The organism is Kitasatospora sp. NPDC005856 (genome assembly GCF_040629945.1).
In the GTDB taxonomy this organism is placed as follows: Bacteria; Actinomycetota; Actinomycetes; order Streptomycetales; family Streptomycetaceae; genus Kitasatospora.
In genome coordinates, this window is the sequence record NZ_JBEXWT010000048.1 from 1 (window position 1) to 57671 (window position 57671).

Annotated in this window: 42 protein-coding genes (1 of these 42 running past the window's edge); 17 read left to right on the forward strand and 25 right to left on the reverse strand. The window is 73.3% G+C overall.

Annotation, left to right across the window (positions count from 1 at the left end):
- Positions 1-619: 619 nt before the first annotated feature.
- From ABZ449_RS25765 to ABZ449_RS25800, 8 genes are all read right to left on the reverse strand, one after another.
- Positions 620-2224: an alpha/beta hydrolase gene (locus tag ABZ449_RS25765; protein WP_360350255.1), complete on the reverse strand. Its 1605-nt coding sequence runs from the start codon at positions 2222-2224 to the stop codon at positions 620-622.
- A 252-nt stretch (positions 2225-2476) separates the two neighbouring features.
- A complete protein-coding gene (locus ABZ449_RS25770) occupies positions 2477-3472 on the reverse strand; it encodes a phospholipase (RefSeq protein WP_360350258.1) in 996 nt (331 codons plus the stop codon).
- 162 nt (positions 3473-3634) lie between these two features.
- Entirely contained in the window at positions 3635-4990 is a 1356-nt protein-coding gene (locus tag ABZ449_RS25775) for a (5-formylfuran-3-yl)methyl phosphate synthase (protein ID WP_360350261.1), read from the reverse strand.
- 158 nt (positions 4991-5148) lie between these two features.
- Complete coding sequence (locus ABZ449_RS25780; RefSeq protein ID WP_360350264.1) at positions 5149-5751, reverse strand: hypothetical protein; 603 nt, start codon at positions 5749-5751, stop codon at positions 5149-5151.
- Positions 5748-7142 carry a hypothetical protein gene (locus ABZ449_RS25785; protein WP_360350266.1) on the reverse strand — a complete coding sequence of 465 codons (1395 nt, stop codon included), beginning with the start codon at positions 7140-7142 and terminating at the stop codon, positions 5748-5750. Before ABZ449_RS25785 ends, ABZ449_RS25780 begins: the two co-directional genes overlap by 4 nt.
- Complete coding sequence (locus tag ABZ449_RS25790) at positions 7139-7948, reverse strand: ATP-binding cassette domain-containing protein (protein ID WP_360350269.1); 810 nt, start codon at positions 7946-7948, stop codon at positions 7139-7141. The genes ABZ449_RS25785 and ABZ449_RS25790 overlap by 4 nt, the downstream gene beginning before the upstream one ends.
- Before the next feature lie 32 nt (positions 7949-7980).
- Positions 7981-8808 (reverse strand): zf-HC2 domain-containing protein, encoded by an 828-nt coding sequence (locus ABZ449_RS25795; protein WP_360350272.1) that lies wholly within the window; start codon positions 8806-8808, stop codon positions 7981-7983.
- A gap of 61 nt (positions 8809-8869) precedes the next feature.
- On the reverse strand, positions 8870-9430 hold the full coding sequence (locus tag ABZ449_RS25800; protein WP_360350274.1) for an RNA polymerase sigma factor: 561 nt from the start codon (positions 9428-9430) through the stop codon (positions 8870-8872).
- 227 nt (positions 9431-9657) lie between these two features.
- Between ABZ449_RS25800 and ABZ449_RS25805 the strand changes: the two genes are divergently transcribed.
- The 3 genes from ABZ449_RS25805 to ABZ449_RS25815 all read left to right on the forward strand — a co-directional run bounded on the left by ABZ449_RS25805 (position 9658) and on the right by ABZ449_RS25815 (position 12796).
- On the forward strand, positions 9658-10212 hold the full coding sequence (locus tag ABZ449_RS25805; RefSeq protein ID WP_360350277.1) for a TetR/AcrR family transcriptional regulator: 555 nt from the start codon (positions 9658-9660) through the stop codon (positions 10210-10212).
- A 238-nt stretch (positions 10213-10450) separates the two neighbouring features.
- Complete coding sequence (locus ABZ449_RS25810; protein WP_360350280.1) at positions 10451-11488, forward strand: agmatine deiminase family protein; 1038 nt, start codon at positions 10451-10453, stop codon at positions 11486-11488.
- A 144-nt stretch (positions 11489-11632) separates the two neighbouring features.
- Positions 11633-12796 (forward strand): agmatine deiminase family protein, encoded by a 1164-nt coding sequence (locus ABZ449_RS25815; RefSeq protein ID WP_360350282.1) that lies wholly within the window; start codon positions 11633-11635, stop codon positions 12794-12796.
- Positions 12797-12890: 94 nt separating this feature from the next.
- Here ABZ449_RS25815 and ABZ449_RS25820 read toward each other — a convergent pair whose 3' ends face one another.
- The 3 genes from ABZ449_RS25820 to ABZ449_RS25830 form a co-directional block, all read right to left on the reverse strand.
- On the reverse strand, positions 12891-14057 hold the full coding sequence (locus ABZ449_RS25820) for an agmatine deiminase family protein (RefSeq protein ID WP_360350285.1): 1167 nt from the start codon (positions 14055-14057) through the stop codon (positions 12891-12893).
- A gap of 397 nt (positions 14058-14454) precedes the next feature.
- Complete coding sequence (locus ABZ449_RS25825) at positions 14455-16515, reverse strand: phosphocholine-specific phospholipase C (protein ID WP_360350288.1); 2061 nt, start codon at positions 16513-16515, stop codon at positions 14455-14457.
- Positions 16516-16896: 381 nt separating this feature from the next.
- Positions 16897-17892: a ricin-type beta-trefoil lectin domain protein gene (locus ABZ449_RS25830; protein ID WP_360350291.1), complete on the reverse strand. Its 996-nt coding sequence runs from the start codon at positions 17890-17892 to the stop codon at positions 16897-16899.
- Between the two features lie 528 nt (positions 17893-18420).
- Here ABZ449_RS25830 and ABZ449_RS25835 point away from each other — a divergent pair.
- The 4 genes from ABZ449_RS25835 to ABZ449_RS25850 all read left to right on the forward strand — a co-directional run bounded on the left by ABZ449_RS25835 (position 18421) and on the right by ABZ449_RS25850 (position 23636).
- Positions 18421-19470, forward strand: a complete 1050-nt coding sequence (locus ABZ449_RS25835) for a substrate-binding domain-containing protein (RefSeq protein WP_360350294.1) — start codon at positions 18421-18423, stop codon at positions 19468-19470.
- Positions 19471-19639: 169 nt separating this feature from the next.
- Complete coding sequence (locus ABZ449_RS25840; protein ID WP_360350297.1) at positions 19640-21256, forward strand: sugar ABC transporter ATP-binding protein; 1617 nt, start codon at positions 19640-19642, stop codon at positions 21254-21256.
- 73 nt (positions 21257-21329) lie between these two features.
- Positions 21330-22355 (forward strand): ABC transporter permease, encoded by a 1026-nt coding sequence (locus tag ABZ449_RS25845; RefSeq protein WP_360350299.1) that lies wholly within the window; start codon positions 21330-21332, stop codon positions 22353-22355.
- Between the two features lie 474 nt (positions 22356-22829).
- The gene (locus ABZ449_RS25850; RefSeq protein ID WP_360350302.1) at positions 22830-23636 is read left to right on the forward strand and encodes a DeoR/GlpR family DNA-binding transcription regulator; all 807 of its coding nucleotides are present in this window, start codon (positions 22830-22832) and stop codon (positions 23634-23636) included.
- Positions 23637-23664: 28 nt separating this feature from the next.
- On the opposite strand, the gene galK is transcribed toward ABZ449_RS25850, so the two are convergent.
- The gene (galK, locus tag ABZ449_RS25855) at positions 23665-24810 is read right to left on the reverse strand and encodes a galactokinase (protein WP_360350305.1); all 1146 of its coding nucleotides are present in this window, start codon (positions 24808-24810) and stop codon (positions 23665-23667) included.
- Positions 24811-25074: 264 nt separating this feature from the next.
- On the opposite strand from galK, the gene galT reads away from it, so the two are divergent.
- The 3 genes from galT to ABZ449_RS25870 all read left to right on the forward strand — a co-directional run bounded on the left by galT (position 25075) and on the right by ABZ449_RS25870 (position 30058).
- Positions 25075-26181 (forward strand): galactose-1-phosphate uridylyltransferase, encoded by a 1107-nt coding sequence (gene galT / locus ABZ449_RS25860; protein ID WP_360350308.1) that lies wholly within the window; start codon positions 25075-25077, stop codon positions 26179-26181.
- A gap of 102 nt (positions 26182-26283) precedes the next feature.
- Positions 26284-27042, forward strand: a complete 759-nt coding sequence (locus tag ABZ449_RS25865) for a DeoR/GlpR family DNA-binding transcription regulator (RefSeq protein ID WP_360350311.1) — start codon at positions 26284-26286, stop codon at positions 27040-27042.
- A gap of 868 nt (positions 27043-27910) precedes the next feature.
- Entirely contained in the window at positions 27911-30058 is a 2148-nt protein-coding gene (locus ABZ449_RS25870) for a TIM-barrel domain-containing protein (RefSeq protein WP_360350370.1), read from the forward strand.
- 96 nt (positions 30059-30154) lie between these two features.
- On the opposite strand, the gene ABZ449_RS25875 is transcribed toward ABZ449_RS25870, so the two are convergent.
- From ABZ449_RS25875 to ABZ449_RS25890, 4 genes are read right to left on the reverse strand one after another with little or no spacing between them, the layout of a single operon-like run.
- On the reverse strand, positions 30155-31381 hold the full coding sequence (locus ABZ449_RS25875) for a TIGR02679 family protein (RefSeq protein WP_360350314.1): 1227 nt from the start codon (positions 31379-31381) through the stop codon (positions 30155-30157).
- The gene (locus ABZ449_RS25880; protein WP_360350317.1) at positions 31378-35475 is read right to left on the reverse strand and encodes a TIGR02680 family protein; all 4098 of its coding nucleotides are present in this window, start codon (positions 35473-35475) and stop codon (positions 31378-31380) included. Before ABZ449_RS25880 ends, ABZ449_RS25875 begins: the two co-directional genes overlap by 4 nt.
- A 17-nt stretch (positions 35476-35492) precedes the next feature.
- The gene (locus ABZ449_RS25885; protein ID WP_360350320.1) at positions 35493-36707 is read right to left on the reverse strand and encodes a TIGR02678 family protein; all 1215 of its coding nucleotides are present in this window, start codon (positions 36705-36707) and stop codon (positions 35493-35495) included.
- Complete coding sequence (locus tag ABZ449_RS25890) at positions 36704-38218, reverse strand: TIGR02677 family protein (protein WP_360350323.1); 1515 nt, start codon at positions 38216-38218, stop codon at positions 36704-36706. Before ABZ449_RS25890 ends, ABZ449_RS25885 begins: the two co-directional genes overlap by 4 nt.
- Positions 38219-38439: 221 nt before the next feature.
- Between ABZ449_RS25890 and ABZ449_RS25895 the strand changes: the two genes are divergently transcribed.
- Positions 38440-38808 (forward strand): hypothetical protein, encoded by a 369-nt coding sequence (locus ABZ449_RS25895; protein ID WP_360350326.1) that lies wholly within the window; start codon positions 38440-38442, stop codon positions 38806-38808.
- A 61-nt stretch (positions 38809-38869) separates the two neighbouring features.
- On the opposite strand, the gene ABZ449_RS25900 is transcribed toward ABZ449_RS25895, so the two are convergent.
- Positions 38870-40075: an MFS transporter gene (locus ABZ449_RS25900; protein ID WP_360350329.1), complete on the reverse strand. Its 1206-nt coding sequence runs from the start codon at positions 40073-40075 to the stop codon at positions 38870-38872.
- A 127-nt stretch (positions 40076-40202) separates the two neighbouring features.
- Here ABZ449_RS25900 and ABZ449_RS25905 point away from each other — a divergent pair, with 127 nt between their 5' ends.
- Positions 40203-40607 carry a metalloregulator ArsR/SmtB family transcription factor gene (locus ABZ449_RS25905; protein ID WP_360350332.1) on the forward strand — a complete coding sequence of 135 codons (405 nt, stop codon included), beginning with the start codon at positions 40203-40205 and terminating at the stop codon, positions 40605-40607.
- A gap of 72 nt (positions 40608-40679) precedes the next feature.
- Here the strand turns inward: ABZ449_RS25905 and asnB are convergent, their stop codons facing one another.
- The 3 genes from asnB to ABZ449_RS25920 form a co-directional block, all read right to left on the reverse strand.
- Positions 40680-42530, reverse strand: coding sequence for an asparagine synthase (glutamine-hydrolyzing) (gene asnB / locus ABZ449_RS25910; protein WP_360350335.1), 1851 nt, complete (start codon positions 42528-42530; stop codon positions 40680-40682).
- A 113-nt stretch (positions 42531-42643) separates the two neighbouring features.
- Positions 42644-43699: a Gfo/Idh/MocA family oxidoreductase gene (locus ABZ449_RS25915; protein WP_360350338.1), complete on the reverse strand. Its 1056-nt coding sequence runs from the start codon at positions 43697-43699 to the stop codon at positions 42644-42646.
- A complete protein-coding gene (locus ABZ449_RS25920) occupies positions 43696-44226 on the reverse strand; it encodes a GNAT family N-acetyltransferase (protein ID WP_360350341.1) in 531 nt (176 codons plus the stop codon). The genes ABZ449_RS25915 and ABZ449_RS25920 overlap by 4 nt, the downstream gene beginning before the upstream one ends.
- 205 nt (positions 44227-44431) lie before the next feature.
- Between ABZ449_RS25920 and hemA the strand changes: the two genes are divergently transcribed.
- Together hemA and ABZ449_RS25930 are read left to right on the forward strand one after the other, a co-directional pair.
- A complete protein-coding gene (hemA, locus tag ABZ449_RS25925; protein ID WP_360350373.1) occupies positions 44432-45664 on the forward strand; it encodes a 5-aminolevulinate synthase in 1233 nt (410 codons plus the stop codon).
- 83 nt (positions 45665-45747) lie between these two features.
- Positions 45748-46722 carry a hydroxyacid dehydrogenase gene (locus tag ABZ449_RS25930; RefSeq protein ID WP_360350344.1) on the forward strand — a complete coding sequence of 325 codons (975 nt, stop codon included), beginning with the start codon at positions 45748-45750 and terminating at the stop codon, positions 46720-46722.
- 87 nt (positions 46723-46809) lie between these two features.
- Here the strand turns inward: ABZ449_RS25930 and ABZ449_RS25935 are convergent, their stop codons facing one another.
- Both ABZ449_RS25935 and ABZ449_RS25940 read right to left on the reverse strand, forming a co-directional pair.
- A complete protein-coding gene (locus tag ABZ449_RS25935) occupies positions 46810-47775 on the reverse strand; it encodes a LysR family transcriptional regulator (protein WP_360350347.1) in 966 nt (321 codons plus the stop codon).
- Positions 47776-47785: 10 nt separating this feature from the next.
- Positions 47786-48793 carry a ScbA/BarX family gamma-butyrolactone biosynthesis protein gene (locus ABZ449_RS25940; RefSeq protein WP_360350350.1) on the reverse strand — a complete coding sequence of 336 codons (1008 nt, stop codon included), beginning with the start codon at positions 48791-48793 and terminating at the stop codon, positions 47786-47788.
- Positions 48794-48946: 153 nt separating this feature from the next.
- Between ABZ449_RS25940 and ABZ449_RS25945 the strand changes: the two genes are divergently transcribed.
- A complete protein-coding gene (locus ABZ449_RS25945; RefSeq protein ID WP_360350353.1) occupies positions 48947-49540 on the forward strand; it encodes a ScbR family autoregulator-binding transcription factor in 594 nt (197 codons plus the stop codon).
- Positions 49537-50487, forward strand: a complete 951-nt coding sequence (locus ABZ449_RS25950) for an NAD(P)-dependent oxidoreductase (protein ID WP_360350355.1) — start codon at positions 49537-49539, stop codon at positions 50485-50487. The genes ABZ449_RS25945 and ABZ449_RS25950 overlap by 4 nt, the downstream gene beginning before the upstream one ends.
- 32 nt (positions 50488-50519) lie before the next feature.
- Here ABZ449_RS25950 and ABZ449_RS25955 read toward each other — a convergent pair whose 3' ends face one another.
- Positions 50520-51863, reverse strand: a complete 1344-nt coding sequence (locus ABZ449_RS25955; protein ID WP_360350358.1) for a GH1 family beta-glucosidase — start codon at positions 51861-51863, stop codon at positions 50520-50522.
- Between the two features lie 274 nt (positions 51864-52137).
- Between ABZ449_RS25955 and ABZ449_RS25960 the strand changes: the two genes are divergently transcribed.
- A complete protein-coding gene (locus ABZ449_RS25960) occupies positions 52138-52722 on the forward strand; it encodes an NAD(P)H-dependent oxidoreductase (RefSeq protein WP_360350361.1) in 585 nt (194 codons plus the stop codon).
- Between the two features lie 43 nt (positions 52723-52765).
- Here ABZ449_RS25960 and soxR read toward each other — a convergent pair whose 3' ends face one another.
- Together soxR and ABZ449_RS25970 are read right to left on the reverse strand one after the other, a co-directional pair.
- Entirely contained in the window at positions 52766-53218 is a 453-nt protein-coding gene (soxR, locus tag ABZ449_RS25965; protein WP_360350364.1) for a redox-sensitive transcriptional activator SoxR, read from the reverse strand.
- Positions 53219-53336: 118 nt separating this feature from the next.
- Positions 53337-57671 carry the end of a type I polyketide synthase gene (locus ABZ449_RS25970; protein WP_360350367.1) on the reverse strand. It continues 10251 nt past the right edge of the window, so 4335 of the gene's 14586 nt are visible here — the last part of the coding sequence; the start codon falls outside the window, past its right edge — the gene reads right to left on this strand; its stop codon occupies positions 53337-53339.

Genomic DNA, 57671 nt, shown 5'->3' on the forward strand with positions numbered 1-57671 from the left:
TTTGGCACGCTGTTGAGTTCTCAAGGAACGGACGCTTCCTTCGGACCGCCTTCCAGCGGACCCTCCGGGCTTCGTTCTTTCGTGTTTCCAGCTTACCAGACGTTTTCCGCTCCGTTTACCGGGGCTTTCCACTTCCGATTTGCCGGTGTCGCCCGGCGCTTGCGCTCCGTTCGACGTTTCAAACCTTAGCCGAGCTCTGCTCCGAAAAGCGAATCGACCGCAATCCGATTAAATGAACACGCCACATTCAGACCGGGCCGTATCTGCCCATGACAGATCCGCCCGAGCCGGGAAGTGTTGCTTCAAGGGATTGGCCGCCCCGGGACCGTCCGCGCCGATGCGTGTCCGGTGCTCCCAGTCGAGCGACTGGGAGACAGTACTCCTCCTCGGCGCTCGAGACAAACGCCCTGTGCCAAGGGCCGCCGGCGCCTCGGAAGAGGCACCGATCCCATGGGATCGTTCGTGGGTCCGATGACGGTCCCGAAGGGGACGCGGACGTCGCGGGCGAGTGGAGAGGACCCGGGCGGGACCGAGGACCCGGGGGCGGTCCGGGCGGCGTTCGCCGAGCTGACCGTCCTGTCGGAGGGCGGCGCCCGGCAGCCCGCGCCGGTTCACCGCCTCACGGGCGGGCGGCGATGCAGTCGGTGTCCTGGGCGGGCAGGACGCCGTCCAGGAGGTAGCGGTCGACGGCCGCGTCGACGCAGGCGTCCCGCGGCGCGAACATGCCCGCGTAGACGGTGTGGTGGAAGGCTCCGCGCAGGGTGACGAGGCGGGAGCCGGTCAGGGCCCGGTGGGCGGAGAGCTGGCCGGCTCGGGTCGCGGCCGGGTCGCCGTCCGCGCCGACCAGGAGGGCGGGTACGGCGTTGCGCACCCGGGTGGGCGGTTCGGCGGGCTGTGCGGGCCAGAAGGTGCAGGGGGTGAGGTTGCGGGTGAGCGGGCCGAACAGCGACTCGTCGGCGCGGTGGACCTGGACGTCCCGGTAGTAGGCGAGCGGGTCGCGCGAGGCGGCGCGGTCGGCGCACATGATCGCGGTCTGCACGGCGGCGGACCCGCCGATGTCGGGGGCCTCCAGGCCGGTGAGCACGGCCTCCAGCAGCGCGGTCGGCTCGGCGGTCCGGCCTTCGGCGGCGTCGACCAGGACGCGCACCAGGTCGGCGAACTCCGTGTAGGCGGCGGTGTCGTCGCCGGCCGACACCGTCCACAGCACCTGCGGCAGGGTGCGGGCGTCGACCCGGTGGGTGCCGACCGTCAGCGGGGCCCGCTCGGTCTGCCGGCGCACCCGCTCCACCGCGGCCAGCACCCGGGTGGTGCTGGTGCCCAGGTGGTGGCGGTCGTCGTGGCGGGCCGTCCACTCGGCCCACGCGGTGAGCGCGGCGTCCATCGCGGGGCCCTGGGTGGCGGTCAGGTCGGGGCCGAAGCGGTCGGGGTCCAGGGCGGCGTCGAGCACCGCTCGTCCGACCCGCTCGGGGAACAGCTGCAGGTACACCTCGCCGAGGTAACTGCCGTAGGAGGAACCGAGGTAGGCGATCGTCGGCTCGCCGAGGACGGCGCGCACCAGGTCCATGTCCCGGGCGGTTTCGCGGGTGGAGACGTGCGGCAGCACGTCGCGGTACGGCGCGCAGCGCGCGGCCAGGTCCTCGGCGACTGCGGCGGACCGCTCGAAGGTCGCGCGGGTGGGGCCGGCCGACCCCGGGCCGCTGGTGGGCCAGCCGCAGTCCAGCGGAGTGCTGGCGCCGACGAAGCGCGGGTCCATGGCGACGATGTCGTAGCGAGCGGCGAGGGCGGGTGCGGCCTGGCTCAGGGCGAGGCTGAGGTGTCGGGCGGGGACGCCGGGGCCGCCCGGGTTGTAGAAGAGGGCGCCCAGGCGGTGGGCGGGGTCGGTGGCGGGCAGCCGGGAGAGGGCGACGCTCAGGGTCGGACCGTCCGGCCGGCGGTGGTCGAGCGGGACGGTGACCTCGGTGCAGCGGGCGCCGGCGTCGTCGAGCTCGGCGCCGGCGGTGTCCTGCGGGCCGGTTCGGCACGGGTGCCAGGCCGGCTGTTGGCGGCGCAGCGCGGCGAGCGGGTCGACGGCGTCGACACCGTCGCCGGTCGCCCGGGCCTGGCCGGTCACGCCGACCGCGTCGGCGACGCGGCCGGCAGCCGCGGCGCCCGCGGCGGACGGCGCGGTGAGGAGGGTCAGGGCCAGCGCCGCCAGGGCGGCGGCCGGCTTGGCGGCGCGGATCACGATGGTTCCCCTCGGGTGTTCGGCAGGCCGTCGGGGCGACGCTAGGCGGCCCGGCCGGCCGGGCACATCCACCGAAGGTACCGGCCGACGGCGCCGAACTGCGCCTTCCGGTCTACGACTTAAGGATCACACCCCCGAGTGCCGCGTTCGGCCCGGGGGTGTGGACGAGAAGGCGGAACCCCCGGGTGGCGCCCGGCCGAGCCACCGCGCCGCCCTCCCGGTTCACCCTCCCGGTTCGCCCCTCCGGGCCGCCTACCGGAACAGACGGTCGCCGGCGGTGGCCATGCGGTGGGTGCCGCTGTGGCGGTTCACCCAGTCCCGGACGAGGTTGACGGCGTTGGCGCACTGCCAGCTGTTGTCGTACTCCCGCACGCCGGTGAAGGCGCCGTACCCGGCGATGATGCCGTCCACCTGCGCGTCGCCCAGCAGCTTGTCGACGTACCAGGGGTCGTTGTAGGTGGTCGTCCAGGACAGGGTGGCCGCGAGCCGTCCGGCGGCCCGGTCGGCCGCTCCCTTCTTCAGTTCCGCGCAGGTGTTGTAGGTGGCCTCCGTGCAGTTGCCGAAGCCCTTGGTGATGTCGCTGTCGCCGTAGTCCATCGCCCGGTGGCCGGCCGGGAATCCGGTGCCCGACTTGGCGAAGGCGCTCTGCACCTGGTCGCGGGTGCCGGTCGTGGTGATGCCCTCGAGCGGGCCGAGCTTGCCCTCCAGGCTCTTCCAGCCCCGGCCGCCGACGTCCGGCGTGCTGCCGCCGTGGTACTCGTAGAAGCCGTAGAGCACCTGGATGCCGGCGGCCGTCAGCCGCTGGGCCTTGTCGCGCAGCCCGGCGACGCTGCAGGTGCGGTTGGGCTCCTCCCCGCAGTAGTTGGGGTCCTTGATGTCCAGCCAGACCAGCGACAGCCGGCGGCCCGCGTTGGCGTTGGAGATGATGCGGTCGAGCATGCTGTCGAAGCTGGGGCCGAGCCGGTTCTCACCGGCCGAGGAGCAGTCATGGTAAACACGCCACTCGTTCGGGTTCCACCAGGCGCAGACGTCGATCTCGATGGCGTTGGCGCCGTGGTTGAGCGCGGCGTCCACGCCGTCCAGGGTGTCGACCCGGTGCGCGATGGCGTAGATCGGGTGACGCTGGTCGGCGGCCGCCGCCGGGGTGGCGCCGAGCGCGGTGGTGCCGGCGATCCCGCACAGCGCCGCGAGCGCCGTCAGGGCCGGGACCGTCCGTGAACGGGCACCGTGCCTGAGATGAGCGGTCAAGGGAGTCACTCCTTCTTGCTGGTGTACCGACAGGACGATCCCACCAACTGCGCCTTGACGTGCGGTAAACGGGCCATGAACGACATCCCGGGAAAGCGGAGCAGAGAGCCGGGCGGAACAGCCGGGCGGGAAGCGGCGCACCGGCCCGGCCCGGCCCGGCCGTCAGCCGAGCGGCGACAGCACCCCGTGGACGTCGGAGGAGTACGCGGCGAGGCCGGGGTGGCGCTTGAGCAGGTCCGCCACGTCGTCGAGCGCCCCGGGCTGCCCCGTCATCCGCTGCGGCACCACCAGCCGACCGCCCTGCTCGGGCGGGACCAGGCCACCCACCAGGGATCGGCGGACGGTCCGCTCGTGCCGGGTGCCGCGGCCGGTGCCGCCGTACGGGTCCCGGGCCAGGGCGCTGACGCCACCGCGGGCGGAGAGCTGGTCGAGTTCGGGGACGAGCCGCCAGACCTGCTGGGCGTGGTGGCTCTGCACCGAGCCGGCCAGGTTCGCCTCCAGGCCGTGGGCGTGGCACAGCTCCACGAAGAACCGGATCTCCTCCAGCGAGAGGATTCCGGCCCTGGCCAGGCCGTGCCGGTCGGTGTCGTGGCGGTCGAGGTCGGCGAGCTCCGGGCTGCCTGCGGTGGAGACCAGCCCGATCCGGGCGACCTTCAGCAGGATGCTGGTGTCCACCATGATCGCGTCGGCACCGGCCGCCGCACTGGCCTCGACCACCGCGCGGATCGCCTCCCGATCGGTGCGCCGGCCCGCCGTCAGGCCGTGACTCCGGTGGGCGAAAGGCTCGTTGACGGCCACGGTGGTGCCGGGCGCGTCCGGCGGCAGGGCGCCGGACGCCCTCAGCTCGGCCAGGTCCGGCCGTCGGCCGCCGAACAGCGGCCCGCCGTGCGCGTCGAGCAGCGCGTCCGCGTACTCGGCGAGGTCGAACGCCCCGGGCGTGGACGGCTCGCACGGGTAGTACTCCCGCAGGCCCACCAGGGATCGCCGCACCTGGGGCAGCGTCTTGCGGGCGTCCCACAGGTCGAGGTCCTGCGCGAACAGGACGGACATCACCCGGGTGTGCGACAGCCGCTCGGTCCGGCGCAGCGTCGCCGTGATCTCGCCGAGCACCTCGGCCAGTTCACTCGCCCGCATGCCGTCCAGGCCGACCTTGACGATCCCGCAGGGATGCACCCGGGTGCCCATCGCCAGGGCGACGCCGAGGGCGGCCTGCGCCGCCTTGCCGACCTGCTCGTAGGCCGACTTGGGCAGCGCCAGGCCGTTCTCCGCGCGCCGGAACAGCAGTTGGTCCTCGCCGATGTTGGTGCTCAGCTGGACCGGGAGGTCCCGCCGGGAGGCCAGCACCGCGTCCGCGATGTCCATGATCCGGCGCGGCTTGATGGTCCCGAGCGCACTGCGCGGATCCTCGCTGTCGATGATCCGCGCACCGCCGAGGACCGCTTCCCGTGCCTCCTGCGGGCCGAAGACGCTGACCAGCAGCCGTCGATCCGCCCCTACCCCGCCGGGTAAGCCGGACATTCCGATGGTCGACACCGCTCCCCCTCCGAAAGCCGAACCGCTCGTTCGGGGGCCAGTCTTGACCGCCGGGCGAACCCTGTGGACCGATCGGTGACCGATCGCCACTCGAAGGAGTGAAGGTTCTTGACAATCGCCCGGCGGTTCGGAGGGCGTGCCCGTCAGCGCCTCGGGCCGGCCACGGCGTACAGGGTGCCGCCCGTCACCAGCAGCGCCAGCGCGGCCCAGGTGGACGCCTCCGTGCCCGGGGGAAAGACCATCCAACCGAGGGCCTTCCCCACCGTGGTGGGCGGCAGCGGCGGGACGAGGACGGTGAACGCCAGCCAGCCGGTCGGCAGGGTCCAGGCGAGGTGCGCTCCGCAGAGCACCGCCCCGAGCGCGGCCAGGCCGACCAGGCCCGCGCTGTCCCGGACGACGACCTCGGTGGGGACGAACCTCGGGCCCACCGCCTGGACCGCCAGCAGCGCCGCACCGGCGACCGCGCCGATCAGCAGCGTGTGCGCCGCCCTGCGGGGCGCCCACCGGATCGCGGCCGTCCGGTCCAGGGCGAGGTCCTGCCCGCCGAGTCCGACGGAACCGGCCGCCACGCCGGCGGCGAGCAGGAAGAACGCGGTCGGGTCCATCGCGTCCGTCGGGTCCGTCGCGCCCGCCGCTCCCGTGCCGTCGCCCCGGGTGAAGGCCCACACCGCGAGTGCGACCAGCATGACCACGGCGGCCGAGGTCGGCACCTGCCGTGAACGCGCGTACAGCGTCAGCCACCTCATCGCGCCGCACCTCCCGCCGGCAGCTCGCGCAGCCGCGCCGTGCAGGAGAGGGCGGCGGTGCGCAGCTCGGCGATCCACGCGCGCTGCTCGGCCGGCGCCAGCTCCTTCAGACCCTGCCAGGCGGCGTCGGCAGCGGCCCAGGTCCGGCGCGAGTACTCGTCGGTGGCCTTCTCCTCGATCGGTCGGAGGGTGGGGTCGCCGAGGGCCCAGCTCACGGCGATGCTCTGGAGGGCGGCGTCGTCCTGTCCCCCGCCCTCCCGCGGGGTGCGGGGGTGGCAGCTCGGTGCCAGTCCGCCGGCGACCAGCGCGCGGGTCAGGTCGCTGCCGGTCGCATCGGCGAACAGCTGCTCGTCGAAGTCGACCAGCACCGCGTCGTCGGGCAGTGCGCGGAGGTCGCCGAGCGCGCGCAGCGCGGTGTCCTCCCGCACCGAGGTCGGGGCCCTGTCGCCCAGGACGTCATGGAGCACGCTCAGCGCCTCCCGACTGCGCGGTACGAGCTCGGCCAGGTGGGATCGGCTCGCCTCTGTCACGCAGACCGGCCCGTCGCACACCAGCGTGGCGGCGGCCTTGTCGATGACGTAGGCGTCGCGTGCGGCGGCCGGCAGGATCAGCAGGGCCGCGGCCGCGCCGGCCAGGACGGGGGTCACGGCGAGCAGCCGGGCCCGGCGGGTGGTGGCCGCCAGCAGGGCGAGGCCGGTGGCGAGCAGGCCGAGCAGCCAGATGCTCTGGCCGAGGTGGACGGAGCCGGACAGGGTCAGCAGCATCTGCCGAGGCTCCGCGGTCACCGGGGACAGCAGGCCGAGCCGGTTCGACGTCCTGCTGTCCGGCACCACCCCCTCGATCCGCACCCGCAGCATGTTCGTCGTCACGAGGCAGGCCACCACCAGGGCCGGCGGCGTGAGGACGGAGGGCAGCGTCCGCGCGACGCCCATGGCGAACACGGCGGCCGCGACGAGGCCCAGTACCGCCACCAGGGGGATCGGCAGCCAGCCGAGGCCCGTGTAGGTGGTCGGGCCGAGCGCCACCCTCGCTCCGCCCACGACGGTGAGGAGGCCGAAGCCCACCGCCAGCGCGAGCGCGAGCGCACCCGCCGGCAGCACCGCACGGCGCCAGGCCGGCAGCGGCGTGGTCGTCAGCAGCTCGGTCATCCGCGAGCGGGGTTCACGCAGCCCGTACACCGCCCCGATGCCGACCACGAGCGGCAGCCAGAAGGCCAGCAGGGAACGGGTCCACATGGCCATGGTGGTCCACTGGGCGGTCCACCCCGCGGTGCCCCTCGACCAGACTCCGTCGTACAGGAGGAAGACCGCCAGGCTGCCGCCCAGGACGACGGCTCCGGCCCACGGGGCGGCCGAGCGCCTCAGCTCGGTGCGCAGCACACGTCGGTTCACCAGGCGCTCCCCTGCTGTCCGGAGTTGCGGAGCAGCGCCGAGTAGCCGCGCTCCAGGGGGCTGTCGCCGGGGTGTTCGGTACCGCCCGCGGCGGCCAGTTCGTCCGGGGTGCCCTGGAAGACGAGGCGGCCGTCGGCGAAGAGCACCACGTCGGAGCAGGCGGCCGCGACGTCCTCGACCAGGTGGGTGGAGACGACCACGCAGGTGTCGCGGCCCAGTTCCTGGAGCAGTTCGCGGAAGCGCAGCCGCTGGGCCGGGTCGAGGCCGGCCGTCGGCTCGTCCAGCAACAGCACCGCCGGGGAGTTGACGATGGCCTGGGCGATGCCGGCCCGCCGCACCATGCCGCCGGACAGGGTCTTCATCCGGTGGTCGGCGCGGTCCGCCAGCCCCACCCGTTCCACGGCGCGCTGGACGGCCTCGGGGATGTCCGCCTTCGGGACCTCCTTCAACCAGGCCATGTACTCGACGAACTCGCGCACCGTGAAGCGCCTGTAGTAGCCGAAGTCCTGCGGCAGGTAGCCGATGCGGCGGCGCAGGGCCCGGTGGTCGCCCGTCCTGTGCAGGGAGGTGCCGAGGATCTCCAGTTCGCCCTCGGTGGGGCGCAGCACCGTGGCCAGGGTCCGGATCAGGGTGGTCTTCCCCGCCCCGTTGGGCCCCAGGAGGCCGTGGGCGCCGAGGCCCAGGGAGAGGTCGAGCCCGTCGACGGCCATCTTGGTCCGTCCGACGCGGACCCTCAGGCTTTCGGCCCGGATCTCCCAGGCGTAGGTCTTCGGCGCGGTGTCGGCCGCGCTCGTCACGGGTGTCATGCGGTGGTCCCTTTCGATGGTGGACATGGGTTTCACAGCGTCGAGTACGCGTCCCTGCGGGCGATCACGGCGCCGGTGCCGAGCGCGAGGAGCAGCCCCCACAGCGGCAACCGGTCCGGCTGCAGGGCCAGTTGGAGGACGGAGGGGAAGCGGCCGGTGACCGCGGCGGGTGCCACGACGACGACGCCCCACGCGACCGCCAGCCCGACGGCGGCGCGGGTCACCCCGATCACGCTGCCCAGTGCCAGGGCGGTGGAGGTGAAGGCCAGGGAGGGCAGCAGCCACTGCGCGGCCGTCGTGGTTCCGGTCAGCCATCCCCCCAGCAGCAGCGCGGGCAGGACGACGAGGAGGGCCGAGGTGGTGCGCCTGAGCAGCAGGGGCAGTCCGGCCCGGGCGGTCGAGGCGGTCAGTTCGTGTGCCGGGTCCAGGCCGCTCGACCACGACGCGGCGACACCGCACAGCGGCAGCACCGGCGCGAGCAGCGACACCACCGAGGAACCGCCGAGGAAGTCCGGGGGTGCGGCCACGTCCAGCAGCAGCGCCACCAGGGTGACGACGGCGGTCATGGCCAGCCACGGGGTCATGACCGGCGTCAGCCAGGACGACACCCAGCTCGGACGGTGCCACCGCGAGGGCCTCGTGACCGCCTCGTCCAATCGCGGCTCCAGACCGGCCCGGACGGTGTCGACGAGCGCGGCGACGCCGGGCGCCTCGGTGGCCACGGAGGCCGCCAGGTGGCTCCGGCACGGCGCGCACGTCTCCAGGTGGGCCTCCAGTGCCCAGACCGTGTCCGCCGCCATCGCCGTGTCACCACGCGCGTAGTCGTCGATCAACCGCCTGGACGCGTGTTCCCCTCTCATGCGCACCCCTCCACGACTCTCCCCCAGCCTTCGGCCGGGGGGACCCCCGTGCTTCGCTCGCTCATGCCAGCGCCTCCCGCATCGCGATCCGGGCCCGGCGGGCACGGGTCTTGACCGTGCCTTCGGGCAGTCTGAGCAGGACGGCGGTCTCCCGGACGGAGAGCCCGTCGAGCACCGTGGCCTGCAGTACCTCTCGGAGTTCGGGCGCCAGCCGCCGCAGGGCGTCGCCGACGTCGCCGCCGACGGTCCCGGCGAGCGCCTCCTCCTCCGCCGCCGGCACCACCGCCCGCTCGGCGGCGGCGACCGGCGGTTCGGCGTGGTGGGCGCGGCGCCGGAACGCGTCGACGAGGCGGCGCGCCGCGATCGTCCACAGCCACCCGACGGCCGTCCCGCCGACCGCGCTCCCGGCGAACGCGCCGGCGGCGCGCCACACCGCGAGATAGGTCTCCTGCATGACTTCGGCGACGATCTGCTCGTCCGCGCAACGGCGGCGCAGCCGCACCGCCAGCCATGGCGACGTACGCCGGTACAGCTCGTCGAACGCCGCGCGGTCTCCCCTGGCCACCAGCCGGAGGAGGCGCTCCTCGTCCACCTCGTCCAGTGCTCTCCTGCGTGATCTCACACCAGCCAGACGCGCGATCCGGCGTACGGGTTCTGCGCCCGGCGTGACCTGCGCCACACTCCGCGATCCCGGCCGTCGGCTCCGGCCCGGCGGCTCCCGCCGAGGTCAGCGCGGCGGGCCCCCGCGCCGGTCGCCCGCGGCTGATCGGTCGGTCAGCCGGAGGGCGGGACCGGGGGTTCACACCCCCGGTAAGGTGGTCGATCGTGGCCAGTCGTAAAACGTCGATCATGGAAGCAGCGGCGCGGGTGATCGCGCGGCGCGGGGTGCGCGGGCTGCGGGTGGAGGAGCTCGCGGCCGAGGCGGGGGTGTCCACCGCGCTGATCTACTACCACTTCAAGGACCGCACGGGGATCCTCCGTCAGACGCTGGAGTTCATCAACGACCGGGCGGAGCGGTACACGACCGGACGCGCGCCGGACGCGCCGCCGCTGACGCCCCGCGAGGAGCTGGAGCAGACCCTGCTGCTGGAGCTCCAGGACACCCCCGAGGTGCGGGAGAACAGCACCGCCTGGGGCGAGCTGCGGGCGAGTGCGGTGTTCGACGAGACGCTGCGCGAGGACCTGGCGCGGGCCACCCGGATCTGGGTGCAGGAGATCGCGGAACTGCTCGGCGGCGTACAGCCGATGTCCTCGGCGGTCGCACTGGCCGGCGCGGCCGAGCGGCTGACCGCGCTGCTGGAGGGGCTGAGCACGCGCTGGCTCAGCGGCAGCCTGCCGCTGGCGCACGCCCGCACGCTCCTGGCCGAGGCGGTCGACGCCGAGGTGGCCCGGCTCGGCTCCTGAGCCGTCCGCACCGATCGGGGGGCGCCCGGGCGTCACTCCACGCAGCGAACCCGTCAAGGATGCGTGAAGACGCACCTCTGAGTTTGACTGATTTTTCAGTCAGTGCGAGCCTGAACCCGCGGGCAGGGTGCTGCCGCCGGCCTCCCCCGTGGTGCGCCGCCGCGTCGCGGCGCGAAGAGTGGGAGCCGGCGGGCCCCCGGCGCCCTTCCCGGCACCGTCGCACGATCTGGAGATCCCCATGACCCACTACCCCGACGACCGGTCCACCGGGCCCTACCCCTGGGTGCCGGCGGACGACGTCCCGCACGCGCGGACCTGGATGTCCTGGCCCTCCCGCAGGGGCGTGTGGGGACTGCGCCTGGGCGGCGTCCAGGAGGACATCGCCCTGATCGCCCGCACGATCGCCGAGTTCGAGCCGGTGGTGATGTGCGCCCCCGACGACCGGACCGCCGACAAGGCCCAGTCCCGGTGCGGCTCCGGGGTGGAGGTGATCAGCGCGGTTCCCACCGACGACCTGTGGATGCGCGACACCGCGCCGGTGTTCCGCCGGGACGGCTACGGCGGCCTGGACGCCGTCATCCTCAACTTCAACGGCTGGGGCAACAAGCAGGTGCACCACGACGACGCGCTGGTCGCCGAGCGCCTCGCCGCCCGCCGCGGACTGCGCCACACCTACGCGGACTTCGTCGGCGAGGGCGGCGCGATCGAGACCGACGGCGACGGCACCGTGATGGCCACCGAGAGCAGCCTGGTCAACAAGAACCGCAACCGCGGCATGAGCCGGGACGAGATCGAGGAGGCCGTCCTGGAGGCCTACGGCGCGGACACCATGATCTGGCTGCCGGGCATCAAGGGCCAGGACATCACCGACGACCACGTGGACGTCACCTCCCGGTTCGTCCGCCCCGGCGTGGTGATGGTGCAGCTGCCGCCCGCGGACCGCGACGACGCCTGGGCGCGCGACGCCCGCGAGCAGTTCACGATCCTCTCCGCCGCCACCGACGCCCGGGGCCGCCGCCTCCAGGTCATCCCGGTGCACGGACCGGACACCGTCCGCTCCCGCAGCTCCAAGTTCGTCGACTCCTACCTCAACTTCCACCTCGTCAACGGCGGCGTCATCACCGCCCGGTTCGGCGACGCGTACAAGGACGCCGCCGCCGGGGAGGCGCTCGCCGCGGCCTTCCCCGGCCGCGAGGTGGTGCAGCTCGACGTCGACCGCCTGATGGCCGGAGGCGGCGGCATCCACTGCTCGACCATGCACGAGCCCTTGCCGTAGCCGCCGACCCGCCGTGGCCCGCGTGGCCCCTGCCGTCCACGCAGCCCCCTCGGCCCGCTCGGCCCGCTCGGCCCGCTTTGCGCCCCCGTGGCCGCCGTACCGCACACCTCGCCCACCGCACCGACCACCAGCCGGAGTGCCCCCATGTCCTCTGCCCTGTCCCGCCGTACCCTGATGCGCCGCCTCGCCGGGGTCGGCGCCGGTGTCGGCGCCCTCACCCTCGGCCTCACCGCCTGCGACCCCGACGACATCGGGGGCGGCGACGGCTCGGTACCGCCCCCGCGGCCCGGCGGCACCCCCGGCGTGCGCCGCTTCGGCGCCGAGTGGGAGAAGCACCTGCGCACCGTGATGTCCTGGCCGGCCTCCGAGAACATCTGGGGCGACCAGCTCCCGGACGTCCGCCGGGACGTCGCCGGTCTGGCCCAGGCGATCGCTGCGCGCGAACCGGTCGTACTGATGGCCCGCCCCGAGCAGAAGGACGCCGCCCAGAAGGCCTGCGGCTCGGCCGTCGAGGTGGTGCCGATCGCCGTCGACGACCTGTGGGCCCGGGACACCCTGCCGGTGTTCGTCGAGGAGGGCGGCACGGTCAAGGGCGTCGACTTCAACTTCAACGGCTGGGGCGGCAAGCAGCAGCGCGGCAACGACGCCAAGGTGGCCAGGACGGTGCTGGCCAAGTACGGCGTGGAGCGGGTCGAGACCCGGCTGGTGGCCGAGGGCGGCTCCTTCGAGACCGACGGCCTGGGCACCCTGATGGTGACCGAGAGCTCCGTCGTCAACGACAACCGCAACCCGGGCATGAGCCGGGACCAGGTCGAGGCGGAGCTGAAGCGGGTGCTCGGCGTGACCACGGTGATCTGGCTCGCGGGCGTCAAGGGCAAGGACATCACGGACGCCCACGTGGACTGCCTGACCCGCTTCGCCGCTCCCGGCGTGGTCCTGCTCGACCAGGCCTTCCCCGGCACCCCGCCGGACGTCTGGTCCCGCTCGGCCGACCAGGCCCGCACCGTCCTCAAGGACGCCACCGACGCGACGGGCCGGAAGCTCCAGGTGGTGGAGCTCCAGCAGCCGGACCCGGACAGGATCACCGGGCGCGGTGACGCCTTCGTCTCCTCGTACATGAACTTCTACATCGGCACCAAGGGCGTCTACCTGCCGAGGTTCGGCGACGCCCGGGCCGACGACCGGGCCCAGCAGATCATGAAGCAGTACTTCCCGGGCCGGGAGATCGTCCCGGTCAAGATCGACGCGATCGCGGCCGGCGGCGGTGGCATCCACTGCGCCACCCACGACATCCCCGCCCTGGGCTGAGCGGGCGCCGGGACGGCCCGCCGGAGTGTCCCGGCGGGTCGGACGGGCCCCGGGGGCCGGGGCCCGTCGGCGGACCGGACCCGGCCCCGTCTGCTCACACCGCGGGCTGCTGCTGGGTGGCGCAGTGGATGCCGCCGCCGCCCGCGGCGATGTGGTTGATGCCGACCTGGGTGACCTTGCGGCCCGGGTGGAGGTCCCCGATGATGCCGGCCGCCCGGTCGTCGGTGGCCTGGTCCCCGAAGCGCGGGACGATGACGCCGCCGTTGCAGACGTAGTAGTTGACGTACGTGGCCAGGAAGTCCTTGCCCGCGCCCGGGATTTGGGCGATGTCGGGCTCGGGGACGTCGACCACCTTGAGCGCGCGGCCCTTGGCGTCGGTCTCCGTCCGGAGCACCTGCAGCGCCTGCGCGGAGGCGGTGCTCCAGACGTCCGGCGGGGCGTCGGCGGCCGGCCGGTGCAGGACCACGGTGCCCGGCTCGGCGAAGCGGGCGAGGGCGTCGACGTGACAGTCGGTGATGTCCTGCCCGGCGACGCCCTGGAACCAGATCACCTTCTCGACGCCGAGCAGTTCCTTGAGGCTCGCCTCGATCTGGTCGCGGGACTTGCCGGGGTTGCGGTTGCCGTTGACCCAGGAGCTCTCGGTGGCCATCAGCGTGCCCTCGCCGTCCACTTCGATGCCGCCGCCCTCGCCGGTGATCGGCGCCTGGACGCGGGTGATGCGGTAGTGGTCGAGGAGGTACCGGGCGACCAGGCTGTCATTGGCGTGGGTCTGCTTGTCCCCCCAGCCGTTGAAGTTGAGGTCGACCCCGGCCAGCCCCTGCGGGCCGGTGACGAAGGTCGGGCCGGTGTCCCGGGCCCACAGGTCGTCGACCTTCAGTTCGAGCACCTCGACCGAGGAGCCGCAGGCCTGCCGGGCCTGGGCCGCCTGGTCGGGGCGGGCCAGCAGGACGACCGGTTCATATCCGGCGATCGCCTGGGCCAGCCCCGCGATGTCCTGCCGGACGGCGGGCAGTTGGTCGCCCCACACCTCCTCCAGCGCCGGCCAGGCCATGAAGGTGCGGGTGTGCGGGTCGGACTCGGCCGGCATGGCCCAGCCGCCGGCCGCCGGGCTCGCGGACGGGGCCGCGCCCGAGGCCGTACCGCTCTGACCGGACTGCTCCTCCGAGCCGCCGTCGGAGGAGCAGCCACCGGCCAGGGCCAGGGCGGCGAGCGCGGCCCCGGACCGCAGGAGTGCGCGGCGGGACGGCCGGGGGTGAGCCATGGAGCCTCGTTCCGGTTGGTGTCGGGTTCGGCTCCGCAGGCTACTGATCGGAAGGTCAGATTCCGGCGCGGCGCGCACCCGCCGTTCGGAGGAATCCGCTCACGGCCCCTCGGCCGCATCCCTCCCGCCCGCGGCCACGGCCCGGCGGGCGGCCCGGCAGTCCGCGGGTTCCGACGGCTGCCGGGCCAGGGCCGTCCTACAGGGCGCGGCGCGCGGCGGCGATCCGGTCGAGGGTGTCGCGGCCGGCGGCGTCGACGCCGAGGAGGTCCCGCTGAACCGGCTCTACTTCCTCTGACGATCCGCCCAGGATCCGCCGGGGTCCACCGGGCAGCCGTCGGGGCCGAACGGCGCCGCCCCGGGCACCTGGGTGCCCGGGGCGGCGCCGTGACGGGTGCCGTCAGTAGGTGATGATGCCCGGGTCGGAGAGGCCGGGCGCGCCGGTCTCGACGTGGCCGGCGAGCCGGCGCACGAAGTCCGCGGTCGCGCCCGAGGTGACGGTCACGTCGTACCAGTTGCGGCAGGCGCTCAGGTCGACGGTGTACGTGAGGGTCGCGCCCCGGCGGACGGTGACGGTCTGCGGCGTGCTGCCGTAGGCGTTGGCGAGGGTGAGCACGACGTCCGCGCCGCCCGCGTTGGTGAGCGTGAGGTCGAGGTTGCCGGTGGTCGCGTTGTGGCGGGCGGTGACCTCGGGACCGGCCGTCTTGCCGGGGTTGCGGAAGCGGCGCAGGAAGCCGTTGGGGCCGAACACGGTCAGGTCCGTGACACCCCCGGAGTACGTGGTGTTCCAGGCGTCCGCGATCGTCTTGCCCGCCTCCGTGGTGTACGTCCACGGGCCGTCGGTGCGGTTGGGCGAGGTCACCAGGAACTGGGCGCCCGCCGCCGCGCCCGCGCCGAAGGTGAGCCGGTACTTGCCCGTGGCGATGTCGGCCGCCCCGTCCACGGACGGCGCGTACGCCAGCGGGCGGGTGGGCTTCGCCCCCGGCTCCTGCTTCGGCATGGTGCCGGTGGCGGGCGGGGCGGGCACGTAGTCCGGGTGCCGGTTGCGGTCCGCCGGGGCGTAGCCGGCCGTCGAGGGGAGCGCCGCCGGGGCCGGGTTCGACGCGGTGAAGTCGAAGGCGGAGGTGAGGTCGCCGCAGACGGCGCGTCGCCAGGGCGAGATGTTGGGCTCCTGGACGCCGAAGCGGCGCTCCATGAAGCGGATGATCGAGGTGTGGTCGAAGGTCTCGGAGCAGCTGTAGCCGCCGGTGCTCCAGGGCGAGACGACCAGCATCGGGACCCGCTGGCCGAGGCCGTACGGCCCGGCCGAGTAGCCGATGCTGCCGCCGTAGTAGTCGGCGCCGGTCGCCACGGTCGACAGGCCCTGCGAGGCGGAGGAGGGCGGGAACGGCGGCACGACGTGGTCGAAGAAGCCGTCGTTCTCGTCGTAGGTGATGAACAGCGCGGTCTTCGCCCACACGTCGGGATTGGAGGTCAGCGCGTCCAGCACCTGCGAGACGTACCAGGCACCGTAGTTGGCGGGCCAGTTGGGGTGCTCGGTGAAGGCCTCGGGCGCGGCGATCCAGGAGATCTTCGGCAGCGTGCCGGCCTGGACGTCGCGCCGCAGGTGGTCGAACAGGCCGTCGCCCGCCTTGGCGTTGGTGCCGGTGCGGGCCTTGTCGTACAGCGGGTCGCCCGGCTTGGCGTTGCGGTAGTTGTTGAAGTAGAGCAGCGAGTTGTCGCCGTAGTTCCCGCGGTAGGCGTCGCCGATCCAGCCCCACGAGCCGGCCGAGTCCAGTCCGTCGCCGACGTCCTGGTAGATCTTCCAGGAGACCCCGGCCTTCTCCAGCCGCTCGGGGTAGGTCGTCCAGCTGTACCCGGCCTCCTGGTTGCCGAGGACCGGGCCGTTGCCGGTGACCCCGTTGCCGGTGCAGCCCGTCCACATGTAGTAGCGGTTCGGGTCGGTGGAGCCGATGAACGAGCAGTGGTAGGCGTCGCAGATGGTGAACGCGTCGGCGAGCGCGTAGTGGAAGGGGATGTCCTCGCGGGTCAGGTAGGCCATCGTGGTGGCCGTCTTGGCGGGGACCCACTGGTCGTACTTGCCGCTGTTGAAGGCCTTGTGGCCGCCGGCCCAGTCGTGGTTGAGGTCCTGGATGAACTGCATCCCGAGGTCGTTGGCCTGGGGCCGGAACGGCAGCACCTCCCGCTTGAGGCTGTCCGTCTGGTGCCACACCGACTTGCCGCTCGGCATGGTGACCGGCCGGGGGTCACCGAAGCCCCGGACGCCCTTGAGCGCCCCGAAGTAGTGGTCGAACGAACGGTTCTCCTGCATCAGCACGACGATGTGCTCGACGTCCTGGATGGTGCCGGTGCTCCCCTGCGGGGTGATGGACGCGGCTCGCGCGATGCTCTGCGACAGCGACGAGAACGCGGCGGTCGCACCGGCGAGTTGGAGGAAACGGCGACGGTTCAGCTCTGCCATGGGTGGGTTGACCTCAGCATGTCAGGAGGGTGGAGGACGGCGCCCCCAAGGACAGCGTGCGCGGGGTACCAGCCGGCGGCCCGTTCGTGACCGGCTGCCGTACGGAAGACGAACGCATCGAGTTGTACGGACAAGGTGTGTCACGATCCGCCGCACGATCAGCGGGTCCGGCGGGATCCACGAGGCACGGGCCAGTCCATGGTGAGGCAGCCGGTGGCCGCCGGGAAGAGGGCGGAGGCGTCGGTTCGCACGTGCTGTTGACCATCCGGGGAAGGGTTCGCTCCACCACGAACGGACGAACCGGCCGGGCTCCCGTGGTTCCGCGGGAGCCCGGCCGGGCGGGGCCGGGCGGGGCCGGTCACCTCCCCGCCGGTCGGCCGGTTACGGCAGGGTCCAGCGCTGGTTGGCGCCGCCGTTGCAGTCCCAGATCTCCAGCGGGGTGCCGTCGGCGGTGGCCGCGGCGGGGTCGTCGAGGCAGCGGCCGGACTGGTCGCTCCTCAGGCTGCCGTCCGGCTGGGGCGTCCACTGCTGGTTGGCGCCGCCGTGGCAGTCCCAGAGTTCGACCTTGGTGCCGTTGACGGTCCCGCCGCCGATGACGTCCAGGCACTTGCCGTTGTGGGTGAGGGTGCCATTGGTGCGGGTCCACACCTGCTGGGCGCTGCCGTCGCAGGCCCAGAGCTGCACGGCGGCGCCGCTGGTGTCGTCGGCGGCGACGACCTTGGTGGCGCCGTAGCCGCGCGCGACGAGCGTGCTCTTGAGGTTCTCGTACCAGCCCTTGTCGTAGCCGCGCTCGTTCCAGCCGCCGAGGTGGGAGACGTTCAGCTGGTGCCGGGCGGCGCAGTCCATCCACGACATCACGTAGTCGACGGAGTCCTGGGACCAGAAGTTGCCGCCGCTGCCGGTGTCGCCGATCCAGCCGGGGGCGCCCCAGGACAGGCCGTAGAACGTGATGTCGGGGTTGCGGGCCTTGGCCTGCTCGGCCAGCCACCACTCGTAGCCCTGGTTGCAGTCGACGGTGCCGCGGGTGTGCTCGATGCTCGGCTCGGCGCCGTCGGTGGAGTTGGTGTCGCCACCGATCTCCAGCTTCAGCACCTGCAGCGAGGCGCCGTAGCCGGGCTTGAACAGGTAGTCCAGCAGTTGGGTGCGCTGGGGCTCCGGATAGTCCACGAGCAGGCGGGAGTTGCCGCCGCCGCCGGAGATCGCGCCGACCCCGTCGAAGGTCAGGCCGGGCTTGCCGCCGTCGAGGGTGACGGAGGTCTGGACGGCTGCGGCGGCCTGGGCCGCGGGTGGTGCGGCCAGGGTGGTCAGCGCACCGGCGAGCACGAGCGCCGCACTCAGCACGGCACGCCGGATCGAGGACGGATGTTGACGGCCCATGGGCGTCTCCGGGGTGGGGAGGGGTGGGGAGGGGTGGGGAGGGGTGGGGAGGGGTGGGGGTGCTCCCTGGCGGTCGCCGGGGAGGGCGTCCGGCACGGGGGTGGGGCAGCGGCGTTGTCGGTCCCGCCAGGTGACGGTCCACTCCTGACAGGGCTCGGGGCACGGACGTTCCGCCGGGACCCAAGAGATGACGGGTACATGCCTTAACATCGAAGGGTGGGCAGAGCGTAGCCCCGACTTCCAACACCAATCAACAATTTGACGCAGTCTTCAACAGGACCAGCGGCAAGAGCAGCGCGATTGGCACCCGACAGCCACGGAAGTGCCGACCGATTCGCCAATGCTGGTGTGCACCAGCGCATCTGACGGTACATAACAAGAAGGTCTCAACGGCTCGCGATCGGATCACCGGGTTGACGGAAGTCGGAACCTGGGCGTTTCCTGTCCAGCACCGCGTTTGATTGCGATGATTCCTGATCGGTTTCACTCTCCCGGCCGTTCAGCCCCTCACCCCCAGGAGCCCCCACCATGCACCCCTCCCTCCGTGGCCGCCTGGCCTCGATCGCCGCGCTGAGCCTGGCCGCCTCCCTCGGTCTGACCGCCTGCTCCACCGGGCAGACCTCCTCGAACGGCGCGGACGCGCCCGTCGCCCCGGTGTCCGGCAAGGTCACGATCACCTACCTGCAGAAGCAGGGCGACCAGCAGTACTTCGTGGACGAGGCCGCGGGCGCCAAGGCCAAGGCCGCGGAGCTCGGTGCCGACCTGAAGGTGGTGAACCTCGGCAACGACGCGAACAAGACGGTCGGCGAGGTGCAGGCCGCGATCGCCCAGAAGAGCAACGGCCTGATCATCGTGGTGCCGGACCCGGCGGTCGGCCCGCAGGTGGTCCAGACGGCCCGGGACGCCAAGGCCGCGCTGCTCACCTCGGACGACCAGGTCTGCGCGAGCGGACCGGCCCCGGCGCAGTGCGCGGCGACCGACCTGGTGCCCCGGATCGGCTTCTCGGGCGCCCAGATGGGCGGTGAGGTCGGCAAGCGGGCCGCCGAGGAGTACAGGAAGGCCGGCTGGAACGCGGCCGACACCCGGATCATCTCCGCCTGGAAGCAGGACGTCACCGTCTGCGGCGACCGGGTGAAGGCCGCCAAGGAGGCCTTCGACCAGGCCGTGCCGGGCGTGCAGCTGATCGACGTCGCGACCGACAACACCCCCACCGGCGCGCAGGACAAGGTCGCCGCCACCATCACCGCCAACCCGGGCGTCAAGCACTGGGTGGCCTGGGGCTGCAACGACGAGAACGTCCAGGGCGCCGTCACCGCCCTGCAGAACGCCGGGATCAGCCCCGACGACATCGACGGCGTCGGCCTGGGCGCCTACCTGGCCTGCAAGAACTGGGCCTCCGGCAAGCCCTCCGGCATGAAGGCCGCCCTGTTCATCAACGGCAAGGACGTCGGCGCCCTGTCGGTGCAGACCATGTACGACAAGCTCAAGAACGGCAAGGACTTCCCCAAGGAGGCCTTCGCCCCGACCAAGATGGTCGACGCCGCCACCTGGCAGTCCGCGGGCGTGTCCTGCAGCTGACGCCGCGTCGAGCCGCCGGTGCGGCGGGCGGGCACGGGCGGGCCCGGACCGGCCGCATCCGCCCGCCGCGCACCTGCGCCGCTCCCGGAGCCCGCACGCACGAGCACCGGCGCCGTCCGTACGCCCGGCTTCCCCACACCGCACGCACCGCACCGCCAACGAGGCCCCGATGACCACACCCGCACCGTCACCCGTCCCGCCGTCTGTCCCGTCACCCGTCCCGCCGACGAGCGGCTCGCCCGGCCTCAGCGCCGAGGGCGTGTCCAAGCGCTTCGGCTCCGTCCAGGCGCTGCAGGACATCGACTTGAGCTTCCCGCCGGGCCGCGTCACCGCCCTGATGGGCGAGAACGGCGCCGGGAAGTCCACCCTGCTGCGCATCCTCACCGGTGACCACCGCCCCACCGAGGGGCGCGTCCTGCTGGACGGCGAGGCCCTCGACCTGCACTCGCCGATCGACGCCCGCCGGGCCGGGATCCGGATCATCCCGCAGGAGCCGGAGATCATCCCGCACGTCTCGGTCGCCGAGAACGTCTACGCCGGCTCCCTGCCCCGCCGCTCCGGCCGCCGGCTGGACCGCGCCGAGCTGCGCCGCCGGATCACCGCGGACCTGGCCCGCCTGGGCTTCGACAAGGTCCTCGACCCCGATCTGATCGGATCCGAACTCACTGCGGCCCAGCGCCAGTTGGTCGAGATCCTGCGCGCCCTGACCGGCGCCGTCCCACCACGCGCGATCGCCTTCGACGAGCCCACCTCCTCACTCTCCGAGCACGAGGTCGAGGCCCTGTTCACCCTGATCGGACGACTGCGCGACGAAGGCATCGCCGTCATCTACGTCTCCCACCGGATGAAGGAGATCTTCCGGCTCGCCGACCGGATCGCGGTGCTGCGCGACGGCACGCTGGCCGGTGTGGTCGACGCCGCCGAGACGGACGAGGGCGAGCTGGTCCGGCTGATGGTCGGCCGGGACCTGTCCTCGCTGTTCGTCCGGCAGAACGTCGCCACCGACCGCGTCGTGCTGGACGTCCGCGACCTGACCACCGACGACGTGCACGGGGTCAGCCTGAGCGTCCGGGCCGGCGAGGTCGTCGCGCTGGCCGGCCTGATCGGCGCCGGACGCTCCGAACTCGCCCTCGCCCTGGCCGGCGACGCCCCGATCCACTCCGGCACGGTGGCCCTGGGCGGCGAGGTCCTGCGACTGAGGAACCCGCGCGCCGCCATCGCCGCCGGCATCGGCCTGGCCCCCGAGGAGCGCAAGGCCCAGGCGCTGTTCCTGCAGCGCACGATCCGCGACAACACCTCGCTGGTCAGCCTGCGCCGGCTCAGCCGCGGTCGGTTCGTCAAGCGCCGCGAGGAGAAGGCCCTCGCCCAGGAGTACGCCGACCGGCTGCGCGTTCGCGCCCCCTCCATCGAGGCGGAGGTCCGCACCCTCTCCGGCGGCAACCAGCAGAAGGTCGTCCTCGCCCGCTGGCTCGCCCGCAAGCCCGACCTGCTGATCCTCGACGAACCCACCCGCGGCGTCGACATCGGCGCCAAGGCCGAGATCTACCAGATCATCGCCGACCTCGCCCGCGAGGGCACCGCCGTCCTGGTCATCTCCTCCGAACTGCCCGAAGTCCTCGGCCTCGCCGACCGGGTCGTGGTGATGCAGAACGGCCGCACCACCGGCGAACTGACCCGTGACCAGGCGACGGAAGAGGCCGTCCTCGCCCTCGCCATGGCCGACGGCCTCGCCACGGCCGAAGACGTCGCCGCCACCGCCACCGCCCAGACCGGAGAGACCCCGTGAACGAGCGCAGCGAGCGAACCATCGGAAGGCGCGCGTGGGCAAGTGCCCCGGCCGAGCGCAGCGAGGTGGGCGCATGACCACCGCCACTCCCCCGGACGCCGGTACCCTGCCCGGCCGGTCCGGCGGCCCGCGCGCCCTGCTCGCCGCGATCGGCGGCCAGAACCTCAGCCTGATCGGCGCCCTCGCCGTCGTCGTCGGCCTGTTCGGCACGCTCAACCCCAACTTCGTCGGCTGGGACAACGTCCAGGTCATCGCCGAGGCCGCCACCATCTCCGGCCTGCTGGCCGTCGTCCAGACCGTCGTCATCATCTGCGGCGGCCTCGACATCTCCGTCGGCTCCCAGGCCGGCCTGGCCTCCGTCACCAGCGCCATGGTCTTCACCTCCAGCGGCGCCAACCCGTACCTCGGCATCGGCGCCGCGCTCGCCATCGGCGCCGGCATCGGCCTGTTCAACGGCGTCGTCATCATCTACGGCCGGGTCAACCCGACCATCGCCACCCTCGCCGGACTGGCCGCGTACAAGGGCGTCGCCCAGCTCGTCTCGGACGGCCGCGCCCAGGGCTACGTCCTGAACGACCCGGTCTTCGTCTTCCTCAGCCGCGGCAAGATCGCCGGCCTGCCCACCATGGTCTGGCTGCTGATCCTCACCGCCGTCGCCGTGCACGCCCTGCTCACCTACACCGACATCGGCCGCAACATCTACGCCCTCGGCGGCAACGACACCGCCGCCCGCCTGGCCGGCATCAACCTCAACAAGTACCTGATCGCCGCCTACGCCCTCTCCGGCACCGTCGCCGCCCTGGCCGGCGTGCTGCTCACCGCCCGCACCGGCAGCGGCCAGCCCGTCTCCGGCAGCGAGGGCCTGGAGCTCCAGTCGATCACCGCCGCCGCGCTCGGCGGCTGCGCCCTCAAGGGCGGAAAGGGCAGCATCGGCGGCACCCTGCTCGCCGTCGCGCTGCTCGGCGCCCTGCAGAACGGCCTCACCGTCCAGGGCATCAACGCCTTCTGGCAGAACGTCGCCCAGGGCGCCCTGCTGGTCGCCGCCGTCGTCATCCAGCAGCGCCGCAACCGCGAGCGCGCGGTCGGACTGCCCGCCTGACCAGGGACTCCCCGGCGCGTGGCGGCCCACCGCCCCGCGCCGGGGCCGGCTTCCCCGAGGAATGCCGCCCGACCCCCTCCCGCACCGGGCACCCCGGTGTTCGGATCCCGGTGACGGTCCTTCTCCGTCTCCGGCCGGCTCCGGAGACGGAACGGCGGCCGGTCGCCGAGGGTGGGCCGGACCGCAACCGGAACCGCCGGTGCCACCCCTGACCGTGGCACCGGCGATTGCGTGCCCCGGATCCGCGACCGCGGTGCCCGCCGCACCGGCCGTCGCCCTCCGGGCCGTGGGGCGCAGCGGCGGCCTGGGATACTGGATCACGTCGCTACCGCCCGTTCCCCGGCCGACGCCCCCGACGCTCCGGCCGCCCCGTCCGGCCCGCGACGGCCGAGCACGTTCGTCGTCCACGACCGTGACGGGGTCGACCGGAGGAAGCGGGAGCGACCAGGCACCCGTTCGATCGAAAGGGCCTTCGTGGCTGATCAGAGTTTGCTCGCCCCGCAGCGCCAGGCGCTGATCCTGGAGGCCATCCGCGAGGCCGGCGCGGTGCGCGTCGCCGAGCTGGTGGAACAGTTCGGCGTGTCGGACATGACGATCCGTCGCGACCTGGACGCACTGGTGCGCCAGGGAGCAGTGCGGAAGGTCCACGGCGGGGCCATCGCGGTGGGGGCCGCGAGCACGGACGAACCCGGCTTCGACGTCAAGTCCGAGCTGGAGGAGAGCACCAAGGCCGCGCTGGCGGACGCCGCCGCGCGACTCGTCGAACCGGGCAGCGTGGTGGCGCTGTCCGCCGGCACCACCACCTACGCCGTCGCCTCCCGGCTGCTGAACATCCCCCGGCTGACCGTCGTCACCAACTCCCTGCGGATCGCCGACCTGCTCTGGGCGGCGGAGAGCGACGGAACGGAGAGCGTCCCGTCGCTCCTGTTGACCGGAGGGGCGCCGACCCGCTCCGCGGCCCTGGTGGGAGCCCTCGCGGACCAGACGATCCGCACGCTCCACGTGGACCTGCTGATCCTCGGCGTGCACGGCGTCAGCGAGCAGGCCGGACTCACCACGCCCAACCTGGCCGAGGCCCAGACCAACCGGGCGCTGATCGCCTCGGCCCGCCGGACCGCCGTCGTCGCCGACCACACCAAATGGGGCGTCGTCGGCCTGAGCAGCTTCGCGGCCCTGACGGAGGTCGACTGCTTCATCACCGACGACGCCCTCCCGGCGGCGGCCCGCAGCGCGCTCGCCGACACGGTCGGCGAACTCGTCGTGGTGCCGACCGCCGGCTGACCGGGCGGGGCGGCCCGGAGCCGCCCGGTCAGGCCAGGCGCCGGGCCCCCGCCGAGGGGACGGCGGTGAAGGCGACGGGAGCGGCGAAGCCCGCGGTCGCGAAGGCCGAACGCACCGCCTCCGCGACCGCCTCCACGTCCGCCGTCTCCACCAGGGCGATGACGGAGCCGCCGAAGCCGCCGCCGGTCATCCGGGCGCCCAGCGCCCCGGCGGCCACGGCGGCCTCGACCGCGAGGTCCGTCTCGGGGCAGGAGACCCGGAAGTCGTCGCGCAGCGAGGCGTGTCCGGCCGTCAGGACCGGCCCCAGCGCGGCGGTCCGGCCGGCGTCCAGGTGCTCGATCGTCTCGACCACCCGCTGGTTCTCGGTGACCACGTGCCGCACCAGCGGGGCGAGCTCCTCGGGCAGGCGCTCCAGGGCCGCGTCCAGATCGGCGGCCGGCAGGTCGCGCAGGGCCTCCAGGCCGAGCAGGTCGGCGGCGCGCTCACAGCCGGCCCGCAGGGCAGCGTAGGCGCCGTCACCGAGGTCGTGCTTGACCCTCGTGTCGATCACCAGCAGCCGGAGGCCGGCCGCCTCCAGGTCGAGCGGGACGTGCCGCTGCTCCATCGTCCGGGTGTCCAGGAACAGCGCGGCGCCCTCCGTGCAGCACGCGGAGGCCATCTGGTCCATCACCCCGCAGGGCACGCCGACGAAGGCGTTCTCGGCCCGCTGGGCGACCAGGGCGATTTCCGGCGCGGTCAGGCCGAGCCCGTACAGGTCGTTCAGCGCGGCGGCCGTGGCGCACTCCAGGGCGGCGGAGGAGGAGAGCCCGGCGCCGGTGGGCACGTCGCTGTCGACGTAGAGGTCGGCGCCGCCGATCGCGTGTCCGGCGTCGGCGAGGGCCCAGAAGACACCGGCCGGGTAGGCGGCCCAGCTGGTGACCACACCGGGGGCCAGACCGTCGAGCGCGAGGTCGGTGATCGTGCCGTCGCCCTGGGCGCTGTAGACCCGCACCCGGCCGTCCTCGCGGCGGCGGGCGGCGACCTTGGTGGCGTGCGGGAGGGCGATCGGCAGGACGAAACCGTCGTTGTAGTCGGTGTGCTCACCGATCAGGTTCACCCGGCCGGGCGCGGCCCACACGCCGGTCGGCCGGGCGCCGTGGACGGCCTCGAAGTCGGTGGCGGCCTGGTCGATCATCTGCTCGGCTCCCGTACGTCGTGTCAGTGCGTCGTGTCGGCTCCCGCCGGCACCTCCGTCGGCGAGCGGGAGTTTATTTCGACATAATCAAACATGATGCGCACCCACAGTCAACACCTGCGAATTTCTCGCCGATCCCCGCACCGGGAGGGCGCGCCGCGATCGGCTGGTAGGTCTACACCTGTTGACAAACGATCGTATATGTTTGATTCTGTTGGAGATCGGCACAGGCGGGCCGACGTCCCACGCAGAAGGAGCACAGCGGTGCACAAGACCGCGACCAAGCTGGCCGACGGCCGCGAACTCGTCTACTACGACCAGGAGTCGGGTACGGTCCGCGACACCGTGGACGAACGCCCCCTGGAAGCCGCCGCGAGCCTCTCCGAGACCCGGCTCGACCCGGTGCTCGGCGAGTGGGTCACGGTCGCCGCCCACCGCCAGCAGCGGACCTACCACCCCCCGGCCGGCGAGTGCCCGCTCTGCCCCTCCCGGGACGGACGGCTGAGCGAGGTCCCCGCGGCCGACTACCAGGTCGTGGTCTTCGAGAACCGCTTCCCCTCGCTGGCCCTGAACTCCGCCGCCCACGTCACGGCCCGGGAGGACGACCCGCTGCGCACCCTCCGGCCGGGCACCGGCCGCTGCGAGGTGGTCTGCTTCGCCCCCGACCACGACGCCTCCTTCGCCGACCTGGACGAGGCCAAGGCCCGCCTGGTGCTGGACGCCTGGACCGACCGCACGGCCGAACTGTCGGCCCTGCCCGAGATCCGGCAGGTGTACTGCTTCGAGAACCGCGGCGAGGAGATCGGCGTCACGCTGGCCCACCCGCACGGGCAGATCTACGCCTTCCCCTTCGTCCCCTCCCGCACCACGCGGATGATCCGCCGGGCCGAGGCACACCGGGCGGACACCGGGCGGAACCTCTTCGAGGACCTCCTCGCCGCCGAACGGGCCGCCCCCGAGCGGCTGGTGCTCCGGGGCGAGCACTGGACCGCCTTCGTGCCGTTCGCCGCCCGCTGGCCGTACGAGGTCCACCTCTACCCCAACCGCCGGGTGCGCGACCTCACCGAGCTGAAGGAGGCCGAGCGCGCCGAGTTCCCCGGCCTCTACCTGGACCTGCTGCGCCGCTTCGACCGACTGTTCCCCGCGCCCGCCGGCTCCGCGCCGAACCGGACCCCGTACATCTCCGGCTGGCACCAGGCGCCGAAGGACGGCGGCGACGAACTCGCCCTGCACCTGGAGCTGTTCACCATCCGGCGCGCTCCGGGCAAGCTCAAGTACCTGGCGGGCGTGGAATCCGGACTCGACGCCTTCGTCACCGACGTGAGCCCGGAGGCCGCCGCCCAGCGGCTGCGCGACGCCGCGGCCCACTGACCCGCCGACCCGCCGACCCGCCGACCCGGCACGGGGTGCCTCCGGGTGCGAGCAGTTCCGCGCAGAGATCGTCGCCCGCGCGGGCGGCACTAGACTTCCGCCATGCTCAAAGCCGACCGCACCTCCCGGATCCTCACGCACCTCACCGAGACGGGCAGCGCCGACGTGCACGAGCTGGCCGGGCTCCTGCGGGTGTCGGCGGCCACCGTCCGCCGGGACCTCCAGGAACTCCACGACCAGGGCCTGCTGCACCGCACCCGCGGCGGGGCGGTCACCGGCGCCGTCAACCTCGAACTCCCCCTGCGCCACAAGCACGGCAAGCGGCAGGCGGAGAAGCGCCGGATCGCCCTGGCGGCCGACCGGCTGGTGCCCGACGGCGCGGTGGTCGGCCTCACCGGCGGCACGACCACCAGCGAACTGGCTCGCGTCCTGGCCGAACGCGGCAACATCACCATCGTGACCAACGCCGTCAACATCGCGGCCGAGCTGATCGTCCGGCCGGACGTCCGCCTGGTGGTGGTCGGCGGCATCGCCCGGACCACCAGCTACGAACTGGTGGGGCCGGCCGCCGACCGGATGCTCGCGCAGTACCACCTCGACCTCGCGTTCATCGGCGTCGACGGCCTGACCGCCCAGCAGGGCTGCACCACGCACGACGAGATGGAGGCCCAGACCGACCGCGCCTTCCTGCGCAGCAGCGCGCGGTCCGTCGTCCTGGCCGACAGCAGCAAGATCGGCCAGGTCACCTTCGCCCGGATCTGCCCGCTCTCCGAGGTCCACGATCTGGTCACCGACACCGAGGCCACCGCGGCCCAGGAGGAGGCGATCGCCGCCGACGGGGTGCGGGTCCTGCGCGCCTGACGCCAGGTCACCGGCCCTGCGGGGCCCGGATCCCGCAGGCGGACCGGTTCCCCTGGGCGCCCGAATCCCGCCACCACACAACGCCCGGCCGGGCTTCCCGGCCGGGCGTTTCTGCCATCCCAGCGGTTGACATGAACTCACCGACACAGGAAGCTCTTTCGAGTCTGCGCAGAACAAGCTTGAATCAAGCAACTCCGATCACCCAACAAGCGCGGACGAAGGCGGTGGCCGAGGTGGACGAACGAGTGCCGGCCCTCCTCGGTCCGTGGTCCTCCGGGACCAGCGCCGCTCGCCCGCCCGAAACGTCCGGCGGGTCCCAGCCACCCACCGTCCGAACGGAGACACCACCGTGCGCCCACTCCGGCCCCACCTCCGCCGGGCCGCCCTCCCGGCGGCCATAGCCGCCCTCACCACCCTGGCCGGGCCCGTCGTCCCCGCCAGGGCCGCGGCACCCGGCTCCGCCGTCCTCGACCAGGGCCACCAGAGCGTCACCTGGCAGAGCCCGCAGTACGCCAAGGGCACCCTCGGCGACCCCGGCAGCTGCCCGCCGGCCGCACAGGACCCGGGCGGCACGGTCTGCGACCACTTCGACCTGACCGTGAACGTGCCGGCCGGCTACTGGGACGACAACCCGGAGGGCGGCGTCCCGGTGTCCGTCCGCTGGCAGAACCCGACCGACGACTTCGACCTCTACGTCTACGACGCCACCGGCAAGCAGGTGGCCGCCAGCGCGGGCACCGCGGACCCGGAGGCCACGGTGATCCCGAAGGCCTCCGGCACCTACCGCGTCCTGGTGGTCCCCTACGACGTCCACGGCGGCTCCTACACCGGCACGGCCTACCTGCCGCAGACCTCCGACGCCGGCGACCTGGCCTCCTTCGGCGGCTCCCGGGGCAGCTACGACATCTCCGCGGGCACCCTGAAGGCCCGGGTCGACTTCCTCGCCGACGACCAGCTGCGCCTGCGCGCCGCCCCGGACGGAGTCCTCACCGATCCGGCGGGCAGCGCGATCGTCCGCGAGCAGCCCGAGCCGCAGCGCGACACCAGCACCTTCGACGCCGGCGCGTACTACGGCATCCGCTCCAAGGGCCTGGTCCTGCGGGTCTACAAGCACCCGCTGCGCTTCGGCCTGTACAAGGCCGACGACCGCACCGCCCTGTGGCAGGAGGACGCCCCGCTGCGCTGGAGCACCAGCGGACTGCGGCAGAGCCTGGTGCGCGGCACGGACGAGCAGTTCTTCGGCGGCGGCGAGCAGAACGGTTCCTTCTCCCACCGCGACCAAACCGTCCACGTCGCCAACAGCTTCGACTGGAACGAGGGCGGCTACAACAACTCCCAGCCGTTCTACGTCTCCACCGCCGGCTACGGCGTCTTCCGCAACACCTTCACGCCCGGGACCTACGACTTCGGCTCGCCCGTCCGCACCGGGCAGCAGGAACGCCGCCTGGACGCCTACTACTTCACCGGTGACGTCAAGGCGGTGATCGGCCGGTACACCGCCCTGGTCGGCAAGCCCTTCATGCCGCCCGTCTACGGCCTGGAACCCGGCGACTCCGACTGCTACCTGCACAACGCCAACCGCGGCGAGCGCCACACCCTGGACGCGCTGAAGGTCGCCGACGGCTACGTGGACAACCGGATGCCGCTCGGCTGGATGCTGGTCAACGACGGCTACGGCTGCGGCTACGAGGACCTGGCACCGACCGGCACGGGCCTGCGCGAGGACCACGCCCAACTCGGCCTCTGGACCCAGAACGGCCTGCCCGACCAGTCCGCGGAGGTGAAGGCCGGCGTGCGGGTGCGCAAGCTCGACGTGGCCTGGGTCGGCAACGGCTACGACTTCGCGCTGAACGCCTGCGACCAGGCCAAGGCCGGCATCGAGGACGACAGCGACGCCCGCGGCTTCGTCTGGCTGCCCGTCTCCTGGGCCGGCGCGCAGCGCTGCGGCGTGCTGTGGAGCGGCGACCAGAGCCTGTCCTGGGACTACATCCGCTGGCAGATCCCGACCTACGCCGGCGCCACCATGTCCGGGATCGCCTACAACACCGGCGACGTCGGCTCGATCTTCCGCCGCGACCCCGCGATGTACGCGCGCGACCTGCAGTGGAAGGCCTTCCTGCCGACGATCATGACCATGGACGGCTGGGCCCGGGACATGACGGGCAAGCAGCAGCGCGACCAGCAGCCCTGGCTGGACGGCGAGCCGTACACCTCGATCAACCGCAAGTACCTGCAGCTCAAGGAGCGGCTGCTGCCGTACATGTACACCCTCTCCGAGGAGGCCACCCGCACCGGCGTCGGCGCGGTCCGGCCGCTCGCCCTGGAGTACCCGCACGACCCGAACACCCTCGGCCCCGACGCGAAGTACGAGTTCCTGGCCGGGCCCGACTTCCTGGTCGCGCCGGTCTACTCGGACACCACCGTGCGCGACGGCATCTACCTGCCCGAGGGCACCTGGACCGACTACTGGACCGGCCGCACCTACCAGGGCCCGACCACGATCAACGGCTACTCCGCCCCGCTCGACACCCTGCCGCTGTTCGTCCGCGGCGGCGCGATCGTGCCGATGTGGCCCGCGGGCACGCTGTCGTGGGAGACCCGGGACCGCTCCGAGCTCGACTACGACCTCTACCCGCAGGCCGCGGGCGACTCCTCCTACACCCTGTACGAGGACGACGGCGTCACCCGGCAGTTCACCGCCGGTTCCTCGGCCACCCAGCAGGTGGACGTGCACACCGACCGGGCCGTCACCACCGTCCGGATCGGCTCCAGCGACGGCGACTACGCCGGCAAGCCGGCCGAGCGGTCGTACCGCCTCACCGTGCACGGCCGCCCCGCCCCGCGCCAGGTGGTCACCGACGGCGGCCCGCTGCCCCGGCTCGACTCGGCGGCCGCGCTCGACTCGGCCGCCTCGGGCTGGTACCACGACGCCGCGACCGGGGTGACGACGATCCGGACGCCGTCCGTCTCCACCGGCGCCGGATTCTCGCTCCACCTGCTCCACGGCGGCAGCTGACCGCCCGACCGCGAGGGGGCTCGCGTCCCAGGGCCGAAGCCCCCTCGCACGGGCCGTCACCCAGGGCCTGTCCGGCGAATCCTTGCCGGACAGGCCCTAACCGTGGCGGTGGTCCGCCAGATCGTCGAGGAGGAGGTCGGCGACCATCTCCTCGACCACTGCTCTGCGCAGTGCGGCCATCGAGTCGACGAGGGCCGGGTCCCACGGTGCGGGCGTGAGGCGCCCCGGGTCGGGGCCCACGGGAACCCTTGTCGCGGCGGCCAGGTAGTCGTCGGCCCCCATGCGCCAGGGAACGGCTCCGGTCTTGGCGAGGACGTGGGCCGCGATGCGGACGCCCTCGCCGTCGAAGTCACCGTGGTAGCGCAGGGAGGCGCCGTCGTCGGCGAGTCGGCGCAACAGGTGGATCACGGCGGTGTTGGGCCAGCCGGACGTGCAGACGAGCGGCGGGCACCGGTGCCCGAAACGCCGTAGGGCGAGGGCGAGCACACTGGGGTTCTCGGTGATGTGCACCGCTCCCACGGGCCCGCTGAATCCGCCGGGTGAGCGCAATTGGGCGAGGGTGAGGCTGACGGGGTGGCCGGACGCGGCGCAGATCCGGGAGATCCCGGCGACCGGGCCTCCTCCCCCCGGGCGCAGACCGACGGCGAGCACGGTGGCGGACAGTTCGTCGTCCGCCACACCGGCTCGGCTCCAGAGTGCGCGCCGTCCCTCGGCGGCTTCGGGCACGGCGGTTCCGTACAGCACGGCCAGCGCACGCAGGACGAGAGCGGAGAGCCGGGTCCCGTCGTCGAGGGCGTGGGAGTCGCCGTCGAGGAGGCGGGCGGCGAGGACGGGTAGGGGCTCGCCATCGGCCGGGAGCGCCGCGAGGACGGTCAGCGCGGCGGTCAGCAGGCCCCGGGTCCGTTCGGGCGAGCCGTCCACGAGGCCGTTGGTCCGCAGGTGGCCGACCCATTCGAGCAGCACGGGCTGGGCTGTGACCACGTCGTGGCCGGCCAACCAGCCCCACACGGCGTCGCGTTGGCCGGTCCTGCGTTCCCGCTCGGCGGCCCGGTCATGGATCGGGCCGAGGATCGCGGTCACCACGTCCCGGACGGGCTGGCCGCAGACGTCCAGCACGGCACCGTCGAGTCCGGCGAGGGGGATCGTCGGTTCGGCACCGGGGAGCCGGTCGAGTCCGAGGAGGTCCGCCAATGCCTCCCGGCCGACGTCGTCGAGCGGCCCGGACCGCACCCGGCTGACGGGACGGCCGGTCGAGAGGCGGTCGTGGACGGCTGACCAGAGGGGCCGGAGCTCGGGCAGGTCGAGGGGGTGGCGGTCCGTCATGCCGGCTCTTCCGGGCTGGCCTCGTCGGGCAGCAGGTCGGTGCCCGTCCAGGTGAAGCGGGCGCTGGTGACGGCGTCGTCGCCGTCGCCTCCGGTGATCAGCTGGTGGACGGCGATGCCGGAGAGTTCCCGGTAGGTGCACCACTCGTGGTCGGAGGTGAGGACCAGGTCGAGGTCGAGCGCCGCGAGGAGGGCGAAGACCTGACCGCGGTTGACGGTGTCGACTCCGACGAAGACCTCGTCGAGCAGGATCAGCCGCGGGGAGTCCGGCACCGCCTCGTAGTGGGCGGCGACGGCGGCGAAGAGCGGCAGGTGGAGTGCGATGGCCTTCTCGCCGCCCGACAGCGCGCCGTGGAGCTTCTTGGTGAGCAGTTGCCACCCCGAGCCGTTGGCGCGGTCCAGCTTCACGACGAACTGGTGCCAGGCCGTGTAGTCGAGGACCTCGGCGAGCTGCTCCTCCCACGTGGCGGCGGTGTTACGGCTCTTGGCCTCCTCGATGCGCCCCCGGAAGAAGGCGTGCAGGGCCTCCCGGTCGGCTTCGGTGATCCGCGCCGGGTCCTTGAGCAGCAGTTCACGGGCCGTCCGGGTGCCGGCGGGCAGGTCGGGGTGGATCTGCCACACCAGGCGCACGGCCACTCGCGAGGCGGTGCGGACCCGCTCGAGGTGGCCGTTCATCCGCTCGACGAGTTCACCGGCCTGGCGGATGCGGGAGGCCAGGTGGCGGCGGGTGTCGCCGGTGAGGGTCCGGTCGAAGAGGCCGCGTTCGGCAGCGGTGATGTCGTCCTGGCTGCGGTCACGGTCAGCGGTGAGGATGGTGAGGAGGCCGGCCGCGCCGACCCGGATGCCCTCGACGGTGGCGGTGAGGACGTGGATGTCCTCCTCGGCCTCGAGTTCGAGGTCAGCACGGCTGCTGAGGCTCTGGCGGGCCCGGTGGACGGCTTCGGAGAGACGGTTGAGCGCGTCGCCGAGGTTCCTGGTGCCGTGCGGCAGGTTCGGCCACGCGGCGGCGGTCACGCGTGCCGCTTCGAGCGTGGCGCGGGTGCCGTCCTCGGAGGTGAGGACCAGGTCGATGCCCGCGTCCTCGGGGAATCCGAGGACGCAGAGCCGCCGGAAGCCGCGGGCTGCCTCGTTGCGGGCCGCCACGGCGGCATCGCGTCGCGCCAGGTCCTGGGCCATGGTGGCGCTCAGCGAGCCGATGCGGCCTTCGAGGGCGAGGAGTGCCCGGGTGGCGGCGTCGATCTCACGGCGGGTCCGGTCGAGGGACGCCCGCAAGTCGCTGATCCTGCCTGCCACTTGGCGGTAGTCCTCACCGACGGAGGTCTCGACGGCCTGGAGCGCGGATCGGAGCGCGCGGGCGGCGGCCTCGGCGGCCTCGGCTTCGTCCAGGCTCTCGGTCGCCGCGCCCTGGGACACCTCGGCGTGGCCGCGGGCGGTGTCCCAGGCGTGCCGGGCGGCCGCCCAGGCGAGGTGGGAGTCGAGCCACACGTCGGCCTGGTCGCGCAGCGCGTCGACCGCCGTGGCGGTCGCGTCCAGCGCGGCGCGTTCGGTCGGCAGGGCGTGCTCGGCCGATGCGACGGCGAGTGCGCGCAGCGCGGCCGCCACCGCGTCCTCCTGCCGCGCGAGCTGTCGGACGGCCTCGCGGACGGTGTCCTCGCGGGCGCCCACCTCGGACTCGGACTGCTCCCAGCCGCGTCTGGCCCGGTCCACCTCCCGGTGGTGCGGCCGGGAGCGGAGGTCCGCACCGAGGCGCGTCCGGCGGTCGGCGAGGGCGCTCAGCTGCGTGTCGAAACCGGTCACGTCGGCGTTGGCGTCGGCCAGTTCGGCGGTGAGCGCGGCGATCCGCCGCTGTCTGGCACGTTCCCGGGCGGCGGCTCCGATGTGGCTGGATTCCTCCTTGGTCCAGGAGCCGACCGCCGTCGCCAGCCGCCAGCTTCCGTCCGCCGCCACGGCGGCCGGGTGGCCCGCGGGGAGCGTGGGGCCGTAGGCGATGCCGGCGAGCAGCCGCCGTACCCGATCGACCGGAACCGGGCCGTCGGGTTCCGGGGACAGGACGTCGAGCAGTGAGGGGCCTGGGGCGGGAACGGCCGCTGCCGGGTCGGCCAGGGTGTCGTGGCCGACGACGGCGACGCCGCCGTCGGGGGTCATCCAGGCGTCCAGCAGGCCGGCCGCTTCCAGGGCCGCTTCGATGCCGGCCTGGTCGGCGGCCGGCACCTCCGGTCGGAACGCCAGCACGCGCCACAGCGGCGCACCCGGCAGGACCGAGCGGTCGGTGGTGCGGGTCCGTGGGGGGACGGGTGGAAGATCGACCGCGGCCGCGGTGCGCTCCAGCTCCTCGGCCAGCCGGTCACGCCGGGCGCGGGCGTCGTCCCGGCTGGCCCGGGCGGTCGTCTCCTCGGCCGTGACGGCGCTCTCCGCCGCACGGGCGGCGGCCTCCACCAGCGCGATGACCTCGGTCTCGACGGCGGCACGGGAGGCGAGTTCCTCGGCGTCCTCGATGCGCAGTTCGGTGCAGTCGGCCGCCGCCCACCGGCGGAGCAGGCCGGCCTGGGCGTCGACGGCGGCCTGGTAGGCGCGCGCGTTCCCGTCGCGCCTGGCGGTCACCTCGGCCAGCCGCTCGCGCACCGTGTCGAGGTGGTGCTCCGCGGTCGTCCGGTCCGCGACGGAACGCTCGTGGCGCTCGACGGCGGCGCGGACCTGGGCGATCTGTCCCTGCCGCGAGGCGACCGCGCCGCGCAGTAGGCGGCGTGCCGTACGCCCCTGCTCCCCCGTGTCGCCGGGGCGGCCCGGTGCGGTGCCCAGCACCGTCTGCACCTCGGCGCAGACGGACTCCATGGCGGCCCGTCGTGCCGCGCCTCGTACGTCCTCCTGTGCGGCGCGGGTGTGTTCGGCCCGCTGCTCGCAGCGCAGCCGCGCGTCGTCGGCGCGTTCGGTGTCCTCGGCTGCCGTGCGGACCTTCCGGTCGGCGGTGGCGCGGGTGCGGGCGGCGGTCCCGACGGCGTCGTCGGCCCTGCGCCGGAGCTGGTCGAGCTCCTGGCCCTGCCGGTAGACCTCGGAGTCGAGGAGCCCCTCGACGGCGCCTTCGGTCTCCTGTCTCCGGTGTTCGAGCTCCTGCTTCGCTCCCCTGCTCTCGTCGCGCTGACGCAGCGCTTCGTCGTGCTGCTCCTCGCTCTCCCGGGCGATGCGGGTCTGGTTGTCCATCTCGGTCGTCGCGGAGATGAGCGCGGCCGCCCCGGCGCGCAGGACACGCTGGGCGTAGCCGCGTTGCTGGTTCGCGACGGCGGTGGCCGCGGCCACTTCGTCGTCCAGGGTCTTCAGGTGTTCGCGCTGGCGGTCGAGGCGTTCGAAACCCTCGGCCAGTTCGGTGATCTCGCCCTGGCCGAGCGGGGGCAGGGCCCGGGAGAGCAGGGAGGACAGCAGCGACGGGTCCAGGCGCTCGGAGAGCTTGGGGGTGCGGAGCTGGAGCAGGGCGGTGATCAGGGCGTCGTAGCGCTGCTCGTTCAGCCCAGGGAAGAGCGTGGTCCGGACCGCGGTGCGGTAGTCGCTCGGTGATCCGTGCAGCTCGCCCCGGCCGTTCAGCGCTTCGGCCAGGGCGGCGCGGGTGAGCGGCTGGCCCGCTTCGTTGGCCAGGGAGAGACCGCCGGGCCGGTCGATCCGCGCGCCGGTGGTGAAGTAGTCGGCGGTGACACCGGTGGTATGCACGCTGGCCTGGAGTCGGGCACCGCAGGTGAACCAACCGGGGCCTGAGTCGCCGTCGCCGTCGGCGCGGACGAACTCCAGCCACACGTATCCGACCCGGGTCTTGCCCGAGGTGCCTTCGCCCATCAGGTTCCAGTGCATGGTGCGCTCGGAGCCGCCGAAGGTGGACAGCCGGTTGGGGCGCAGGCTGGCGTCGAGCAGGAACGGCAGGAGCACCTCCAGCGCCTTGGACTTGCCGGTGCCGTTCTGCCCCCGCAGGAGCAGGCGGCCCTCGTGGAAGGTGAAGGTCTCGTCGTAGTAGCGCCAGACGTTGAGGATTCCCGCCCTGGAGGGCTGCCACCGTGTCGCCCCGGGCACCGTTCGGGACGCGGAGGGCTGCGGAACTCGTGTCACGGTCATCGGAAGTCTTTCCCTGGTCAGGTTGCGGGGCCGTCGGTCGCGGTGGTCCGGTACCGGAACGCCGCCGGCCGGGGTACGGTGCGCTCGCCGATCCGGCGGGCCAGACCGAAGTCGCCGAGGACGCGAACGGCGTCGGCCGTGAGGCGCTGGGCGCCGTCCTCCGACTGGTAGCTCCTCGCCCACTGGGGGAAGCGCCGAAGGAGTTCGCTCGCCTCGGCGGTGAGCTGTTCCGGCGTCAGCCCGCTCGGAGCAGCCGTCAGCGGTTCCAGCAGGAGCAGGGCGGCGACCCGGGCCGTCGCGGAGTCGTCCGGGAAGCGGCTGTCGGTGGCGATCCCGTCCGGGTCGACGAGCAGGAGGCCGTCGGCCCGTTCCTCCAGCACGAAGCCGCCCTGCTCCGCGGCGCGCCGGACGATCTGGCGCCCGGTGGGCGAGGTGAGGTAGGCCAGTTCGTCGGCGCGGAGCTCGTCGTGGTGGAGGACGGGATCGTCGAAGAGCCGTCGCAGCACCGAGTGCCGGAGCCGGAGGTTGCGCTGTGCGTCCGAGGCGTCGGCGCCGCCGTACCGGCTCTCGTGCGCGGTGCCCCGCAGGAGCTCCTCGAAGCGCAGCGGTACGTCCTCCGCCGGGGCGGCCAGTCGGGACGGTCCGACGGGCGTCGCGAGCAGGCGCATCAGTACGGTGGCGTCCACCCGGTAGAGCACCTTGGCCTTCGCCGAGTCGACGAAGCTCTCCGTGGCGCCGTCCACGGTGAGGAGCGCGCCGTAGGACTCCAACAGCTTGAGGACGTCCACGAAGGCCATGCGCTCGGACTTGCTCGCCGTGTCGAAGGGTGGCAGCGCCTCGTCGGTGGCACAGGCCTGGACGACGCGGTCGGCGAGCAGGCCGACCGTCGTCACCGGGACCGGGAGCAGTTCGGCCGCGACGACGCACAGCAGGGTGTAGCGGCGGCGGTCGAACGGAGCCTTGCCGGACCGCAGCCGGCGGGCGGGGCGCGAGGCGTCGGGGACGGTCCGGATCTTGAGCAGGCGCGCGTAGCCCAGGCGTGGCTCCACCACCAGTTGCCAGCCGCAGTGGTAGTCGAACCACTTCGTCAACGGGTCCTGCCGGCGACGGATCAGCTCGAAGGCGGGCGGGTCGCCCCGCTCGGTGATCAGCGGTCGGCCGAGGAGCAGCCTGATGCCCCGGGCGACGTCCTGCCGCTCGGCCAGGACCAGCTGGTTCGCGAGGGTGCTCATCCGGCCTCCCGTCCGGCGGGTTCCCGCGCACTGCCCGCGCTGTGGATCTCCACCAGGTGGTCAGGCCCCTCCAGCCTCCCCCGAGGCGTCCGCAGGACGGCCCGCCCACCGTCGGGTAGCGGTCGGAGGACGACCTCGACCCGGCCGTCGGAGGTGACCGCCCGGCGCGCCCCGCCGGAGTCCGGCCGTGCGGCCAGTGCCCGGCCGAGGAGGTCGAGCAGTCGCTCGAAGACGGTGTGCTCCAGCATGCCGAAGCCGGAGAGCCGCACCGGGCCGTCGGTGATCAGGACGTCCCAGGCCGCTTCGAGTTCGGCGCGTTCCTTCCGGGCCCGCTCGGCGCGGGCCGCCTTGATCCCGCCGATGTCGCGCACCTTCCCGGTGCGGGTGAACCGCTCGGTGCGGCCGCTGGTGCGCAGCAGGGCCGACACCTCCACCGGCGGGGCCTCGGCCCAGCTCCCCGATGAAGGCACCAACTCGGGGTCGGGATGCGCAAGATGGGCGTGACGGGCGGGGCCGAGTCCGAAGGCGGTCGACCAGAGGCGGTGCAGGTCGTCCTCGGTGGGCGCCGCGGCGAACCAGCGGGCCAGTTCCCGGAAGTCCTGGACGGCGCTGGAGGAACGGCGCCGTGACTCGGTGATCCGGTCGAGGACCTGCAGGAGCGTCACGATCGCACGGCGCGCCACGTCGTGCAGCTGTTCCACTCGTGGTCGTGACCCGTCCACCGGCCGGAACCAGGCCTGCAGCCCCTCCCAGCGTGCCCGGCGCCGCTCCAGCCAGGCCGGCGCGGGATCGCCGTCGGCGAGCGGCGGCAGTTCGGCGCCCCGCAGCGCCCGCTCGTGCAGCAGGTTCACCCCCCACCCTTCGACCCGTTCCACGGCGGAGGCCACCGTCTGCCCCCGCTGGTCGAGGTTGACGAGGAACTCCTGAAGGTAGGCGACCGTCGCGGCCTTCACCTCCCGGAAGGTCACCAGGTCCGCTCCCTCGGCGCGCAGCAGGCGCTGCAGCTCGCCGTTGAACGCCTTGGTGTTGGCCAGCAGCGCTTCCAGGTGGCCCTCCAGCTCCTGCAGCGTGCTGAAGACCCGCCGGTCCGAGGACGTGGAGCCTCCCAGCAGGACGTACAGCTCGTCGAGCCGGTCCGTGATCGCCTCCAGCACCGCCGTCTGGAGCGCACCGGTCGAGGCGAGCACGGACAGGGCGTGCTCGACCCCGGCGAACGCGGCCTCACCGCGCCGGGTCAGCGAGTACTGGAGGTTGCGGCGTTCGTACTCCTCGGCGGTGCGGTAGTTCTCCGCATGGTTCTGCACGACGTCCAGCAGCTGCCACTCCCGGAGCCTCCGCAGGGCCTCCTGCAGGTCGTCGTCGTGGATCGCGTCGAGCCAGCCGACCGTCCGCAGCCGGGCGCGGACGTCGTCCAGCCCGAGCGCGGTCTCCAGCCGCTCGTTGGCCGCGCCGAAGGCCTGGAGGATCGCACCGTAGAGTTCGGACTTCTCCGCGGTCGTGAATCGGAACATCTCCGGCGGCACCCTGCGCAACGACACCCCTCCTTCGTGCTGCCCCGGAAGGGATTTTGTCAGGTGGCGGTGAGAACGTCGCACTGCCGCCGGCCCCGGACGGTTTCGCCCCTGCCCGGCAGGTCGCGGGCTCCTGATCTCGCCGAACACCCGTTCCCGCCCCGGCGTCCCGACTACGCTGGCCCGGGCACGGCCCAGGTCGAAACGAGGGGGTACCACGGATGCCGTACGAGATCGGCGCGAAGGTGAAGCTGACCAGGGATGTGCAGGTCACCGCGGGCGGCACGGGGGCCGGGACCGGCTTCCCCGGGTCGCTGTCCCTGGCCGGAGGCCTGGCGGGCATCGTCACGGGCTCCACACCGGAGGCCGGCGGCGTCTCCTCGGACATGCTCGCGAGCTTCGACCGGCAGACCCGCGGCGTCCGGCTCGACGCGTTCGCGGCCGGCCTGCTCGATGACGCCCGCCAGCGGCTCATCGGGCAGGGAGCGTTCGGCGCCGGCGCCGGCGGTGGCGGGACGAGGTACCGGGTGCGCTTCGAGAACGGGTTCGTCCTCGACGGTCTCGAGGAAGGCGTGCTGACCGAAGCCTGAGCACCCGCCACCGGACAAGGGCGGTCCCGCGCGGGTGCGCGGGACCGCCGGCCCCGGGACGTCAGCCGGCGGCGTCGGCTGTCACGGGCGCGGCCTGCGCCGGCGCTTCGGGCGACCGGCGCTGCGCCGCGCGGACGCCGGTGAGCTGGAGGATCAGGCCGAGCAGGGCGGCTCCCGCGGCGAACAGCGGGAGGAGGGCGCCGTTCCAGCCGAGCGAGAAGGCGATGCCGCCGAGGCCGGAGCCCACCGCACTGCCGAGGTAGAGGGCGGACTCGTTCAGCGCGACGGCGACGGGGCCGCCACGCTCACCCCGGGCCAGGAGCAGGTCGTTCTGCTGCGGGACCTGGAGCGCCCAGCCCACCGCTCCCCACACGGCGATGGGCAGCAGGGCGAGCAGCGGGGTGACCGCCGCGGCGGGGCGCAGCAGGGCGAGGGAGACGGTGAGCAGGACGAGGATGCCGACGACCAGCGAGTACGGGCGCCGGACCCGGTCCACCAGCGGGCCGATGAGGAAGCTGCCGATGACGCCGCCGATGCCCCAGGCCCACAGGTACGGAGTGATGTCGTCGACGCTCCCCATGGTCCCGCTCCCCATGACGGGCGCGAGGTAGGTGTAGAGGCCGAGGCTGGCGACGGCGGCCAGGAACGACACGCCGACGATGGAGGCGACCCGGGGGTCGGTCACCACCTGGGCGCGCTGACGCAGGGTCACCGAGGCGGTGGCCGGCAGGACGGGCAGCCGCAGGGCGAGTCCGGCGAAGGAGACCAGGCCGATGGCGGTCACCAGCCACAGCGTGGTGCGCCAGCCGGAGTGCTGGGCGATGAAGACACCGAGCGGCACGCCGATCACGGTGCCGGAGCTCATCCCGCCCATGATCACGGCCAGGGCGCGGCCCCGGCGCCGCTCGTCGACGAGGGACGCGGCGGCCGAGGCGGCGAGCGCGAGGTAGAGACCGGCGCCGACACCGGCGAAGGCCCGGGCGACCAGCAGCAGGCCGAGCGAACCGGCGATCGCGCTGCCGGCGTTCGCGAGGGAGAAGACCGCGAGGGAGCCGAGCAGGCCGAGGCGGACCCGCGACGCGGACAGCAGGGTGGCGAAGATCGGCGAGGCGATGGCGTAGGCGAGGGTGAAGGCGGTGACCATCTGCCCCGCGGCCGACACGGAGGCGTGGAAGTCGTCCGCGATGACGGGCAGCAGCCCGGCCGTGACGTAGGCGTCGAGACCGAGCGCGAAGGCTCCGAGTCCGAGGAGGTAGACGAGTTTCACTGGCGCCCCAATGTTTGATAGTCGCGGTACATAGATACATAGTGCGAGGGCGCGGCCCCGTCGCAAGCCCGGAGTCGGTTTTCGGCCATCCTGACCCGTCCTTGATCGGATGTGCGATTCTTGGCGTGTGCGCCGCTACTTCCACCCGGACCCCAAGGACATCCGGCTGCCCGCCGTCCTCTTCGCGTTGAGCGACGCGACCAGGCTGGGCATCGTGCTGGCCCTGTCCGACGGCAGGGAACACACGGCCGGTGAACTCGGCGGTGACATCGCCAAGTCGACGATGACCCACCACCTGAAGATCCTCCGGGAGTCCGGGCTGCTCTGGGTCCGCTCCGAGGGAACGCGCTGCTTCAACTCGCTGCGCACGGCCGACCTGGAGCAGCGCTACCCCGGCCTCCTCGGCCACCTGCTCGGCTCCGCCACGCGGGACGGCTACGGCTCCGCCGGCGACCGCGGAAACGGCCGCCCGGCCCTCCCCGGCCGAGGGCCGGGCGAAGGCCCGGCCGGGGCCGAGGCCGGCACCGACTGAACGGCACCGCCCCGACCCCGGCCCGCCCGGCAGGAAGCCCCGCCCGGCAGGAAGCCCCGGCCCGCCGCCCGGTCAGAGGTCCAGCGTGACGTCGTACGCGGCCAGCCAGTCGTTGACGCCGAGCGCCAGCTCCAGACCCGAGCGGTCGTACTGCGCACTCGTGTCGCCGAGCGGCGAGTCCAGCAGCCGGCGGGCCCCGGCGCGGTCCAGCAGCGACAGCACCGGCGAATCCGCGTCGTCGAGGACGGCGGCGAACGCCTGGCGCAGGCCGCGCTCGTAAGCCGGGTCCTGGGTGGTGGGGTACGGGCTCTTGACCCGCTGCACGATCGACTCCGGCAGCAGGTCCTCGGTCGCCGCCCGCAGCAGGCTCTTCTCACGGCCGTCGAAGGACTTCATCCGCCAGGGCACGTTGAACACGTACTCCACGAGCCGGTGGTCGCAGAACGGGACCCGCACCTCCAGGCCGACGGCCATGCTCATCCGGTCCTTGCGGTCCAGCAGGGTCTGCACGAACCGGGTCAGGTTCACGTAGCTCATCTGCCGCATCCGCCGGTCCGTGGCGTCCTCGCCCGGCAGCACCGGGGTCTCCCCCACCGCCTGCGCGTAGCTGTCGCGGAGGAACTCGGGCATGCCCAGCTTGTGCAGCAGGCCGGGGTCGAACAGCGACTTGCCGTCGAAGTACTTGCCGGTGGCCGACGTCAGCCAGGGGAACGTCTCGGCCTGGACCGCCTCCTCGTCGAAGAACCAGCGGTAGCCGCCGAACACCTCGTCCGCCGACTCCCCGGACAGGGCGACGGTCGACCGGGCGCGGACGGACTGGAACAGCCGGTACAGCGACGGCCACATGTCGCCCCAGTAGGCCGGCGGCAGGTCGAGGGCGCGCAGGACCTTCGCCCGCAGCTGCGGGTCGGCGAGCTCGGCGCTGTCGATGAGCACCTCGCTGTGCTCGGCGCCGATGTGGCCGACCAGGTCCCGCACGAACGGCGCGTCGGAGGTGCCGCGCACCGGGTCGGCGACGAAGTTCCCCCCGTGGTCGGCGAAGTCGACCGAGAAGGAACGCACCGGGCCCTCGCCGCGGGCGGCCAGCTTCTGGTGCGCGAGCGCGGTGATGGCCGAGGAGTCCAGGCCGCCGGAGAGCAGCGAACACAGCGGCACGTCCGCGATGGTCTGGCGGGTGACGATGTCGTCCAGGAGGCCGCGGACGGTGGCGATCGTGGTGTCGAGGTCGTCGGTGTGCTCCCGGGCCTCCAGCGCCCAGTACACCCGCTTGGTCAGCCCTGTCCGGGTCAGGCGCACGAGCTGACCGGGGCGCACCTCGTACATGCCGGAGAAGACGCCGTGCTCAGGGGTCTTCACCATCTCCAGGATCTCGCGCAGGCCTTCGGCGCTCACCCGACGGGGCACCTCCGGGTGGGCGAGGATCGCCTTGGGCTCGGAGCCGAAGACGACGCCGTTCGGGGTGGGGAAGTAGTAGAGCGGCTTGACGCCCATGCGGTCGCGGATCAGCAGCAGGGTCTGCTCCCGGGCGTCCCACACGGCGAAGGCGTACATGCCGTTGAGCCGGTCCACCAGGCCCTCGCCCCACTCCAGGTAGCCGCGAAGGACCACCTCGGTGTCGCTCCTGGTGCGGAACCTGTGGCCGCGGGCGACCAGTTCCTGGCGCAGCTCCTGGAAGTTGTACACCTCACCGCTGTACGTCAGGCAGGCCAGCGCGCGGCCGTCCTCCTCGGCGACCATGGGCTGGCGGCCGCCGTCGAGGTCGATGATGGACAGCCTGCGGTGGCCGAGCGCCGCGTGCCGGTCGCTCCACATGCCCTCGGCGTCCGGGCCGCGGCAGGCCATCGTCCGCGTGAGCGCCTCCAGGATGTCCTGTTCCTGGCTCACGTCGCGGCTGAAGTCCACCCAGCCGGCTATTCCACACATGTCGGTCTCCTTCTCGTCCCCAGGCACGGGAGACGGGGTCAAGGGCGTTGCAGAACAAGGGATTCGAGGGAATCGAGGAAATCGGGGGGATGCGGTGAGCGGGAGCGGGACGGTCAGCCCAGCCGCTCCCAGTCGGCCTCCTGGAGCACCGTCCGGCCGTCCGGGAAGTAGGCGACCGGCCCCGGGCCGCGCGCCTCACGCTCCATGGAGGTCAGCAGGTCCTGCAGGGCCAGGGCGTCGGACAGGCCCGGGAAGGGCTGTGCGGGCTGCTCGCCGTGGACGACGAACCGGGCGACGTCCGCGGCCATGCGGCCCAGCTTGACCACCGTCGCGGCGCCCTCGGGCACCGGCTGCGCCGCGGTGTCCAGCTCGGACAGCACCGTGTCGCCCTCCGAGGTGCGCCGCCAGACGCGCAGCCGGTCGGCGTCCCAGGTCGGCGTGTCGTAGACGGCGGAGGCGTATTCGAGCTCACCGTCCGGCGTGCGGAAGACGAAGTCGACCTCCCGCTTGCGGGTGATGTTGACGAAGCTGCTGTAGCCGGTGACCACGCCCGGGCCCAGCCGGCCGACCAGCGCCACACTGTCGAGGACGTCGGCCCCGGAGACCGAGAAGTCCGAACGGGTGCCCACGACCGAGTCCAGCACCAGGTCCGCGCCGTCGCCCGCGATCCAGCCGACGAGGTCGAGCGGGTGGATCACCTCGCTCGCCACACCGCTGGTGGGGCGGTGGTCGTTGATGCGGTCCTTGCCCCAGGTGAAGTGGGCCCGCACCAGACTCAGGCCGCCGCGGCGGACGTGGTCGCGCAACCGCACCGTCGCCTCCGAATAGCGTTCCACGAGATCCATGCAGAAGCCCGAGGTCTTCGCCATCGCCGCCGCCACGGCCGTCGTGTCGTCGCGGGAGGTGGTGAGCGGCTTCTCCGTCACGACGAAACCCTGGAATCCGGAAAGCTCCCCGAGTATTCCGGCGTGGGCGGCATCCGGCACGGTGACCACCACGACATCCGGACGGAACTGATCGAGCCCCTCCCGCACGGAGGTGTAGTACGGGATTTCCGGGTCGCGCCGGCTCCGACCCACGTACGCGAAATCCACCGGAATTCCGGTGTTCCGGAACGCGATGCGGAACCGCGTTCCGGCATATCCGAGTCCGACGATGAGGATCTTCATGCCTCGATCACCTCGCAGCTGGTTTCGGTGCCCCGCAGATCGAGGGCCAGGAGGTCTTCGCCCGTCGGCAGGAAGCCGAGGCCGCGGTAGAGGGCCGCACCGTCCGGCGTGGTCTGCAGCACCGCGCTGTCCACGCCCCGCGACCGCAGCCAGTCCAGGGCGTGTCGCATGACGCGCGTGCCGAGTCCGCTGCGCCGCCGGTCCGGGTCGACCACGACCGACTGCACCCATCCCGTCAGGCCGTTCAGGCAGTGCGCGGTCGGCGCGCGGTCGTCGATCACGGCGACGGCGCAGGCGGCCAGTCGGTGCGCCGGACCGATCACCGTCACGTGCACCCGGCCGGTCGGTCCGGTCAGCTGCCGGACCAGCCAGGACCGGTACGCCGCGCGCCAGGCGGCGTCCTCCTGCGGGGTGCGGGCGGCGTAGGGCGCGGTGCCCGCACCGAGCAGGTGGCCGCGCAGCCTGACGAGTTCCTCGATGTCCACGGTGGTCGCCGACCGCGGCAGGTCGTGTGACTGAGCGATCATGATTCAGGACTATAGGCTCGTCGTCGATACAAGAGAAATGTTCCGGACGATGATCCATGCCGCCGGCGAATAACTCCCCGGGACGCCTTCCACCTCGATTTATCCGGCCCGCTCATGGGTCGGCCGGAAACAGAATTTACGAGAACCCGGAGCAGCTGTCTATCTTTCCGGTGTCCGTCACCTGAACCGGCGAACCGGAGGAATGATGTTCGACTACGTCGAATTCTTCGCATCCCAACTGGACGACCTGCGCGGCCGCGGCGGCTACCGGACGTTCCTCGAAGTCGAGCGCCTGGCGGGCTCCTTCCCCGCCGCGCTGAAGCACGGCCCCGGCCCGGGGCGCCGGATCCGCGTGTGGTGCAGCAACGACTACCTCGGTATGGGCCAGCACCCGCTCGTCCTGGAGGCCATGAAGCGGGCCGTCGACGAGTCCGGGGCGGGCAGCGGCGGCTCACGCAACATCTCGGGCAACCACCGCTACCACGTGGAGCTGGAGCGCGAACTGGCCGACCTGCACGGCATGGAGTCCGCGCTCGTCTTCCCCACCGGCTACGCCGCCAACGACGCCGCTCTGACCGTCCTGGCGAGCCGGCTGCCGGGCTGCGTGGTCCTGTCCGACGAGCTCAACCACGCCTCGATGATCGCCGGCATCCGGCACAGCGGTGCGGAGAAGCTCATCTTCCGGCACAACGACATGGAGCACCTCGAGGAACTGCTGGCCGGCACCGACCCCGCCGTCCCCAAGATCGTCGCGCTGGAGAGCGTCTACTCCATGGAGAGCGACGTGGCACCGCTCGCGAGGGTGGCCGAACTCGCGCGCAACTACGGCGCGTTCACATACCTCGACGAGGTGCACGCGGTCGGCATGTACGGACCGCGGGGCGCCGGCAAGGCCGCGGAACTCGGCCTCCAGGGCCGGTTCGACGTCGTCCAGGGCACCCTGGCCAAGGCCTTCGGCGCGGCCGGCGGCTACATCGCCGGCCCCGCCTCGGTGGTGGACGCCGTCCGCAGCTTCGCCTCCGCGTTCATCTTCACCACCTCACTGCCCCCGGCCGTCACCGCCGGCGCGCTGGCGGCTGTACGGCACCTCAAGCGCTCCGAGAAGGAGCGGAGCCAACTGCGGGAGAAGGCCACGCTGTTGCACACGCTGCTGCGGGAACTCGGCATCCCCGTGGTCTCGGACGACGCGCACATCGTCCCCGTGCTGATCGGGGATTCCCGGGCCTGCCGGGAGGTCGCGGACGAGCTCCTGGAACGCCACGGCTTCTACGTCCAGCCGATCAACGCGCCCAGCGTTCCCCCGGGCACCGAGCGGCTGCGGGTCACCCCGACCCCGCAGCACGAGGACGGCGAGATCGTCGCCTTCGCCGACGCGCTCGACGACATCTGGCGGCGCGCCGACCTGCCGCGCCGCCTCTCGGTCGAGCCCGTCGCATGACCCCGCCCGGCCTCGACCGCCCAGCCGCATCCGACCGGTCGGCACCGACCCGCCGGCCGCACCCACCAGAGGAGCACACCACCATGGGGAAACCCGTCGTCGTCGTGGCCGACCCGCTGGCGCTGGAGGCGCTCGCCGAACTGGACGGCTACGACGTCCGCAGCTGTGACGGGCGCGATCCGCAGGCGCTGCACCGCGCGCTGGCCGACGCCGACGCCCTGCTGATCCGCAGCGGCACCCGGGTGGACGCGGAGGCACTGGCCGCGGCGCCCCGGCTGCGGGTCGTGGCCCGCGCCGGGGTCGGACTGGACAACGTCGACGTGCAGGCGGCCACCGCGGCCGGCGTCCTCGTCGCCAACGCGCCGCTCTCCAACGTCCTGAGCGTGGCCGAACTCACCGTCGGCCTCATCATCGCCGCCGCCCGCCGGATCGTGCCCGCCGGCGCGTCCCTGCGGGCGGGCCGATGGGAGCGCTCCCGCTTCCAGGGCAGGGAGTTGGCGGGCAGCACGGCCGGAATCGTGGGCCTGGGACACGTCGGCGGCCTCGTGGCCCCGCGGCTCGCCGCCTTCGGCATGCGGCTCCTCGCCCACGACCCGTACGTGACCCGCGGACGGGCCGAGGAGCTGGGTGTCCGGCTGGTCGGGCTGGACGAGCTGATGGCGGAGAGCGACGTCGTCACCGTGCACGTGCCCAAGACGCCGCAGACCACGGCGCTCATCGGCGAGCCCGAACTGCGGCTGGCCCGCCCCTCCCTCATCCTCGTCAACACCGCACGCGGCGGCATCGTGGACGAGAACGCGCTGGCCGTCGCGCTGAAGGAGGAACGCATCGCCGGGGCGGCCCTCGACGTCTACGCGGTCGAACCGGCCGTCGGCAACGCCCTGCTCTCCTTCCCCTCGGTCGTCGCCACCCCGCACCTGGGGGCCGGTACGCGGGAGGCGCAGGAGCGGGCGGGCCGGGAGGCGGCGCGGGCGGTGCGCCTGGCACTCGTCGGCGACCCCGTCCCCGGCGCGGTCAACGCCGAGGCCGTGAAGAGGAGAAGTGCGGGCGAGGAGTGACGTCGGCTCGCAGCCGCCGACCCGCCCGGTCCGTGTCGCCCGGTGCCGGCACCGGGCGACGCGGACCGTCGCCTCCCGCAACCCGGTTCAGCGCCCCGCCAGCACCCGGCCGGCCCCTGCACCCTGGCTGCGGCCCGGGGCCGCACGCCTGGAGCGGCGGGACAGCAGGACGCGCCGGGTCACCTCGGTGAAGCGCTCGGCGAGCGGGTGCGCACCGTGGGCGGGGCGGATCAGGGACAGCGGGATGCTCGGTGCTCCGCGCAGCGGCACGAACTCCAGGGCGGGGTGGAGGTTGCGCTGCAGGACGAGGTCGGGCAGCACGCTGACGCCCCGTCCGGCCGCCACCGACTCCAGGCACTCGTCGAAGTTGTCGCAGTGCACGATCCGCGGGTGCTCGGCGCCCAGCTGCCCGTCCGGGTCCAGGAGGGCCCGGCCGGTCGGGTTGATCACCAGTGGGTGGTCGCCCAGCTCCGTCCAGTCCACCCACGGGCGGCCCGCCAGGGGGTGGCGGTGGGGGACGGCCGCGGCGCACCCTTCGCTGCCGAGCCTGGTGGCCTTCATCCGGTCGGTCGGAGGGTGACCGCGCAGCAGCGCGATGTCCACGACGGCTCGGTCGACGCCGGCCCAAGGGTCGTCCCTGCGGTGCAGCTGCACCCGGGCGCCGCTCTCCCGTTCGAACCGGACGATCGCCTCGTGCACCCAGCCGTCCGGAAGCAGCCAGGAGAACCCCAACCGCAGGACGGGGCTGGACGGTTCCGGATCGAGCGCCTGCTTGAGCCGGGGCAGCAGTTCCTGCAGCCGGTCCCGCAACCGGGCCCCGGCCGGGCTGAGGGCGACCTGACGGGTGGTGCGCAGGAACAGCGGAACACCCAGCTGCTCCTCCAGGCGCTGCACGGAACGCGTGAGGGTCGGCTGGTTGCTTCCGAGCTGGGCCGCCGCGGAGGTGAAGCTCAGGGTGTCCGCGACGGCGAGGAACGCCTGAAGATGCTTGAGGTTGAGATCCCAGAGAGGCGTCTCCGGATCCTGGCGGCGTGACCCATGGGCCGTCGTCATGGTGCGTCGCTCACCCTGCGATCCGGCCGCTGTCCACCAGGACGGGAGCGGCGTAGGGGACGAGGTCGGCGGTGAAGTGCCGCCGGCCGTCCTGGACGGCCGTGACCCTCGTCCTTCCCACCACTCCGCTCCCGCTGTCGGCCGGCCGCGCGTCCGGGGCGAGCGGGGTGGTGACGATCGTGCAGGGGGCGTCCAGCTCGACGTAGCGGTGGAAGGTGCAGTCGAGCGTGCTGACGGCGCCGCCGACCGCCTGGTGGGCCGCCTCCAGGAGCAGCATGCCGGGCACGTGGTCGACGGGGTGGTCGAAGTAGATCGGGTGGGTCGGGTCGACCCGGAGCCGTCGGCCGTCGTCGGCCGGGGAGGTGAGGAGCACGTCCCTCGCCCGGTGGCGGCCGGTGCCGGCGCACGGCGCGGGCGCGGGGGCGGGTGAGGCCTTCGCCACGGCGGACTCGGTGTCGGCGTACGCTCCGCGCAGCCGCTGGTACACGGCCCGGGACTGGACGGTGAACCGGGTGTCGGCCGTGGCCACCGGCAGTCCGCCCCAGGTGACGAGCGCCCACAGGGACAGGGCCGCCGGATGCTTGCCCCGGTAGGACAGGTCGAAGCAGCGGACGTGGAGCTCCAGTTCCGGGCCGCGATCGGCCCCGGCGTACGCGGCGTCGTCGATGTCGTAGCGGATGCGCTCCCAGATCAGCTGGTGTCCCAGCGGCACGTCGTAGGCGGCGTGGCAGAGCAGCGGGAAGGTCTGACGGACGGTCTCGCAGAGCAGGAGCGGGTCGAAGTCCGGGGCGACCCGGTAGAGCGGGTGCCGTAACGGACGCCGGGCCCGTATGTGGAAGGCGTCGGGCCCCGTACGGCGCCAGCGGGTGAGGTACACCTCGTCAGGACGCAGCTTGTGCACCTGCCAGGGCTCGACGGGGGCGGTGTCGTCGGAGAAGTCGGCGGTACCGGCGCCCGTGAGGCCGGGATCGCCGGCGTCATCCGAACGGCTACGGTCGATGTCCTTGCAAACAGGCATGAAAGACCCCTATGGAAGGCGCCGGGCCGCTGCAACGACCCGTCGGCGATACCTTCATGTGTAACATAGAGATCGTTCTGTATCCAGAAATATTGCGCGACATGACGGGCGGACGACACGCGGATGACGAGTGGACACAAGCACGAACAAGCCTTGAAGACACGGGCCGCGCTGATCTGCGCCGCGGCCGAGGTGTTCGACCAGGTCGGCTACCACGGCGCGGGGATCAACCGCATCCTGACGAAGGCCGGCCTGACGTCCGGGGCGATGTACTTCCACTTCAAGTCCAAGGAGGACCTCGCCCGGGCCGTCATGCTGGAGCAGGCGAGCGACCTGCGACTGCCCGGGGAACCGCAGGGACTGCAGCAGCTCGTGGACGTCACGCTGACGCTCGCCGTCGAGCTGCAGAGCAACACGCTGCTGCGGGCCGGGGTACGACTGGCGGTCGACCAGGGCGGCCCCGCCCAGAACGACGACTCGGCGTACGACTGGTGGGCACAGCGCTTCCGCGGCGAACTGGACGTGGCGCGCGAACGGGGTGAACTGCGCGAGGACGTCGACGGGGGCGAGTTCGCCGAGGTCCTGGTGGCCGCGTTCACCGGAACACAGCTGAAGTCGCAGATCTCGGCGGGCTGGTCCGACCTCCCCGAACGCATCGTCTCCCTGTGGCGCTACCTGCTGCCCGGCGTCGCCTCCGCCGACGCGCTGCCGCACATCCGCGTCGCCCCGGAGCGGGGGCGGCCATGAGTGTGACGCCACGCCGGGTGGTGCTGACCGGCGCCACCGGATTCATCGGCTCGCACGTGGCCGCCCTGCTGCTGCGCGACCCCGCGTGGCAGGTGCGCGTGGTCGGCCGCAGGGCGCCCGCCGAGCTGATCGCCGCCGGGGCACAGTGGGTGGAGGCCGACCTCTCGGCCCCGGACAGCCTGCGCGACGCGTGCCGGGACGCCGACGCGCTGCTCCACCTGGCCTCCCTGATCAGCGGCGACCAGGACGCCTGCACCGCCGTCAACGTGCACGGCACCGCACGGCTCATGGCGGAAGCCGTCCGCTCCGGTGTGACCCGGGTGACCCACCTGTCGACGGCCGCCGTCTACGGCCACGGCCCCCATCGGGGAACGGAGGTGGGCGAAGCGGAACCGGCGCCGGTCTCCGCGACCAGCGCCAGCCGCCTCGCCGGCGAGCGGCCCGCCCTCGACGCCGGTGCCGTCGTCCTGCGCCCGGGACTCGTCCTCGGCACCGGCGACCGGTGGGTGGTGCCCGCCCTGGCCGAACTGCGCCGCCGGGTGCCCGCGCGCTGGGCCTCGGGGGCAGCGCTCCTCTCCGTCGTCCCCGCGGCGGACCTGGCCAGGCTGATCGTCGCCACCCTGTCCACGCCCCACCCCCTCAGCCCGTCCGTCCATCACGCGAGCCACCCCCGCCCGGTGCGCCTGCACCGCCTGCTGGACGCGCTCGACGAACACGCGGTCCTCCCGCCGGTCCCCGACCGCGACTGGCCCTGGCCGCAGTGCGTGGCCGCCCTCGGCGCGAGCGGCTCACGGCTGAGCGCCCGCCAGTTCTCCCTGCTGGCGCAGGACAACTGGTTCGGCAGCGAACGCGTCTGGCGACTGGCCGGAGTCGACTGCGGCGAGGACCCCTTGGCGGCCATGCCCTCCTGGGCCCCCTGGTACCGGAAGCACTGCGGAACCGCCTGACCCGGGGTACACCCCGAGTCGAACCGGTCCTCCTACCGCGCCGAGCGCTTCCGATGGGCGGCGATCAGGTCGCGGTACCAGGCGTACGAGGCCCTCGGTGTCCGCTTCTGCGTCTCGAAGTCGACGTGGACCAGGCCGAAGCGTTGGCTGAACAGCCCTTCGGCCCATTCGAAGTTGTCGAGGAGGGACCAGGTGTAGTAGCCGCGGACGTCGACGCCCTCGGCGGCGGCCCGGGCGAGGGCGTCGAGATGGGCGGCGAGGTAGTCGATGCGGGGCTGGTCGGGGACGGTCTCCTCGGTGACGGAGCAGCCGTTCTCGGTGATGGTGACGGGCGGGAGGGCCTTGCCGTAGGTGTCGCGGAGGCCGACGAGGAGGCGGGTGAGCGCGTCGGGGACGACGGGCCAGCCGAAGGCGGTGTGCGGGACGTCGGGGATGCCGACGAGGTCGAAGGGCAGACCGGGTTCGGTGGGGGCGGCGACGCGGGTGGGGTTGTAGAAGTTGAGGCCGAGGCCGTCGAGGCCGGGGGTGTGGATGAGGTCGAGGTCTCCGGGACGGACGGCGCCGAAGATGTCGTCGGGGACGCCGAGGGCGGAGAGGTCGGGGTAGCGGCCGAGGAGGACCGGGTCGGTGAACAGCCGGTTGTGCAGGGCGTCGTAGGCCGCGGCGGCGGCCGCGTCCTCGGCGGAACCGGAGGCCGGCTCGACCGGGGTGAGGTTGTTGGAGAGCATCACCTCCAGGCCCCGCTCGTGGAGCAGGGAGGCGGCCAGGCCGTGGCCCAGCAGCTGGTGGTGGGCGGCCGGGAGGGCCTCGAACATCAGGGTGCGGCCGGGGGCGTGGGTGCCCAGGGCGTAGCCGAAGACGGTGTGGACGAAGGGCTCGTTGAGGGTGATCCAGGCGGGGACGCGGTCGCCGAGCCGGTCGGCCACGACGCCGGTGTACTCGGCGAAGCGGTACGCGGTGTCGCGGTCGAGCCAGCCGCCCTCGTCCTCCAGCGCCTGCGGGAGGTCCCAGTGGAAGAGGGTGGGCAGCGGGGTGATGCCCGCCTCCAACAGCGCGTCCACGAGCCGGTCGTAGAACGCGAGGCCGGCGGGGTTCACCGCGCCGCCGCCGGTGGGCAGGACGCGGGGCCAGGCGATGGAGAAGCGGTAGCCGTCCAGCCCGAGGCCCTTCATCAGCTCGATGTCCTCGGGGTACCGGTGGTAGTGGTCGCAGGCCACCGCGCCCGTGTGGCCGTCGCGGACGGCGCCGGGGCGGGCGCAGAAGGCGTCCCAGACGGACGGTCCGCGGCCGTCCTCCTCCACCGCCCCCTCGATCTGGTAGGCGGCGGTGGCCGCGCCCCAGCGGAAGTCCACCGGCAGGTCGAAACGGTCCGGCATGGCAGCCTCCTGATGTGAATGTGAGGAGGACTCATGTTAGTGCCGCGCCGCCGGAACGCCAGAGGCCCTCGACCGATCCGGCGCACCCGCCGCCGTGCCGCAGGCCACTCGACGGCTCGACGGCTCGACAGCTCGACGGCTCGACAGCTCGACCGGTGGACCGGTGGACCGGTGGACCGGCTGAGGAAAGGGCTTGACTGTAAGCCCACTTCAACTTTGATCATTGGGACATCGCCCCGAACCGGGTTGCGTCCACAGAGAACCGAGGAGCCCCATGTCCGCCCCCGCACTTCGCCTCGCCGTGATCAACAGCAGTGTCCGGGAGGGACGGTTCGGCCCGACCGTCGCCAACTGGATCACCTCGCTCGCCAAGGAGCGCGAGGACCTGCTGGTCGATCCGATCGACCTCGCCGACCACCCGCTGCCGCACGAGCTGTCCCACGACCCCGGCAAGGAGGCGGCGGCAGCGCTCGCCAAGGTCACCCCGCGGCTGGCCGACGCCGAGGCCTTCCTGGTGGTCACCCCCGAGTACAACCACAGCTTCCCGGCCTCGCTCAAGACCCTGATCGACTGGCACCGGACGGAGTGGGAGACCAAGCCGGTGGGCTTCGTGTCCTACGGCGGTCTCGCCGGCGGCCTGCGCTCGGTGGAACAACTGCGGCAGGTGTTCGCCGAGTTGCACGCCGTCACGGTCCGCGACGTGGTCAGCTTCCACAACTGCTGGGGACAGTTCGACGAGACCGGCGCGCTGAAGGAACCCGCTGCCGCGACCGCCGCCGCCGAGACCCTGTTCGACCGGCTCTCCTGGTGGGGGCTCTCCCTGCGCGAGGCCCGCGAGAAGCGGCCGTACAACAACTGACCTCGGCCGACCCACGGTCAGGACACGGGCGGGACGGGGAACCCTAGGACCGGAGCCCGCCGGCTCCCGGTCCGGCTCCGCCGAGGACGTCGCACGGGTTGACCAGCGCGCAGCGCTCCAGCGAGAGGCAGCCGCAGCCGATGCAGTCGGTGAGCTTGTCCTGGATGCGCACCAACAGGTCGATGCGGCGGCCGAGTTCATGGCGCCACCGCTCGGAGACCTGGGCCCAGTCCTCCCCGGTCGGGGTGCGCGCCTCGGGCAGCAGGCCCAGGGCCTCACGGATCTCCTGGAGCGGGATCCCGACGCGCTGCGAGGCGCGGATGAAAGCGACCCGACGGAGCGCGTCACGGGCGTAGCGCCGCTGGTTGCCGCTGGTGCGACGGCTGTGGATCAGGCCCTCGCGGTCGTAGTAGCGCAGGGTGGAGGCGGGCACACCGCTGCGGGCCGACAGCTCACCGACCGTCAGCTCCCTGGAAATCACCGCCACGTCCGCCATGTCACCCATCGTAGCCCGGCGTCGAACAGCGCCCGCCGGGCGCGTGCGGAAGGCGGTACCGCCGATGGACTCGGTGGTACCGCCTTCCGGCACGTCCGGGTCACCGGGCGCGGGCCGCTCAGTCCAGGTCGCTGTTGCCCAGCTCCTCCCGGACCAGGTTGAGCAGTTCCTCGTCGTCCGCGGCGTCGAGGAGGTCGGCGATGCTGTCCTCCTCCTCGGCCGGGGCCCCGGCGGACCAGCGGGCCAGGAAGGCCTGGAGGCGCACGGCCACCCGGGAGCGGGAGAGCTCGTCCAGCGGGTTGAGGGCCATCGCCGCCTCCAGCCCGTCGAGCATCCCGAGCAGCGGTTCGACGTCCGTGGCCGACCCGGCACCGCCCGGCAGCACACCGTGCAGGTGGTCCGCCAGCGCGACGGGGGTCGGGTGGTCGAAGACGATCGTCGCCGGGAGCGGCACGCCGCACTCCCGCGCCAGCCGGTTGCGGAACTCGACGGCCGTCAGCGAGTCGAAGCCCAGGTCGCGGAACGGCCTGGTCTCGTCGATCTGTTCGGCCGCGGAGTAGCGGAGCACCTCGACCAGCACCTCCCGGATCAGCTCCAGCAGGACGGCCGTCCGCTCCTTGGCGTCCAGCCCGGCCAGCCGGGAGCGCAGCGCGCCACCGTCCGTCCCGCCGTCCGCCCCGCCGTTCTGCGCCGCCGGCGCTCCGGCCGGGGCCAGGGCGTCGGCCGCCTCGGGCAGGTCGCCCAGCAGCGGGCTCGGCCGGCCGGAGGTGAAGGCGGGCGCGAACCGGGCCCAGTCCACGTCGGCGACGGTCAGCGCGCCCGCGCCACCGTCCACGGCCGCCGCCAGGGCGGTGAGCGCGAACTGCGGTTCGAGCGGCGTCAGTCCGCGGCGGCGCAGGTACTCCTCCGCCCCGTCGGCCGCCATCCCGGCGCCCGCCCACGGGCCCCAGGCGACCGACGTCCCGGCCAGACCGCGGTCCCGCCGGTTCCTGACCAGGGCGTCCAGGTAGGCGTTGCCCGCCGCGTAGAGCGCCTGCCCGCCGCTGCCCCAGGTGGCGGCGATGGAGGAGAAGACCAGGAACAGCTCCAGGTCCGCCTCCGCGGTGAGCTCGTCCAGGTGGGCGGCGCCGTCCACCTTGCCGCCGGTGATCCTCGCGATGTCCTCGACACCGGTCTGCGCGAGCATCGCCGACTGGGCGACACCGGCCGCGTGCACCACCCCCAGCAGCGGGCGGTCGGCCGGGACGGCGGCCAGCGTCGCCGCCAGCGCCTCCCGGTCGGCGGCGTCGCACTCGGCCACCGTCACCCGGGCGCCGGCCGCCGTCAGTTCGGCGGTCAGCTCCTCGGCGCCCGGGGTGCGGGAGCCACGACGGCTGGTGAGGAGCAGGTCGGTGACGCCCCGGCCGACCAGCCAGCGGGCGACGGCCGCGCCCAGCGCGCCCGTCCCGCCGGTGACCAGCACCGTGCCGGGCTTCGACGGCCGCCAGGGCTCCGCCGGGGTCTGCCCCGCGTCGGTGCGGGTCAGCCGGCGGGCGAGGACCCGCCCGCCGCGCAGGGCGAGCTGGTCCTCCCCGGTGGCCCCGCCGAGCACCGCCGCGAGCGCCGCGAGGGTGCCGGAGTCGGGCTCGGCGGGCAGGTCGACCAGCCCGCCCCAGTTCCGCGGGTGCTCCAGCGCGGCGGCCTGGCCGAAGCCCCACAGCTGCGCGTGGTCGGGGTGGGTGACCCGGTCCGAGGCGTCCACGGCCACCGCGCCCCGGGTGATCGTCCACAGCGGCGCCTCCAGCTCCGCGTCGCCGAGGGCGTGCAGCAGCGCGAGGCTGCCGGTCAGCCCGGTGGGCAGGTAGGCGATCCCGCGCGCCTTCTCGGCCAGCGCGCGCAGCCGGTCCGCCAGTCGGCTCCGGTCGAGCCCGCCGATGGCGAGTCGGACCGGGGCGGTGTCGGCGGGCAGCCGCGTGAGCAGGGCGTCCGCGAGCACGCCCTCGTCCTCGGTGTCGGTGACCACCAGCCAGCCGCCGTCGAGGCTCATCGGGGAGACCTCGACCGGCTTCCAGTCGATCCGGTAGAGGCAGTCCTCCAGGACGGGGACGGCGCCGGAGGCGCGGCCGGCCGCCGCGAGCGGCAACCGCGGCCAGTACCGGTCCCGCTGGAAGGCGTACGTCGGCAGGTCCACCGGGCGGCCTTCCGGCAGCACGGCCGACCAGTCGGCCTCGGCGCCCGCCGTCCAGAGCCGGGCGAGCGCCTCCAGGGCGGTGCCCCGCTCCTCGCGGCCCTTGCGCAGCAGCGGCGCGAAGGTGCCCTCCTCCACCGACCGCTGTGCCAGCCCGCAGAGCACGCCGTCGGGGCCGAGCTCCAGGTACCGGGTGACGCCCTGCTCCGCCAGGTGCGTGACGCCCTCGGCGAAGCGGACGGCCTCGCGGACCTGCCAGACCCAGTAGTCCGGGGTGGACAGCTGTCCGGGCTCGGCGAGTTCGCCGGTCAGGTCGGAGACGACCGGGATGCGCGGCTCGGCGAAGGTCACGTCGGCGAGCACGGCGGCGAATTCGTCGAGCATCGGCTCCATCAGCGCCGAATGGAAAGCGTGCGAGACCGTCAGGCGACGGGTCTTGCGGCCCTCCGCCGACCAGCGCGCCGCGAACTCCTCGACCACCTCGACGGGCCCGGAGACCACCACCGAGGTGGGGCCGTTGACGGCGGCCACGTCCAGCCGCTCGCCGATCTCCGCCCGCACCTCGGACTCGGTGCCCTCGACCGCCAGCATCGCCCCGCCGCTCGGCAGCGCCTCCATCAGCCGGCCGCGGGCCGCGACCAGCGCGCAGGCGTCCGGCAGCGAGAACACACCCGCCACATGGGCGGCCGCCACCTCGCCGATCGAGTGACCGAGCAGGAAGTCCGGCGCCACGCCCCAGGATTCGAGCAGCCGGAAGGCCGCCACCTCCACGGCGAACAGCCCGGCCTGCGCCCAGACCGTACGGTCCAGGTCCTCCGCGCCCTCGAACACCACGTCCCGGACCGGCCGGTCCAGGTACAGGTCCAGCTCCCCGCAGACCGCGTCGAAGGCGTCAGCGAACACCGGGAACGCCTCGTACAGCCCCCGGCCCATGCCCACCCGCTGCGCACCCTGACCGGTGAACAGGAAGGCCGTACGGCCCACGGCCGCGACGCCCGCCACCAGGGCGCCGGACGACCGGCCCGCGGCCAGGGCACCCAGCGCGGCGTCCCGGTCGGCGCCGAGCACCACGGCGCGGTGCTCCAGCCCGGCGCGGGAGAGCAACGACCGGGCCACGTCCTGCGGCCGCAGCTCGGCCCGCCGCCCCACGAAGGAGCTCAGCCGCTCGGCCTGGGCGGCGAGCGCCCCGGCCGAACGCCCGGACAGCAGCCAGGGCAGCGCCTCCGCCGCGGTGGCGTCCGAGATGGCGGCCGGAGCCTCCACCGCAGCCGGCACGGGCGCGGCCTCCAGGATGACGTGGGCGTTGGTGCCGCTGATCCCGAACGAGGACACACCCGCCCGGGCCGGCCGGTCCACGACGGGCCAGGGCCGGCGCTCCGTCACCAGCTCCACGGCGCCCGCCGACCAGTCCACCTGCGGAGTCGGCTCGCCGACGTGCAGGGTCGGCGGCACGACGCCGTGCCGCAGGGCGAGCACCATCTTGATCACTCCGGCGACACCGGCGGCGGCCTGGGTGTGCCCGAGGTTGGACTTCACCGAGCCCAGCAGCAGCGGGAGTTCGCGGCCCTGACCGTAGGTGGCCAGCAGCGCCTGGGCCTCGATCGGGTCACCCAGGCGGGTGCCGGTGCCGTGCGCCTCGACCACGTCCACCTCGCCGACCGACAGCCCGGCGTTGGCCAGCGCCTGCCGGATCACCCGCTCCTGCGCCGGGCCGTTCGGGGCGGTCAGGCCGTTGGAGGCGCCGTCCTGGTTGACCGCGCTCCCCCGCACCACCGCGAGCACCCGGTGCCCGTTGCGCCGGGCGTCGGACAGCCGCTCCAGCAGCAGCACACCCACGCCCTCGCCCCAGCCCGTACCGTCCGCGCCGGCCGCGAAGGCCTTGCAGCGGCCGTCCGCCGCCAGCCCGCCCTGCCGGTCGAACTCCGCGAACACCACCGGGGTCGACATCACCGAGACGCCGCCCGCGAAGGCCAGTTCGCACTCCCCTCGGCGCAGCGCCTGCGCCGCGAGGTGCAGGGCGACCAGCGAGGAGGAGCAGGCGGTGTCCACCGTCATCGCCGGGCCCTCGAGACCGAAGGCGTACGCCACCCGGCCGGAGAGCACGGAAGCGGCGTTGCCGGTGGCCACGTGGCCGTCCACGTCCTCCTGCGAGGCGGCGAGCACCAGCGGGTAGTCCTGGCCGTTGGTGCCGGCGAAGACGCCGACCGGCCGGCCGCGCATCGCCCGCGGGTCCACTCCGGCGGACTCGAAGGCCTCCCAGGAGGCCTCCAGCAGCAGCCGCTGCTG

What these genes read in the sequence shown, in the direction of transcription:
- ABZ449_RS25825 (WP_360350288.1), bottom strand. Translation starts at nt 16,515, where the DNA reads ATGGCAGAGCTGAACCGTCGCCGTTTCCTCCAACTCGCCGGTGCGACC.
- ABZ449_RS25835 (WP_360350294.1), top strand. Translation starts at nt 18,421, where the DNA reads ATGCACCCCTCCCTCCGTGGCCGCCTGGCCTCGATCGCCGCGCTGAGC.
- ABZ449_RS25775 (WP_360350261.1), bottom strand. Translation starts at nt 4,990, where the DNA reads ATGTCCGGCTTACCCGGCGGGGTAGGGGCGGATCGACGGCTGCTGGTC.
- soxR (WP_360350364.1), bottom strand. Translation starts at nt 53,218, where the DNA reads ATGGCGGACGTGGCGGTGATTTCCAGGGAGCTGACGGTCGGTGAGCTG.
- ABZ449_RS25815 (WP_360350282.1), top strand. Translation starts at nt 11,633, where the DNA reads ATGTCCTCTGCCCTGTCCCGCCGTACCCTGATGCGCCGCCTCGCCGGG.
- ABZ449_RS25810 (WP_360350280.1), top strand. Translation starts at nt 10,451, where the DNA reads ATGACCCACTACCCCGACGACCGGTCCACCGGGCCCTACCCCTGGGTG.
- ABZ449_RS25840 (WP_360350297.1), top strand. Translation starts at nt 19,640, where the DNA reads ATGACCACACCCGCACCGTCACCCGTCCCGCCGTCTGTCCCGTCACCC.
- ABZ449_RS25890 (WP_360350323.1), bottom strand. Translation starts at nt 38,218, where the DNA reads ATGTTCCGATTCACGACCGCGGAGAAGTCCGAACTCTACGGTGCGATC.
- ABZ449_RS25805 (WP_360350277.1), top strand. Translation starts at nt 9,658, where the DNA reads ATGGAAGCAGCGGCGCGGGTGATCGCGCGGCGCGGGGTGCGCGGGCTG.
- ABZ449_RS25880 (WP_360350317.1), bottom strand. Translation starts at nt 35,475, where the DNA reads ATGACCGTGACACGAGTTCCGCAGCCCTCCGCGTCCCGAACGGTGCCC.
- ABZ449_RS25935 (WP_360350347.1), bottom strand. Translation starts at nt 47,775, where the DNA reads ATGACGACGGCCCATGGGTCACGCCGCCAGGATCCGGAGACGCCTCTC.
- ABZ449_RS25930 (WP_360350344.1), top strand. Translation starts at nt 45,748, where the DNA reads ATGGGGAAACCCGTCGTCGTCGTGGCCGACCCGCTGGCGCTGGAGGCG.
- ABZ449_RS25950 (WP_360350355.1), top strand. Translation starts at nt 49,537, where the DNA reads ATGAGTGTGACGCCACGCCGGGTGGTGCTGACCGGCGCCACCGGATTC.
- ABZ449_RS25920 (WP_360350341.1), bottom strand. Translation starts at nt 44,226, where the DNA reads ATGATCGCTCAGTCACACGACCTGCCGCGGTCGGCGACCACCGTGGAC.
- ABZ449_RS25915 (WP_360350338.1), bottom strand. Translation starts at nt 43,699, where the DNA reads ATGAAGATCCTCATCGTCGGACTCGGATATGCCGGAACGCGGTTCCGC.
- ABZ449_RS25795 (WP_360350272.1), bottom strand. Translation starts at nt 8,808, where the DNA reads ATGAGAGGGGAACACGCGTCCAGGCGGTTGATCGACGACTACGCGCGT.
- ABZ449_RS25830 (WP_360350291.1), bottom strand. Translation starts at nt 17,892, where the DNA reads ATGGGCCGTCAACATCCGTCCTCGATCCGGCGTGCCGTGCTGAGTGCG.
- ABZ449_RS25875 (WP_360350314.1), bottom strand. Translation starts at nt 31,381, where the DNA reads ATGACGGACCGCCACCCCCTCGACCTGCCCGAGCTCCGGCCCCTCTGG.
- hemA (WP_360350373.1), top strand. Translation starts at nt 44,432, where the DNA reads ATGTTCGACTACGTCGAATTCTTCGCATCCCAACTGGACGACCTGCGC.
- galK (WP_360350305.1), bottom strand. Translation starts at nt 24,810, where the DNA reads ATGATCGACCAGGCCGCCACCGACTTCGAGGCCGTCCACGGCGCCCGG.
- ABZ449_RS25790 (WP_360350269.1), bottom strand. Translation starts at nt 7,948, where the DNA reads ATGACACCCGTGACGAGCGCGGCCGACACCGCGCCGAAGACCTACGCC.
- ABZ449_RS25940 (WP_360350350.1), bottom strand. Translation starts at nt 48,793, where the DNA reads ATGCCTGTTTGCAAGGACATCGACCGTAGCCGTTCGGATGACGCCGGC.
- ABZ449_RS25955 (WP_360350358.1), bottom strand. Translation starts at nt 51,863, where the DNA reads ATGCCGGACCGTTTCGACCTGCCGGTGGACTTCCGCTGGGGCGCGGCC.
- ABZ449_RS25780 (WP_360350264.1), bottom strand. Translation starts at nt 5,751, where the DNA reads ATGAGGTGGCTGACGCTGTACGCGCGTTCACGGCAGGTGCCGACCTCG.
- ABZ449_RS25820 (WP_360350285.1), bottom strand. Translation starts at nt 14,057, where the DNA reads ATGGCTCACCCCCGGCCGTCCCGCCGCGCACTCCTGCGGTCCGGGGCC.
- ABZ449_RS25865 (WP_360350311.1), top strand. Translation starts at nt 26,284, where the DNA reads ATGCTCAAAGCCGACCGCACCTCCCGGATCCTCACGCACCTCACCGAG.
- ABZ449_RS25895 (WP_360350326.1), top strand. Translation starts at nt 38,440, where the DNA reads ATGCCGTACGAGATCGGCGCGAAGGTGAAGCTGACCAGGGATGTGCAG.
- ABZ449_RS25885 (WP_360350320.1), bottom strand. Translation starts at nt 36,707, where the DNA reads ATGAGCACCCTCGCGAACCAGCTGGTCCTGGCCGAGCGGCAGGACGTC.
- ABZ449_RS25960 (WP_360350361.1), top strand. Translation starts at nt 52,138, where the DNA reads ATGTCCGCCCCCGCACTTCGCCTCGCCGTGATCAACAGCAGTGTCCGG.
- asnB (WP_360350335.1), bottom strand. Translation starts at nt 42,530, where the DNA reads ATGTGTGGAATAGCCGGCTGGGTGGACTTCAGCCGCGACGTGAGCCAG.
- ABZ449_RS25845 (WP_360350299.1), top strand. Translation starts at nt 21,330, where the DNA reads ATGACCACCGCCACTCCCCCGGACGCCGGTACCCTGCCCGGCCGGTCC.